Source organism: Streptomyces sp. NPDC002054, assembly GCF_040296685.1.
Classification (GTDB): Bacteria; Actinomycetota; Actinomycetes; order Streptomycetales; family Streptomycetaceae; genus Streptomyces.
The window spans coordinates 1-49,369 of sequence record NZ_JBEOXT010000050.1 but is presented as its reverse complement, the minus strand read 5'-3'; the positions used below and the strand labels follow the sequence as shown (position 1 = coordinate 49,369).

Annotated in this window: 43 protein-coding genes and 1 pseudogene; 24 read left to right on the top strand and 20 right to left on the bottom strand. The window is 72.4% G+C overall.

Annotated features, from left to right (window positions below; genetic code table 11):
- Positions 1–143: 143 nt before the first annotated feature.
- A complete protein-coding gene (gene kdpF, locus ABT123_RS33405; protein ID WP_037860493.1) occupies positions 144–233 on the bottom strand; it encodes a K(+)-transporting ATPase subunit F in 90 nt (29 codons plus the stop codon).
- Positions 234–930: 697 nt separating this feature from the next.
- Here kdpF and ABT123_RS33400 point away from each other — a divergent pair.
- Positions 931–1,755, top strand: a complete 825-nt coding sequence (locus ABT123_RS33400) for a GNAT family N-acetyltransferase (protein WP_351321616.1) — start codon at positions 931–933, stop codon at positions 1,753–1,755.
- Positions 1,756–1,773: 18 nt separating this feature from the next.
- Here ABT123_RS33400 and ABT123_RS33395 read toward each other — a convergent pair whose 3' ends face one another.
- A complete protein-coding gene (locus ABT123_RS33395) occupies positions 1,774–3,627 on the bottom strand; it encodes an APC family permease (protein ID WP_351321614.1) in 1,854 nt (617 codons plus the stop codon).
- A 199-nt stretch (positions 3,628–3,826) separates the two neighbouring features.
- Here ABT123_RS33395 and ABT123_RS33390 point away from each other — a divergent pair, with 199 nt between their 5' ends.
- Complete coding sequence (locus ABT123_RS33390; protein WP_351321612.1) at positions 3,827–4,387, top strand: hypothetical protein; 561 nt, start codon at positions 3,827–3,829, stop codon at positions 4,385–4,387.
- Here the strand turns inward: ABT123_RS33390 and ABT123_RS33385 are convergent.
- Together ABT123_RS33385 and ABT123_RS33380 are read right to left on the bottom strand one after the other, a co-directional pair.
- A complete protein-coding gene (locus tag ABT123_RS33385) occupies positions 4,348–5,001 on the bottom strand; it encodes a response regulator (protein ID WP_502971136.1) in 654 nt (217 codons plus the stop codon). The genes ABT123_RS33390 and ABT123_RS33385 overlap by 40 nt on opposite strands.
- Before the next feature lie 167 nt (positions 5,002–5,168).
- A complete protein-coding gene (locus tag ABT123_RS33380; RefSeq protein ID WP_351321608.1) occupies positions 5,169–6,029 on the bottom strand; it encodes a sensor histidine kinase in 861 nt (286 codons plus the stop codon).
- A 151-nt stretch (positions 6,030–6,180) separates the two neighbouring features.
- Between ABT123_RS33380 and ABT123_RS33375 the strand changes: the two genes are divergently transcribed.
- The 5 genes from ABT123_RS33375 (at position 6,181) to ABT123_RS33355 (ending at position 13,441) form a co-directional block, all read left to right on the top strand.
- Positions 6,181–6,876: an ABC transporter ATP-binding protein gene (locus ABT123_RS33375; protein ID WP_351321606.1), complete on the top strand. Its 696-nt coding sequence runs from the start codon at positions 6,181–6,183 to the stop codon at positions 6,874–6,876.
- Positions 6,873–9,182: an ABC transporter permease gene (locus tag ABT123_RS33370; protein WP_351321604.1), complete on the top strand. Its 2,310-nt coding sequence runs from the start codon at positions 6,873–6,875 to the stop codon at positions 9,180–9,182. Before ABT123_RS33375 ends, ABT123_RS33370 begins: the two co-directional genes overlap by 4 nt.
- Before the next feature lie 94 nt (positions 9,183–9,276).
- Complete coding sequence (locus ABT123_RS33365; protein ID WP_351321602.1) at positions 9,277–11,526, top strand: MMPL family transporter; 2,250 nt, start codon at positions 9,277–9,279, stop codon at positions 11,524–11,526.
- Between the two features lie 5 nt (positions 11,527–11,531).
- Entirely contained in the window at positions 11,532–12,722 is a 1,191-nt protein-coding gene (locus tag ABT123_RS33360; RefSeq protein WP_351321600.1) for a sensor histidine kinase, read from the top strand.
- A complete protein-coding gene (locus tag ABT123_RS33355) occupies positions 12,719–13,441 on the top strand; it encodes a response regulator (RefSeq protein ID WP_351321598.1) in 723 nt (240 codons plus the stop codon). Before ABT123_RS33360 ends, ABT123_RS33355 begins: the two co-directional genes overlap by 4 nt.
- 11 nt (positions 13,442–13,452) lie before the next feature.
- On the opposite strand, the gene codA is transcribed toward ABT123_RS33355, so the two are convergent.
- Together codA and ABT123_RS33345 are read right to left on the bottom strand one after the other, a co-directional pair.
- Positions 13,453–14,778 carry a cytosine deaminase gene (gene codA, locus ABT123_RS33350; protein ID WP_351321596.1) on the bottom strand — a complete coding sequence of 442 codons (1,326 nt, stop codon included), beginning with the start codon at positions 14,776–14,778 and terminating at the stop codon, positions 13,453–13,455.
- A gap of 75 nt (positions 14,779–14,853) precedes the next feature.
- Positions 14,854–15,021, bottom strand: coding sequence for a hypothetical protein (locus tag ABT123_RS33345; protein WP_351321594.1), 168 nt, complete (start codon positions 15,019–15,021; stop codon positions 14,854–14,856).
- Positions 15,022–15,099: 78 nt separating this feature from the next.
- Between ABT123_RS33345 and ABT123_RS33340 the strand changes: the two genes are divergently transcribed.
- Complete coding sequence (locus tag ABT123_RS33340) at positions 15,100–16,914, top strand: S9 family peptidase (protein WP_502971134.1); 1,815 nt, start codon at positions 15,100–15,102, stop codon at positions 16,912–16,914.
- Positions 16,915–17,259: 345 nt separating this feature from the next.
- Positions 17,260–18,108 (top strand): SURF1 family protein, encoded by an 849-nt coding sequence (locus ABT123_RS33335; protein WP_351321590.1) that lies wholly within the window; start codon positions 17,260–17,262, stop codon positions 18,106–18,108.
- On the opposite strand, the gene ABT123_RS33330 is transcribed toward ABT123_RS33335, so the two are convergent.
- The 7 genes from ABT123_RS33330 to ABT123_RS33300 form a co-directional block, all read right to left on the bottom strand.
- The gene (locus tag ABT123_RS33330; RefSeq protein WP_351321588.1) at positions 18,083–19,297 is read right to left on the bottom strand and encodes a hypothetical protein; all 1,215 of its coding nucleotides are present in this window, start codon (positions 19,295–19,297) and stop codon (positions 18,083–18,085) included. The two genes, ABT123_RS33335 and ABT123_RS33330, sit on opposite strands and share 26 nt — an antisense overlap.
- The gene (locus ABT123_RS33325) at positions 19,294–20,037 is read right to left on the bottom strand and encodes a SigE family RNA polymerase sigma factor (protein WP_502971132.1); all 744 of its coding nucleotides are present in this window, start codon (positions 20,035–20,037) and stop codon (positions 19,294–19,296) included. The genes ABT123_RS33330 and ABT123_RS33325 overlap by 4 nt, the downstream gene beginning before the upstream one ends.
- A 169-nt stretch (positions 20,038–20,206) precedes the next feature.
- Positions 20,207–21,280 carry an aspartate-semialdehyde dehydrogenase gene (locus ABT123_RS33320; RefSeq protein ID WP_351321586.1) on the bottom strand — a complete coding sequence of 358 codons (1,074 nt, stop codon included), beginning with the start codon at positions 21,278–21,280 and terminating at the stop codon, positions 20,207–20,209.
- Positions 21,277–22,557, bottom strand: coding sequence for an aspartate kinase (locus tag ABT123_RS33315; RefSeq protein WP_351321584.1), 1,281 nt, complete (start codon positions 22,555–22,557; stop codon positions 21,277–21,279). Before ABT123_RS33315 ends, ABT123_RS33320 begins: the two co-directional genes overlap by 4 nt.
- A gap of 143 nt (positions 22,558–22,700) precedes the next feature.
- Positions 22,701–23,354, bottom strand: coding sequence for a DUF5063 domain-containing protein (locus ABT123_RS33310; protein ID WP_351321582.1), 654 nt, complete (start codon positions 23,352–23,354; stop codon positions 22,701–22,703).
- Complete coding sequence (gene recR / locus ABT123_RS33305; protein WP_042816380.1) at positions 23,347–23,946, bottom strand: recombination mediator RecR; 600 nt, start codon at positions 23,944–23,946, stop codon at positions 23,347–23,349. Before recR ends, ABT123_RS33310 begins: the two co-directional genes overlap by 8 nt.
- A 56-nt stretch (positions 23,947–24,002) precedes the next feature.
- Entirely contained in the window at positions 24,003–24,347 is a 345-nt protein-coding gene (locus tag ABT123_RS33300) for a YbaB/EbfC family nucleoid-associated protein (protein ID WP_351321580.1), read from the bottom strand.
- 263 nt (positions 24,348–24,610) lie between these two features.
- Here ABT123_RS33300 and ABT123_RS33295 point away from each other — a divergent pair, with 263 nt between their 5' ends.
- Entirely contained in the window at positions 24,611–25,375 is a 765-nt protein-coding gene (locus ABT123_RS33295; RefSeq protein WP_351321578.1) for an SLATT domain-containing protein, read from the top strand.
- A gap of 55 nt (positions 25,376–25,430) precedes the next feature.
- Here ABT123_RS33295 and ABT123_RS33290 read toward each other — a convergent pair whose 3' ends face one another.
- The 4 genes from ABT123_RS33290 to ABT123_RS33275 form a co-directional block, all read right to left on the bottom strand.
- Entirely contained in the window at positions 25,431–26,081 is a 651-nt protein-coding gene (locus ABT123_RS33290) for a putative DNA-mimic protein (RefSeq protein WP_351321576.1), read from the bottom strand.
- 126 nt (positions 26,082–26,207) lie between these two features.
- The gene (locus ABT123_RS33285; RefSeq protein WP_351321574.1) at positions 26,208–28,664 is read right to left on the bottom strand and encodes a dolichyl-phosphate beta-glucosyltransferase; all 2,457 of its coding nucleotides are present in this window, start codon (positions 28,662–28,664) and stop codon (positions 26,208–26,210) included.
- Positions 28,661–29,341 carry a GntR family transcriptional regulator gene (locus tag ABT123_RS33280; RefSeq protein ID WP_351321572.1) on the bottom strand — a complete coding sequence of 227 codons (681 nt, stop codon included), beginning with the start codon at positions 29,339–29,341 and terminating at the stop codon, positions 28,661–28,663. The genes ABT123_RS33285 and ABT123_RS33280 overlap by 4 nt, the downstream gene beginning before the upstream one ends.
- A gap of 98 nt (positions 29,342–29,439) precedes the next feature.
- Positions 29,440–30,807, bottom strand: a complete 1,368-nt coding sequence (locus ABT123_RS33275) for an aspartate aminotransferase family protein (RefSeq protein ID WP_351321570.1) — start codon at positions 30,805–30,807, stop codon at positions 29,440–29,442.
- Between the two features lie 168 nt (positions 30,808–30,975).
- Here ABT123_RS33275 and ABT123_RS33270 point away from each other — a divergent pair, with 168 nt between their 5' ends.
- From ABT123_RS33270 to ABT123_RS33215, 12 genes and pseudogenes are all read left to right on the top strand, one after another.
- Entirely contained in the window at positions 30,976–31,620 is a 645-nt protein-coding gene (locus ABT123_RS33270) for a DJ-1/PfpI family protein (protein WP_351321568.1), read from the top strand.
- On the top strand, positions 31,613–32,125 hold the full coding sequence (locus tag ABT123_RS33265) for a MarR family winged helix-turn-helix transcriptional regulator (RefSeq protein WP_351321565.1): 513 nt from the start codon (positions 31,613–31,615) through the stop codon (positions 32,123–32,125). The genes ABT123_RS33270 and ABT123_RS33265 overlap by 8 nt, the downstream gene beginning before the upstream one ends.
- A gap of 130 nt (positions 32,126–32,255) precedes the next feature.
- A pseudogene (locus ABT123_RS33260) lies at positions 32,256–34,020 on the top strand (serine/threonine-protein kinase).
- Positions 34,021–34,091: 71 nt separating this feature from the next.
- The gene (locus ABT123_RS33255; RefSeq protein WP_351321563.1) at positions 34,092–34,511 is read left to right on the top strand and encodes a nuclear transport factor 2 family protein; all 420 of its coding nucleotides are present in this window, start codon (positions 34,092–34,094) and stop codon (positions 34,509–34,511) included.
- 121 nt (positions 34,512–34,632) lie between these two features.
- Positions 34,633–35,601 (top strand): alpha/beta hydrolase, encoded by a 969-nt coding sequence (locus ABT123_RS33250; RefSeq protein ID WP_351321561.1) that lies wholly within the window; start codon positions 34,633–34,635, stop codon positions 35,599–35,601.
- Entirely contained in the window at positions 35,594–36,790 is a 1,197-nt protein-coding gene (locus ABT123_RS33245; RefSeq protein WP_351321559.1) for an acyltransferase family protein, read from the top strand. The genes ABT123_RS33250 and ABT123_RS33245 overlap by 8 nt, the downstream gene beginning before the upstream one ends.
- Before the next feature lie 10 nt (positions 36,791–36,800).
- Positions 36,801–38,102, top strand: coding sequence for a histidine kinase (locus ABT123_RS33240; protein ID WP_351321557.1), 1,302 nt, complete (start codon positions 36,801–36,803; stop codon positions 38,100–38,102).
- Positions 38,099–38,770: a response regulator gene (locus ABT123_RS33235; RefSeq protein ID WP_351321555.1), complete on the top strand. Its 672-nt coding sequence runs from the start codon at positions 38,099–38,101 to the stop codon at positions 38,768–38,770. Before ABT123_RS33240 ends, ABT123_RS33235 begins: the two co-directional genes overlap by 4 nt.
- A gap of 135 nt (positions 38,771–38,905) precedes the next feature.
- A complete protein-coding gene (locus ABT123_RS33230; protein ID WP_351321623.1) occupies positions 38,906–40,192 on the top strand; it encodes a sensor histidine kinase in 1,287 nt (428 codons plus the stop codon).
- Positions 40,189–40,857, top strand: a complete 669-nt coding sequence (locus ABT123_RS33225) for a response regulator (RefSeq protein WP_351321553.1) — start codon at positions 40,189–40,191, stop codon at positions 40,855–40,857. The genes ABT123_RS33230 and ABT123_RS33225 overlap by 4 nt, the downstream gene beginning before the upstream one ends.
- A gap of 39 nt (positions 40,858–40,896) precedes the next feature.
- On the top strand, positions 40,897–42,102 hold the full coding sequence (locus ABT123_RS33220) for a cytochrome P450 (protein WP_351321551.1): 1,206 nt from the start codon (positions 40,897–40,899) through the stop codon (positions 42,100–42,102).
- A 185-nt stretch (positions 42,103–42,287) separates the two neighbouring features.
- Positions 42,288–43,232, top strand: coding sequence for a S1 family peptidase (locus tag ABT123_RS33215; protein WP_351321549.1), 945 nt, complete (start codon positions 42,288–42,290; stop codon positions 43,230–43,232).
- Here the strand turns inward: ABT123_RS33215 and ABT123_RS33210 are convergent.
- Together ABT123_RS33210 and ABT123_RS33205 are read right to left on the bottom strand one after the other, a co-directional pair.
- On the bottom strand, positions 43,229–44,845 hold the full coding sequence (locus tag ABT123_RS33210) for an ABC transporter permease (RefSeq protein ID WP_351321547.1): 1,617 nt from the start codon (positions 44,843–44,845) through the stop codon (positions 43,229–43,231). The two genes, ABT123_RS33215 and ABT123_RS33210, sit on opposite strands and share 4 nt — an antisense overlap.
- The gene (locus ABT123_RS33205; RefSeq protein ID WP_351321545.1) at positions 44,842–45,747 is read right to left on the bottom strand and encodes an ABC transporter ATP-binding protein; all 906 of its coding nucleotides are present in this window, start codon (positions 45,745–45,747) and stop codon (positions 44,842–44,844) included. The genes ABT123_RS33210 and ABT123_RS33205 overlap by 4 nt, the downstream gene beginning before the upstream one ends.
- Before the next feature lie 90 nt (positions 45,748–45,837).
- Here ABT123_RS33205 and ABT123_RS33200 point away from each other — a divergent pair, with 90 nt between their 5' ends.
- Complete coding sequence (locus tag ABT123_RS33200) at positions 45,838–46,416, top strand: GbsR/MarR family transcriptional regulator (protein ID WP_351321621.1); 579 nt, start codon at positions 45,838–45,840, stop codon at positions 46,414–46,416.
- 221 nt (positions 46,417–46,637) lie between these two features.
- Here the strand turns inward: ABT123_RS33200 and ABT123_RS33195 are convergent, their stop codons facing one another.
- On the bottom strand, positions 46,638–47,621 hold the full coding sequence (locus ABT123_RS33195; protein WP_502971131.1) for a diacylglycerol kinase family protein: 984 nt from the start codon (positions 47,619–47,621) through the stop codon (positions 46,638–46,640).
- A 163-nt stretch (positions 47,622–47,784) separates the two neighbouring features.
- On the opposite strand from ABT123_RS33195, the gene ABT123_RS33190 reads away from it, so the two are divergent.
- Positions 47,785–49,068 (top strand): adenylosuccinate synthase, encoded by a 1,284-nt coding sequence (locus ABT123_RS33190; RefSeq protein ID WP_351321543.1) that lies wholly within the window; start codon positions 47,785–47,787, stop codon positions 49,066–49,068.
- Positions 49,069–49,369 lie beyond the last annotated feature (301 nt).

Here is a 49,369-nt window from a genome sequence, read left to right as displayed (position 1 = left end):
TAGATCCACTTCTCGGGAGCGTAGTGCTTCTCCGAGGAGTAGACCTTGGCCATGTAGTCGCCCAGCGGGCGGTAGACGAGCGCCAGCACCACCACGAGGGCGAGGAGCTGGAGCACACCGGAAAGAACAGGACTCATCGGGGCTCAGAACCTCTCCGGGTACACGAGGGCGAGGACCAGATAGCCCAGCAGGGAGACGGCGACCACCAGGCCGACGACGTTCTCGACAGTCACAGCTTGGTCACCCCCTTGGCGACGAGTGCCACCAGCGCGAAGACCGCGATCGTGGTGGCGACGAAGGCCAGGTCGGCCATCGTGAGCTCCCGAAGAAGTAGAGAGGTATTGGGACAGCTAGAGGAAAGCGTGGATTCCGTCAGGTAAGCGGGTCCTTGACGGGGCCCATACGGCCGGGCGCTTCACTTTGACGGGACTCATACGCCGCCGTGCCTCGGTTGTGACCCGGCGAGATTCAGCCACCTCCGGCGCGGCTGTGGCGGTTCTCGGGCGGCATCAGGGGGGTGTCAATTACCCGCCGACCTCCTTGAGCGGGGACATCCCAGCCGGTTGTATGACGGACGTGAACAGCGGTCTGCGCCATGACGACCGGCCCCCTCATCCGGTGCCGCCGGTTCCGCACGCGCCCGCTGCTTCCGCACCGGCGGTGTAGGGCTTCCCAGCCGCACCCGTCGTGTGCCACGGCGCGCCCCGTCCGGGCCCGCCCACTGCCAACGGCCGCCGCCTGCCCATACCGGCGGCCGTTCCTCCCCCGTGCACAGCCCCACCGCGGTCGGGCCGTGCACGGGGCCTCCGTCCTCGTCGACGGCGCCCACCACGACCGGGGCCTGTGAGCCGCCGGTCCCAGCAGCCCCGTCAGCGGGGCGGCCCCCCGTCCGGGGCCGCCCCGCCGACGCCTCTTCAAGGGGTGTCACCCATGATCGAAATCCTGTCCCACGACGACCGGCTGCCCGCCCTCGCGGCCCGGTTTCCGACGGCCGCGGCCGGCCCGGGCGCGCTGGTCGAGCACGTGCTGGACACCGGCACCGGGCGCTGGTGGGCCGACCGGGTCGACCAGCCCCGGGTCCTTGCGGTGTCCTGCGGGGACCAGGTCCTGCTGCGTGGCGACCCGGAGGCGCTGGCTCTGGGGGCCCTGGCCCCCTTCGCGCTGAGCTATGTCGAAGCGCCCTCCCGGTTCGGCGGCGCCCTGTGGTCCGCGTTCGACCGGGTGACCCCGTGGGAGCGGATGGTCTACGTCCACCAGCAGCCGGCTGCGGCGCACCGGGTGCCGCGCGGGGTGACCGTACGGCGGCTGACGGCGGAGGACGCCCCCGCGCTCGCCGCATTCACCGGTGCAGGCGCGGGTACGGGCGGTTCCGGGGAGGTCGACGGATCCTGGATCCACAGCAGCTGGGGCCGCCCGGATCGGCTCGCCGCCACCGGATACGGCTGGGCCGCCTTCGCCGAGGGCCGCATCGCGGCCGTGGCCTGCACCCGCTTCCGCGGCAGCGCGTACGAGGACATCGCCGTACTCACCCACCCCGACCACCGGCGCCAACACCTGGCCCTGGCCTGCGTGGCCGGCCTGACCGGCGACATCACCGCGCGCGGCCGGACCGGCAGCTGGTGCTGCTCGCGGGACAACCGGGCGAGCCGGCTGCTCGCCTGGACCGCCGGATTCCGGCTCACCCGGGAGTACGTGCACCACGTGACGGGCCGCCCGGCCGTCCGCGGGGTCTCCGGTTCCAGGATCCCCGCGTGAGCGGCCGGGCGGTCTCCGCTAGTCCGTCGCGGACAGGCGGAAGCGGAGCCGGCAGATCACCGCGTCCGTGTCGCGGCGGACTGCGTGGGCCACGACGGCCCCGCGCTGGTTCTGGAGGATCCGCTGCCACAGGCGGGCCGGTTCCGCTTCCGGGATGAGGACCGTGACCCGGGTGCCGGGCTCCGTCTCGGCCAGCTTCCGTACGTACGCGGCGACCGGGCGGCCGACACTGCGCCGCTCGGACGGCAGCCGGACCAGCTCCACGCCCGGGTTCCACAGCGCCCAGTCGCGGGCCAGCGCCTCGGTCTGCACCCGGTCCTCGGGGTCGGGGTGGGCCACGGTCACCGCGCGCACCTCGTCGCCCAGCGACACGGCCGCGGTCAGGGCCTCACTGGTGAGCCGGGTGAGGGAGGAGACCGGGACGATGACCAGCGAGCGGTCCCGGTGCGGGGGTTCGGGGATGCGGCCGATGCCGAGCCGGACGCCGATCCTCGCGTACGCCCGGTGGACCGCCTCGAACGCGGCGACCAGCAGCGGAAGGGCGACGACGATCAGCCAGGCGCCGTCGTGGAACTTGGTGGCGGTGACGACGATGGCGCTGACGCCGGTGAGCAGCGCGCCGAGGCCGTTGAGCACCGTCTTGCCGACCCAGCGCGGGCCGCGCTCCTGCAGCCAGTGCAGGACCATGCCGGTCTGGGCGATGGTGAAGCCGACGAAGACTCCGATGGCGAACAGCGGAACGAGGGTGTTGGTGTCACCGCCGGAGAAGAGCAGCAGCGCGGCGGAGACGGCGGCGAGGGCGAGCACCCCGTGGCGGTGGACCTGCCGGTCGGCCTTGAGACCGAAGACGTGCGGCAGGTAGTTGTCCCGGGCCAACAGCTTGAGCAGCACGGGGAGGCCGCCGAAGGAGGTGTTGGCGGACAGCGCCAGCAGCACCATGGTGGCGAACTGGACGACGTAGAAGCCGATTCCGTGGCCGAGCGAGGCGTCGGCGAGCTGCGCGAGGACGGTGACGCCCTCGACGGGCTGGAGGCCAAAGCGGGAGATCAGCACCGCCAGACCGATGAGCATGACGCCGAGGACGGCGCCCAGGGCCACCTCGGCGCGCTGGGCGCGGCGGGCGGCGGGGGACCGGAAGGACGGGACGGCGTTGGCGATCGCCTCGACGCCGGTCAGGGCGGAGCAGCCGGACGCGAAGGCCTTGAGCAGGAGCAGGGCGCCGACGGTGGTGGCGTTTTCGGAGAGGACGGAGGCGTGGCCGGCGGCGGCCTCGACCGAGACCGGGGCGTCCCGGAACAGTCCGACGACGATCAGCACCAGGATCGAGGCGATGAAGATGACGGTGGGAGCGATGAACGCCTTCGCCGAATCGACGATTCCGCGCAGGTTGACGGCGGTGATCAGGACCAGGACGACCAGGCAGATCCACAGCCGGTGGCCGAACAGCTCCGGGAAGGCCGAGGTCAGCGCGGCGACACCGGCGGTGACGGCGACCGCCACGTTGAGGACGTAGTCCAGGACCAGGGAGGCGGCGGCGACCAGGCTGGTGCGCCGGCCGAGGTGCGCCTTGGCGACCGCGTAGCTGCCGCCGCCGTCCGGGAAGGCCGCGATGACCTGGCGGTACGAGGCCACGAGGACGGCCAGCAGCGCGGCGATCGCGAAGGTGACGGGGAGCGTGAAGCCCAGCCCGTGCGCGCCTGCCGCTGCCAGGACCAGCACGATGGCCTCGGGTCCGTAGGCGACGGATGCCATGGCGTCCAGCGACAGGGCGGCCAGACCGGTGACGGCGGTCAGCTTGTGGCGCGCTCCGGTATCGGGGGGTTCCTCGGCGGTGGGCTTCGCAGCCGCAGGCTCGGTCGTCAGGACGGACATCTTCGGTGTTCCCTTTCGTGGCACGTCCGCCCAGGGTGTTCCCGCGATCCGGCCGCTTGCCTGTTCCACACGCCTTCTTGACGCAGAACCCCAGGGTTCTGACGCATCCTTGACGCGGCATCCGGGAGTCATCAGGAACGCGTCAATGAGCTGTCAGGATCACTCGGCCGGTCCGCCGGGAGCTCCTAGCGTCCCGTCCATGGAACGAGGCTGCGCAGTTCCGGGTCCGGACGAGGCGGACGAACCTCCCGGACCCGTCGTGTACGACGCCCACTGGCGGGGCGAGCGGCGGACCGCGATCGGGGTGGCGGCGCTGTTACTCGCCATGCTCCTGGGCGTCGATGCCGGGGCGGGGCGGCTGACGGTGGTCCGTGGCCTCGTCTGGACCGGTCTGGCCGTCCTGTTGTTCGTGGTGCTGCTGCCGCCGCTGGTCTCGGCGGCGCCCGGCCGGCTGAGCTCGCGCGGGCTGTTCACCCGGCGCACCGTCCGGACCGACCGGCTGATCTCCGTACGGTGGGTGGACGGTGTCGCCCAGCGGCTGGTCCTGCGGGACGATGACGGCCACCGCGTGGAGGTGGACCCGAACGTCCTGGTGCGCAATCCGGCACTCTGGCGCCGGTTCGACCGGGACGCCCGCGGTTCCCTCGAGCGCGGTCTGCTGCTGTGCGGGGCGATCGCGATCGCCCAGCTCGCCGGCCGTGTGGGCGCGAGGGGGACGGATCAGTCCGTGTCTCCGGGGGAGACCAGACCCGTCTCGTAGGCCAGCACCACCGCCTGGGCGCGGTCGCGGAGGCCCAGTTTGGCGAAGATGCGGGCCACGTGGGTCTTCACCGTGGCCTCGCTGAGGTGCAGGGCCTGGGCCAGCTCGCCATTGGACAGGCCGCGGCCCATCAGGGTCAGGACCTCGTGTTCGCGGGGGGTGAGATCGGCCAGGTCCCGGTGCACCCGAGGAGGCGCGGCGGCGCGCGGCCGGGGGCGGGCGGAGCTCGGTCCGGGTGCGGCTCCCGCGTCCGATCCGGCATAGCGCTCCACCAGACGGCGGGTGATGGACGGGGCGAGCAGGGCGTCTCCCGTGCCGACCAGGCGGATGGCCGCGGCCAGATGGTCGGAGGTGACGTCCTTGAGGAGGAAGCCGCTGGCGCCGGCCGCGAGCGCGGCATAGACGTACTGGTCGAGGTCGAAGGTGGTCAGCATGATCACCCGGCAGCCCCGGTCCTGGGCGAGGATCCGGCGGGCGGCCTCCAGGCCGTCCATCCCAGGCATCCGGATGTCCAGCAGGACCACGTCGGGGCGGAGTCTGCGGGCTGCCGCCACGGCCGCGGCGCCGTCCGCCGCCTCGGCCACCACGTCGATGCCGCGGGCGGTCAGGATCATGCGGAAGCCGGTGCGGACCAGTTCCTGGTCGTCGGCGATCAGGACCCGGGGCGCGGGCTCGGCGGCGGGGGCGTCGGTGCCGGTGTTGGCGTTGGCGTTGGCGTTGGCCTTGGCGTCGGTGCTGGTCCTGGTTCCGGTTCCGGGGTGCGCGGGCGGGGTGGGGGTGCTCATGGCCGGTCCAGGGGCAGCCGGGCGCGGACGCGGTAGCCGCCACCGAGACGGCGCCGGGCGTCGAGGTCCCCGCCGTAGACGGCGACCCGTTCGCGCAGACCGGTCAGGCCGTGGCCGGCGCCCTCGGCCCGCGGTGTGGTCCGGCGGGCCGCCCGGGGCGGGGCCGGGCGGGCGGGGCCGGTCAGGACGCTGGGGCCGTCGTTCAGTATTTCGACGCGGAGGTAGTGCTCGGCATAGCGGACGGTCACTTCGGCTTTCGCTCCGTCTCCGTGTTTGAGGGCGTTGGTCAGGGCCTCCTGGACGATCCGGTACGCCGTGACGTCTATCCCGGGCGGCAGCGGGCGCGGCTCCCCCGCTATCCGGACCTCGACGGGCAGGCCGGCGAAGCAGATCCGGTCTATCAGCGGACTGAGCCGGCTGAGGCTGGGCTGCGGGGAGAGGTCCGGGCTCGCCGCGCCGTACGGCTCGTCCGTGCCGTCCTGTGCGGGGGCGAGCAGGCCGAGCAGATGGCGCAGCTCGGTCATGGTGGTGCGGCCGGCGGTCTCGACGGCGCGCATGGCTGCCGCCGCCTCGTCCGGCAGGGTGGCGAGCACCTCGCGGGCCGCCCCGGCCTGCACCACCATCAGGCTCACGTTGTGGCTGACGATGTCGTGGAGTTCGGCCGCGATGCGGGCCCGTTCGGCATCGACCGCGGTCCGCGCGGCGCTCTCCCGCTCCCGCTCCAGCAGCCAGCTCCGTTCCTCGATGGCGGCCCGCTGCTGCCGCCTGGCCCGGGCCAGGGCAAGGCCGAGCCAGGCCGCGGCGGCACCCATGGTCACCACCGCGACGGCCAGCAGGCCCGCATACGAAATCGACACTCCGTCAGCCTCGCAGCCGCGGGCAAGATCCGCATCCACCTGTGGATCGTCAACCCGGCGGACGAGCTCGTACATCCCCGGGATGAGGGGCGGTTGGGGATACACCCGGGGAGGGACGCACGGGTTCGGAGGCCGCTCCTACCGTCGAGACATGACTGAGCAGCAGGTCGTCGTCAAGCTGGACGGCGTACACAAGGAGTACGGCGATGCGAAGGCCCTCGACGGGGTCTCGCTGGAGATCCGGGCCGGGGAAGCGGTTGCCGTGATGGGGCCCTCGGGCTGCGGCAAGTCCACCCTGCTCAACATGGTCGCCGGGCTGGACCGGCCGACCTCGGGCACGGTGCAGGTGCACGGCCGGGATCTGGGCGAGCTGAACGAGACGGGGCTGGCCCTGTTCCGCCGGCGGAACGTCGGCATGATCTTCCAGTTCTTCAATCTCATCGACGACCTGCCGGCCCTCGACAACGTGGCACTGGCCGCCCAGCTGACCGGAACCGCCGCCCGGCAGGCCCGGCGCCGCGCCCTCGAACTCCTCGACGAGCTCGGGGTGGCCGACCGCCGGGACGCCTATCCGGCGACCCTCAGCGGCGGCGAGCGGCAACGGGTCGCGGTGGCCCGGGCCTTGATGAACCGTCCGGCGCTGCTGCTGGCCGACGAACCGACCGGCGCGCTGGACAGCCGCTCGGGCGAGCAGGTGATGGACCTGCTGATCGACCTGAACCAGATAGGCCAGACCCTGCTGATCGTCACCCACGACCCACAGCTGGCCACCCGCTGCGCGAGCCGGCTGATCGAGTTCGCCGACGGCCGGCTGGCCCGCGAGAGCTCGCTGGAGACGACCCGATGAGCGCGGTGTGGCGGGCCTCGCGGGGCGCGGTGAAGCGCCGCCGACTGCAGACCGTGGTCATCGGCCTGGTCGTGCTGTGCTCCACCGTGACGGTGCTGCTTGCCCTGACCCTGCTCGGTGCCGCCTCCGGCCCGTTCGACCGGATGTACGCCGAGCAGCGCGGCGCGCACATCGTGGCCACGTACGACGCGGCGAAGACCACCGGGCCGCAGTTGGCGGAGACCGCCCGGCAGCCCGGGATAGAGGCCGCCGCCGGGCCCTTCGGCCAGGTGATGCTGGAGGTACCCGAGGGCCGACTGTGGGGTCCCGGGGGACAGCTCTCCGTAGTGGGCCGGGCGGATCCGGCGGGGCCGGTGGACAGGCTCCGGCTGCTGCAGGGCCGCTGGGCCACCGCGCCTGGCGAGATCGTCGTCAACTGGTCCATACAGGGCACGCCCAACGCCGAGTTGCTGGGGACGAAGCTGCCCGTCCCCGGCGCACCGCCGCTCAGCGTGGTCGGGTTCGCCGTCAGTGCCAGCCATTCGGCCGGTGCCTGGGTGACTCCCGAGCAGATGGCCGCGCTGCATCCGACGGGCGGCCAGATGCTGTACCGGTTCACCGATGCGGCGACGGACCGGGAGGTCGAGGCCGGGCTGGCGAAGGTCACCGCCGGGCTGCCCGAAGGCGCGCTGACCGCCGCCCAGTCCCACCTGGCGCTGAAGCGGGCCTTCTCCGAACTGGCCGGTGCCCTCCTCCCCTTCATGACGGTGTTCGGTGTGCTCGGCCTGGCCGTGTCGGTGCTGATCGTGGGGAACGTGATCAGCGGTGCGGTGGTCTCCGGGTACCGGCACATCGGGGTGCTCAAGGCGCTCGGCTTCACCCCGAACCAGGTGGTCGCGGTGTATCTGACGATGGTGTCCGTACCGGCCGCCGTCGGCAGCGTCCTGGGCACCCTGTGCGGCACCCTGCTCGCCGAACCCGTGCTGCAGATGGCCTTCTCCGGCGTGGAGACCGGGCAAGCCGCCATCGGACTCGACCCGTGGATACCGGTCGGCTGCCTGCTGGGCATGCCCGCGCTGGTGCTCGTCACCGCGCTGGTCCCCGCCCTGCGGGCGCACCGGCTGTCGGCCGCCCGGGCGATCACCGCGGGCAGCTCGCCCCGGACCGGCGGTCGCGGGCTGGGCGTCCAGCGCCTGCTGAGCGGCAGCCGCCTGCCGCGCGCCCTCAGCCTGGGCCTGGGGCAGCCGTTCGCGCGCCCGGCCCGCACCCTGATGACCATGGCCGCGATCGTGCTCGGCGTGACCACGGTGACCCTGACCACCGGGCTGACCGCGACCATCATGGCCGTCGGCCAGGGAGCCGGGGACAGTGGCGGCCCGCGGGTGCAGGTCGACGTCGGCCGGGCCTCGGGGGGCCGGACACCGCCCGCGCTGGGCGATGCCGGGATCGAGGCGCTGCTGCGGTCGCTGCCCGGCGCGCAGGGGGTGACGGCCCGGGCCCTCACCGAGGCCGGCATCGTCGGGCGCACCGAACCCCGGTTCCTCGACTTCTACCGCGGGGAGAACCCGCCCGAGGCCGAGCGCGTCGTGGAGGGCAGGTATGTGCAGGGCGCCGGCGAAGCGGTGGCCGGGCCGCCCTTCCTGACCCGGCACGGACTGAAGGTCGGCGACCGGATCACCCTGAACGTAGGGGGCCGGCGGGCGGAGGTGACCCTCGTCGGACAGCTCATGTCGGGCAACCAGCGTGCGCTGACCGTCTCATGGGACACCCTGGCGGCCCTGGCGCCCGACCTGCGGCCCATCGAGTACACCGTGCAACTGGCGCCGGGCACCGATGCGAAGGCGTACGGGAAGGCGGTCGAGGCGGCCGACCCCGGCCTGTATCCGAGGACCCTCGGCAACTCGAACTCGGTCACCACCTCGATCGTCGGCTTCTCCACGGTGTTCACCGTCCTGCTGTCCGCCGTCGCGGCGCTCGGTGTCTTCAACACCGTGCTGCTGAACACCCGGGAGCGGCGCCGGGACCTGGGGATGCTCAAGTCGATCGGAATGACCCCGCGGCAGGTCGTGGCAATGACCGTGGCATCGGTGGCAGCAGTGGGCGCGGTCGCCGGACTGCTGGGGATACCCATCGGAATGGCCGCCCACCGGCTGCTGGTGGACCACGTCGGCATCATCCGGTTCCCCGAGTCCATGAAGGACGTCTGGCACGCCCCGCAGCTGGCCGGACTGGCCCTGGCCGGAGTGGGGATCGCGGTCCTCGGCGCGCTGCTGCCCGCCCGCTCGGCGGCCCGCCTCACCATCGCCACGGTGCTCCACACCGAGTAGGCGGGCCGGCGCCCGGGGTCCACCGACCGGTGGACCCCGGGTTCCACCGGCCGAGCCTGTCGGCCGGCATGCCCCGTTGACCAGCATGTTCCGTATGACGAATCTTCCTGTGCGCATGGCTCGTCGGAGCGCCGAACGCCCCTGGCGGGCGATCGTCGGCTGGCTTCTCTTCGTAGCGCTCTGCCTGGGCTCCGGCATCGCGATCGGCGGCAACCCGGCCGCCAGCGAGGACTTCCGGATCGGCGAGGCCGGCCGGGCCGAGGCCATCGCGGCCGAGGGCGGTCTCCAGCAGCGGCCCCTGGAGCGGGTCCTGATCCAGGCCGCGCCCGGCAGCGGCCCCCTCGACCGCGCCGCCGCGGACGCCGCCGCCCGGGACACCGTCCAGCGGATGCGGAAGCTGCCCGAGGTGCTGTCGGTGGCCGAGCCGGTGCCGGCCGCCGACGGCTCCGCCGTCCGGGTCGACGTCACCATGAAGGGCGCCGAGTTGGACGGCAAGAAGAACGTCGACCCGCTGCTCGCCCAGACCGCCGCGGTCCAAGCGGCTCACCCCGGGCTGTGGGTGCAGGAGGTGGGCAGCCCCTCCATCGGCAAGGGCGTCGACAAGCTGCGCGGCGACGACCTCGCCCGCACCGAGGTGATCGCCCTGCCGGTCACCCTGATCACCCTGCTGTTCGTCTTCAGCTCCGTGATCATGGCCATCGTGCCGCTGCTGCTGGCGCTCACCTCGATCATCGCCGCCGTGGGCCTGTCGATGCTGGCCTCGCACCTCTTCCCCGACGCCGGCGTCGGCACCAACATCATCCTGCTGATCGGCCTGGCTGTCGGCGTCGACTACACGCTCTTCTACCTCAAGCGGGAGCGCGAGGAGCGGGCCCGGGCCGGCGGTCGGCTCAGCTCCGGGGCCCTGGTCGAGCTCGCCGCCGCCACCTCCGGCCGGGCCGTGGTCGTCTCCGGTCTCGCCGTCGCCGTCTCCAGCGCCACCCTCTACCTCGCCGACGACGTGATCTTCTCCTCCATCGCCACCGGCGCGATCGTCGTCACCCTGGTCGCCGTGGTCAGCTCCCTCACCGTGCTCCCCGCCCTGCTGGCCACGCTCGGCGAGCGCTCCGAGCGCCGCAAGGCCCGCAACGAAGCCCGCAAGAAAGCCCGCGCCGCCGCCCGCGGCAGGACCCCCAAGGTCCGGCGCCCGAAGACCGGCGGCAACCGGATCACCGACGCCGTCCTGCGCCCCACCCGCAAGCACCCGCTCGCCACCCTCGCCACCGCCACCCTCGCGCTGCTCGCCCTGGCCCTGCCGCTGCTGAACCTCAACCTGACCGAGATGAGCCGCGAGACCCACTCCCGCGCCATCCCCGCCATGCAGACCTATGACCGGCTGACGGCCTCCTACCCCGAGCTCAAGTCCACGCACCAGGTCGTCGTACGAGCCGACGCCGAGCGCACCGACGAGGTGGCCGCCGAGCTCCGCCGGCTCGCCGACCGCGCCCGGACCGACGCGGCCGTCACCGGCACCCCGGTCCTGCGCACCTCCCCGGACGGCCGGATCAGCCTGCTGGAACTGTCGGTCCCGCACTTCATCAGCTCCGACACCGCCGTGGCCTCCCTGAAGTCCCTGCGCGAGACGCACATACCGGCCACCGTCGGCCGGCTGCCCGGCACCGAGACCGCCGTGACCGGCGATGTCGCCCGCTCCCAGGACTACCCGGCGCACCAGAAGCGGAAGCTGCCGCTGATCATCGCCGCCCTGCTGCTGGTCACCTTCGCCATGACCGTGTGGGCCTTCCGCTCCGTGGTCCTCGGCCTCATCGGCATCGCACTGAACCTGCTCTCCGCCGCCGCCTCGCTCGGCGTGCTGGTCCTGGTCTTCCAGTACGAATGGGCCGAGGGAATCCTCGACTTCGACTCCACCGGTTCGATCGGCTCCCGGGTCCCGCTGTTCCTCTTCGTGATCCTCTTCGGCCTGTCCATGGACTACCAGGTGTTCGTGATCAGCCGGATCAGGGAGGCCGCGCTGAACGGCGTACCCACCCGGCAGGCGGTCATCGACGGCATCCGCAGCTCGGCCGGCGTGGTCACCAGCGCCGCCGTGGTGATGGTGACGGTGTTCGCCAGCTTCGCCGCCCTGCACCTGATCGAGATGAAGCAGATCGGCTTCAGCCTGGCCGTGGCCGTCCTCCTCGATGCCTTCGTCATCCGGATCCTGATCCTGCCCTCCCTGATGCTGCTGCTCGGCGAGGCCAACTGGTGGCCGTCCCGAGGCGTGCGGCGGGCCCGCCGAAGCGCCGCGCCCATAGCCAACGCCAACGCCGACACCGACGCCCGCCGGGCCGTGAACGTACGCTGAATCGCATGGAGCAACGGCCGCAGCGCACCGCCAGGTTGACCGTCCGTACGTTCCACCTCTGGTACTCGGCGGTCTGGGTGCTGCTCGGTCTCGCCCCCTCGGCGATCAGCCTGCGCAACGACCACGGTCCGGGCCTGTACGCCTCGATGGCCGTGCTGGCCGTCCTGGCCGCCGGGTACGCGTCGGTCCGGCTCCGCCTCGCGGAGCCGGTGCTGCCGCCCGGGGCCTGGCTGGTGCTGCTGGCCCTCGGCGTGGGGGCGATGGCGGCCCTGCCCGGCGGCGGCGCGGCCCTGTTCATCGTCTCGCTCCCGCAGTTCTGGATCCACGCCCCGTCCCCGCGGGCCGCGATCGGACTCAGCGGGGCCGCCGCCGGGGCCACCGTGGCCGGCACCCTCCTGCACCCCATCGACTCCCCCACCGGGAACACGGCGTTCACAGTGGCCGGCTACCTCGCCGGGGTGCTGCTGGGTCTGCTGGTGCACCGGCTGCAGGAGGACGGCGAGGAACGGGCGGGCCGGCTGGGCGCCGAACTGGAAGGTGCCCGGCAGCGGTTGGCTGAGGCGCACCGGCAGCAGGGCGCGGCGGAGGAGCGGGAGCGGATGGCCCGGGAGATCCACGACACCCTGGCCCAGGGCTTCGCCTCCATCATCGTGCTGGCGGAGGCAGCCCGTTCGGCCCTGGCCGCCGACCCGGAGCGGACCGCTCAGCAGCTCCGGTCGATCGAACAGACCGCCCGGGAGAACTTCGCCGAGGCCCGGGTGCTGGTCGGCTCCGCCCCGCAGAGCGGCCTCACCCCGGGCCCGGTGGTCGGCACCCTGCGCCGCACGCTGGAACGTTTCGCCCAGGACACCGGCCTCACCGTCGACGCCGACCTCCCCCCGGACGTCGACTGCGACCAGCAGACCCGGATCGCCCTGCTCCGCTGCACCCAGGAATCCCTCGCCAACGTCCGCAAGCACGCCGATGCGAGCACCGTGGGCGTGGTCCTCACCCAGCACCCGTACGCCATCGAGCTGGAAATCACCGACGACGGGCGGGGGTTCGTGGTCGAGGACTCGCGCGGCTTCGGCCTGGACGGCATGCGCAAGCGGCTCGCGGAGCTCGGCGGAGAACTGACCGTCACCAGCTCGGTCGGGGACGGCACCCGCATCCTCGCCACCCTGCACACCACCCACCGGAAGGGCAGCCTGACATGACACCCGGAACCGCCGCAGCCGCCGGAACCGCCGACGCACCCCTGCGGGTCGTCGTGGTCGACGACCACACCGTGATGCGGGCCGGAGTCGTCGCCCTGCTCGCAGCCGAACCTTCCATCACGGTGGTCGCCGAGGCGGACAACGGCCGGGAAGCGGTCGGGCTCGTCGCGTCCCTGGCCCCCGACGTGGTCCTGATGGACCTCCGGATGCCGGTCATGGACGGGGTCGCCGCCACCGCCGAGATCATGTCCGGGACGGCAGGGACGGCAGGGACGGCAGGGACTGCCAGGACAGCCGGGACGGCCGTGACCCGGGTGCTGATCCTCACCACCTACGACACGGACGCGGAGATCGAGCGGGCCGTCGAAGCCGGTGCGATCGGCTACCTCCTGAAGGACACCACCCGCGAACAGCTCGTCGATGCGATCCGCTCGGCCGCCCGCGGCGAGACCGTACTGGCCCCGCGGGTCGCGGAACGCCTGGTCGCCCGGATGCGCCGGCCGGCCCCGGTGGTGCTGACCGCCCGCGAGGTGGACGTCCTGACCGCGGTCGCGGACGGCCTGTCCAACGCGGACATCGGCAGGCGCCTGGTGATCGCGGAGGCCACGGTGAAGACCCACCTACTGCGCGTCTTCGCCAAACTCGACGTCAGCGACCGCACGCACGCGGTGGTCGTCGCCATGGACCACGGCCTCCTCCCCCGCCGGAGCCGGCAGTAATAACTCCGGGATCACTCCGGGCGCGGGCGGGCGGAGCGGCTGAAGTCCACGTCCGCCGGCTCCTCCCCCGGCCAGCTCAGCCGCGTCGGCGCATCCGGGGTCCGCGCCACCACCCGGCCGCGCGAGACGACGTACCGCGGCCGGACCTGCCGGCGGATCGCCTCGGCCGGCGACGGGGCGGGCAGCAGCACGAAATCGGCCGGGCTGCCCGGCCGGATGCCGTACTCCTCCGAGATGCCCAGCACCGCCGCCGCCCGGTCGGTGACCATCGAGAACGCCGTCGGGATCTCGTCCGCCCCCGTCAGCTGCGCCGCGTACAGCCCGACCAGCGCCGTCTGCAGCGGATTCCCGGTACCCAGGGCGTTCCACGGGTCCATCACATCGTCATGCCCGAAGGCCACATTCACCCCCGCCGCCAGCATCTCCTTCACCTGGGTGAGACCGCGCCGCCTGGGATAGCCGTCAAAACGGCCCTGCAAGTTGAGGTTGGCGAACGGGTTGGCCACCAGATTGATGCCCGAACGGGCCAGCAGCCGCTGCAGCTTGTGGCTGTAGGCGCCGTTGTACGAGCCCATGGCCGTGGTGTGCGAGGCCGTCACCCGCTCCCGCAGCCCGGACCGCAGCGCCAGTGCGGCCACCACCTCCACGAAACGGGACTGCTCGTCGTCGATCTCGTCGCAGTGCGCGTCCACCCGCAGCCCGTGCTGCTCGGCCAGCGCGAACGCCAGGTGCAGCGAGGCCACCCCGTCCTCCCGGGTGTCCTCGAAGTGCGGGATCGCCCCCACCACGTCCGCGCCCCGGGCGACCGCCTCCCGCAGCAGCTTCTCGCCCCCCGGGAACGACACGATGCCCTCCTGCGGGAAGGCGACGATCTGCAGGGTCAGAACATCCCGGACCCGGTCCCGGACCTCCGCCAGCGCATCGAGGGCCACCAGCCGGGCGTCCGTCACATCACAGTGCGTACGGACATACAGCACCCCCTGGGCCGCCTGCCAGCGCAGCACCTCGGTGGCCCGGGCGACCACGTCCTCCCGGGTCAGGGTCCGCTTCCGCTCGCTCCAGCAGGCAATGCCCTCCCACAGCGTCCCGGACGCATTGGGGCGCGGCTCGCCCGCCGTCAGGGCCGTGTCCAGATGGATGTGCGGTTCCACGAAGGGGGCGCTGAGCAGCTCCCCGCGCGCCTCGATCAAGGTCCCGGTTTCGGGCGGCTCGCGCTCGTCGTCGTGCGGGATCACCTGCGCGACATGACCGCCCTCGGCCACCTCGACATCGACCAGACCGGGCGCGACCCGGCCGTCCCCTGTATGGAGCCGGGCGCCTCGGACGATCAGCAGCATGGCTCCACGATACGGCGGCGCACCCGGACCGCGACCGCATCACACCGCCGCAGACCGGGTGGACCGGTGCCGGACTCAGCCGCGTTTGGCCTGAGCCTTCTGCTGCATGCCCCTCGTCTTCGCGGAGACGGACTGCACATCCCTGAACGCAGCCTTGGCACGCGCCTCGGCCGCCGTGTTCTTCGCCATCGCACGCTCTGAATCCTGGTGGCCTGACCTGCCGGAACGAGCCTTCTTGGCCATGATCACTCCTCCTCGGAGCACTCGAGGGGCGTACCCGTCCACTCTCCCCCCGTTCGGCCCAGTCGGCATCCCGACACAATGGAGGGCATGACCACCCACGAGATGACCGACTCCGCGATGCCCGACTGGGAAAAGCGCTTCCGCGCCCCGCGCGTGGGCCTGCCCGAATGGGCGGAAGACGCCCCGGACCGCTCGCTCTTCGTCTCGAACGCGACCGGCACCTACGAGCTCTACGCCTGGGACCGCGCCACCGGAACCCGCCGGCAGGCCACCGACCGCCCCAACGGCACCACCGACGGCACCCTCTCCCCCGACGGCGAGTGGATCTGGTGGTTCTCCGACACCGACGGCGACGAGTTCGGCACCTGGGTGCGCCAGCCCTTCGCGGGCGGCGACGACCTGCCCGCCACCCCCGGACTGGAGCCCTCCTACCCGGCCGGCCTCGCCATCGGCCGCGACGGCACGGCGGTCGTCGGCCGCTCCACCGACGAGGACGGCACCACCCTCCACGTCTGCCGCGGCGACGGCACCGCACCCGTCGAGATCTACCGGCACCGCGAATCCGCCGGCGTCGGCGACCTCAGCCATGACGGCACCCTGCTCGCCATCGAGCACACCGAACACGGCGACGCCATGCACTCCGCGCTCCGCGTCGTCACCCTCGACGGCACGACCGTCGCCGAACTCGACGACTCCAAGGGCGGCACCGAGGAGCTCGGGCTCGAAGTCCTCGGCTTCGCACCCGTCGCCGGCGACACCCGCCTCCTCATCGGCCACCAGCGCCGAGGCCGCTGGGAGCCGATGATCTGGGACGTGGCCGCCGGCACCGAGGAAGAGCTCGCCGTCGACCTGCCCGGCGACGTCGGCGCCGAGTGGTACCCGGACGGCAGCGCCCTGCTCATCGCGCACAGCCGCGAGGCACGCAGCGAGCTGTGGCGGTACGACCTCGCCGGCCGCTCCCTCGAACGGGTCGACACACCGGCCGGCACCGTCTCCGGCGCCACCGCCCGCCCCGACGGCACCGTCGAATACCTGTGGTCCTCCGCCGCCGAGCCCTCCTCCGTACGGTCCACCGCCGGCGGCATCGTGCTCGACGCGCCCGGCATGACGGCCCCCGGCTCGGTTCCGGTCGAGGACGCGTGGGTGGACGGCCCCGGCGGGCGCATCCACGCCCTCGTCCAGCGGCCCGTGGGCCACGGCGACGGCCCCTTCCCCACCATCTTCGAAATCCACGGCGGGCCGACCTGGCACGACAGCGACGCCTTCACCGCCACCCCCGCCGCCTGGCTCGACCACGGATTCGCCGTGGTCCGCGTGAACTACCGCGGCTCCACCGGCTACGGCCGCGAATGGACCGACGCGCTCAAGTACCGCGTCGGCCTGATCGAACTGGAGGACATCGCAGCCGTCCGCGCATGGGCCGTCTCCTCCGGGCTGGCCGACCCGGCACGGCTGGTGCTGTCCGGCGGCTCCTGGGGCGGCTACCTCACCCTGCTCGGACTGGGCACCCAGCCCGAGGCCTGGGCCATCGGGCTCGCCGCCGTACCCGTCGCCGACTACGTCACCGCCTACCACGACGAAATGGAAGCGCTGAAGGCCCTGGACCGCACGCTGTTCGGCGGCACCCCCGAAGAGGTCCCCGACCGGTTCGCCGCCTCCTCCCCGCTCACGTACGTGGACGCGGTCCGCGCGCCCGTGTACATCGCGGCCGGGGTGAACGACCCGCGCTGCCCGATCCGCCAGATCGACAACTACGTGGACCGCCTGGCCGCACGCGGCGCGGTCCACCAGGTCTACCGCTATGACGCGGGGCACGGGTCGTTGGTGGTGGACGAACGGATCAAGCAGGTCCGCATGGAACTCAACTTCGCCCTCGCGCACCTCTCTATTTAGGGCTCGGTTCGCCTCCGGGGGCGCTTCTGCCGAGCTCACAGGGTCGTGCGTCCTCGAAAACCGCTCGTTCCTCGCGGTTTTCTCCGGGCGCTCGACCCTGTTCCCTCGGCGCGCCCCCTTCGGCTCACTCGCCCGCGCAGGCTGCGGGGACTCGGGACAAGGGGCTGCGAGATCTCGGGACGAAGGGGCTGCGAGGACTCGGGAGGAGGGGCTCCGGAGGGGCGGGACTTGGGACGAAGGGGCTGCGAGGACTCGGGAGAGGGGGCTCCGGAGGGGCGGGACCGAGGAAAGGGAGGTGCGGGACCCGCGGGTCGGGGTCGGGGTGTGGGCCCGTACCGTGGAGGGGTGCACCGGTTTCTGCTGACCCCGCGGTGGTGGGGGATCAACGTCTTCGTCGTGCTGGCCGTCCCCGTCTGTCTGTTCATGGGGTCGTGGCAGCTCGGCCGCTTCGAGGACCGCGTCGACACCCACCGGGAGGTCACCGCCGAACGGCCGGGCGGCCAGGCCGCGGCGCCGCTGGACTCGCTGCTGCCGGTGGACAAGAAGACCTCCGGCCGACTGGCCGCCGCCTCCGGGGAGTACGCCGAGCAGTTCCTGGTGCCCGAGCGGCAGCTGGACGGCAAGTCCGGCCACTACGTGCTGACCCTGCTCAAGACCGACGGCGGCAAGGTGCTGCCCGTGGTCCGCGGCTGGCTCCCCGGGGCCGCCGACGCCAAGGCCGCTCCGGCCCCGCCCACCGGCCGGGTCGAGGTCACCGGTGCCCTCCAGTCCGCCGAGAACTCCGGGACCAAGGGGGTCCACGCGGCCGGCGGCCTGCCGGCCGGCCAGCTCGGGGTGATCGGCGCGCCCTCGCTGGTGAACCTGGTGCCGTACGACCTGTACGACGCCTGGGTGACCGTACAGACCGGCACCGACGGCATGACCCCGGTCCCCGCCGCCGCCCCCGCCAACACCGGCCTCGACCTGAAGGCCTTCCAGAACCTGGGCTACACCGGCGAGTGGTTCGTTTTCGCCGCGTTCGTCCTGTTCATGTGGTTCCGCCTGTACCGGCGCGAGGTGGAGGCCATCCGCGATGCGGAGGCCGGCCTGGTCCCGGCAGAGGCCGAGCAGGTCCCGGCCGAGCCGACCCCGGCAGCGGGATCCGCCGCCGGGACCGTCGCAGCCTCGGCTACTGCCCCGAGTCGACCGGAATGACGCCGGTCGCGTAGATCGTCCCGCTGCCACACGCCGACGGGATCGAGGTCTGCGCCACCGGAGCCCCGGGCTCCGCAGTGTGCGTGACCTCCAGGCCCGTGGTGGCCGGCGTCGAACCGCCGTCCAGCGGATCCGAGTCCGTCACCCCGTCCGCACTGCCGGTCGCGCCCGCCGGGGGCTCCCCCGGGGTGTCCGCGCCGGTCTGGGCCGGCGGGGTGGTGGTGGTGGTGGTCGTGGCCGGACAGCTCTCGGTTGCCGGCACCCAGGCGAACTGCACCTCGTACGCCGTATTCGGCGTCAGCATCAGCGAGGGCGCCGCGGCCGATGCCGGGGGCAGGCCGGTCGCCGGGTCGTCCTCCGTGTGCGCCACCACCGGCACCAGGGGCTGCCCCGGCGAGCCCGGCGCCGGGGCCACCGTCAGGCTGCCCGCGCCGCTCACCACACAGCCCTGTCCGGACAGGTTGGTGACCCGGAACGTGCCGTAGACCTTGCCGTCCGCGTCCGGGGTACGGGTGTCCGAGACCGCGCCCAGCTGACCGGCGCTGCAGGCGGGTGCCGCGGCGCCCGCCGCCGGGGGCTTCGGGCGCTTGCCCTTGCCCTTGCCGGTCGCGGTGCCCCCGGAGGACGCCCCTGCGGAGCCGGACGTTCCGCCCGTCGCCGCGCTCCCGCGCTCCGGCGGTTCCGGCTGGCCCTTGCCGCGGTCCGGCTTGCTCTCCCCGGCTTCCCCGTCCTCCGTGTCCTTGCCGCCCTTGCCCTTGGTGGACGGCTTGGGGCTCTTGGACTTGCCGAGGCCGGGCCGGGCGAGGTTCGGGTCGCCGGCGAGACCGCCGGTCTGGCCCGCACTGTCGTGGCCGTGCCCGGCGACGGCCGCGGTGTCCCGGGCCTGGTCCGGGCTCCCCGTGAGGTGCAGCAGCGTCGGAATGCCGGCCCCGGCCAGCACCACCATGGCTGACGCTCCGATGAGTGCCTGCCGCTTGCGGGCCCGCCGCCGCGGGACGGCGACCCGCAGCCGCTCCAGCGCATCCTCGGAGGGCTCCAGCCCGCCGACGGCCCCCTGCAGCATCGACCGCAGCGCGAGCTCCTCGGCCGCGACGCCGCCTGCGCCCCCGCCTGCGACGCCCCCGCCCGGTTCGCCCCCGCCCGGTTCGTCGCCGCCGGCGCCGGTCCTGTTGTTCGGTTCGGTCGTCATGCCTGGGCCTCCATCGCCACCCGCAGCGCGGCAATGCCCCGCGATCCGTACGCCTTCACCGAGCCCAGGGATATCCCGAGCGTCTCGGCGACCTGGGCCTCCGTCATGTCCGCGAAGTACCGCAGCACCAGGACCTCGCGCTGCCGCCGCTGCAACCCGCGCATCGCCTTGATCAGGTCGTCCCGCTCCAGCTGGTCGTACGCCCCCTCCTCCGCGCTCGCCATGTTCGGCATCGGCTTGGAGAGCAGCTTCAGACCGAGGATGCGGCGGCGCAGCGCGGAACGCGAGAGGTTGACCACCGTCTGGCGCAGGTACGCCAGGGTCTTCTCCCGGTCGCGCACCCGGCTGCGGGCCGAGTGGACCCGGATGAACGCCTCTTGGACCACGTCCTCGCAGGATGCGGTGTCGTCGAGGAGCAGCGCGGCCAGACCGAGCAGCGAGCGGTAGTGCGTGCGATAGGTCTCGGTGAGGTGGTCGACCGTGGTGCCCGCGACGACGTCTCCGTCAGCGGCCACTGCTGCCACTGCTGTTGCGGCTGCCGCGGGTCCGGTGCCGTCGAGGCGGTCCGTCCGGTCGGCGCCTGCTCTCGGAGCCGGCACTCGGCCGCCCCGGGTCGTTGAAGTTCCAGCTGTCGCCTCGGGCACGATCACCGGGAAGCCGCCGGGCGTGCGTGAGCGCGGGCGCGCCGGGACGAATCCGGTGCGCACCGGTACTGCGAAGTCGAGTAGTGCCTCTGCCACGCCAGTTGGACACGCGTCCCCCCGTCAGGGTTGTACGCGCGAGGCATCCTCACCAGCAATTCACCTATTGCCCTCATGCGTACCCGCTCTTCCCGATTGCCCCATCCGTCCAGGCGGCAGTCGGGCCATCACCTTGATCAAGGGATCAGTGATGATCCTACAAAGCGATTTACGCGAGTTCACCCACGATCAGTTCCGCAATCTGGGCGGCATTCAGTGCGGCCCCCTTGCGCAGATTGTCGGCGCACACGAAGAACTCCAGCGCGTACCGGTCGTCCAGCGAGCCGCGCACCCGCCCCACCCAGGCCGGATCGGTGCCCGCCGCGTCCGCCGGCGTCGGGAACTCGCCCGCGGCCGGGTCGTCGACCAGCACCACCCCGGGCGCGGTCTCCAGGATCTCCCGGGCCGCCCGCGCGTCCACCCGCTGCTCGAACCGGGCCCGGACGGTCAGCGAATGGCCCGTCACCACCGGCACCTGCACACAGGTGACGGAGACCTTGAGGGATGTCAGGTCCAGGATCCGGCGGGTTTCGGCGCGTACCGCCAGCTCGTGCGAGGACCATCCGTCCTCCCGCAGATCACCGGACCAGGGCACCACATTGAGGGCCAGCGGAGCGGCGAACGGCCCGGTGTCCTCGCCGACGGCCCGCCGTACGTCCCCGGGCGCCTCGCCCAGTGCGGTGCCCGCGACCAGCGACAGCTGACGGCGCAGCGCCTGGCTGCCGGCCCGGCCGGCCGCGCCGGCCGCCTGGTACGAGGAGACGGTCAGCTCGACGAGGGAGAACCCGGCGTGCAGCGCACCGACCGCGGCGATCATCGCCGCGGTCACACAGTCCGGCCCGGCCACGATCCCGCGCGGCCTGATCCGCGCCGCGTGGCCATTGACCTCGGGCACCACCAGGGGCACCTCGGGGTCCTGCCGGAAGGCGGCGGACTGGTCGACGACCACCGCGCCGCGGGCGGTGACCACCGGAGCCCAGCGGGCCGAGACCTCCGCCGGGGTGAGGAAGAGCACCACGTCGCCGGGGCCGAGGCCGTCGAAGGCGTCCTCGGTGAGGGCGAGCACCTCGGTCTCCTCCCCGCGCACGGCCAGCCGGCGGCCGGCCGAGCGCGGGGAGGCGATCAGGCGTATGTCACCCCAGACGTCCGCCCTGGTCGGCAGGATCTGGAGCAGTACGGAACCGACTGCTCCGGTCGCCCCCACCACGGCGAGCGCCGGGGCGGACGACCGGTTCGCGGTCATCGGCCGGTGCCTCCGTAGACGACGGCCTCGTCGCTGTCGGAGTCCAGGCCGAAGGCCGTGTGCACGGCGCGGACGGCCTCGTTGACGTCGTCCTGGCGGGTCACCACCGAGATGCGGATCTCCGAGGTGGAGATCAGCTCGATGTTGACGCCCGCGTCGGACAGCGCCTGGAAGAAGGAGGCGGTGACCCCCGGGTTGGTCTTCATGCCCGCGCCGACCAGGGAGATCTTGCCGATCTGGTCGTCGTAGCGCAGGGAGTCGAAGCCGATCGCGGCCTTCGCCTTCTCCAGGGCCTCGATGGCCTTGTGGCCCTCGGTCTTGGGGAGGGTGAAGGAGATGTCCGTCAGGCCGGTGGAGGCCGCCGAGACGTTCTGCACGATCATGTCGATGTTGATCTCGGCGTCCGCGATGGCGCGGAAGATCGCCGCGGCCTCGCCCGGCTTGTCCGGGACCCCGACGACGGTGATCTTGGCTTCGGAGACGTCGTGGGCGACTCCGGAGATGATGGCGTGCTCCACCTGCTCGTCCCCTTGCGACTCGGGCTTTTCGTTGCTGACCCAGGTGCCCGGCAGTCCTGAGAAGGACGAGCGTACGTGGATCGGGATGTTGTAGCGGCGCGCGTATTCCACGCAGCGGTGCAGGAGCACCTTGGAGCCGGAGGCGGCCAGCTCCAGCATGTCCTCGGAGGAGATCCAGTCGATCTTCCGGGCCTTCTTCACCACGCGCGGGTCGGCGGTGAACACGCCGTCCACGTCGGTGTAGATCTCGCACACCTCGGCGTCCAGCGCCGCCGCCAGGGCCACGGCGGTGGTGTCGGAACCACCGCGTCCGAGGGTGGTGATGTCCTTGCTGTCCGCCGACACACCCTGGAAGCCGGCCACGATGGCGATGTTGCCCCCGTCCAGCGCGGTGCGGATCCGGCCCGGCGTGACATCGATGATGCGCGCTTTGTTGTGGACCGAGTCGGTGATGACGCCTGCCTGGCTGCCGGTGAACGACTGGGCCTCGTGGCCCAGGTTTTTGATCGCCATGGCCAGCAGGGCCATGGAGATCCGCTCTCCGGCGGTCAGCAGCATGTCGAATTCACGTCCGGCAGGCATCGGGGATACCTGCTCGGCGAGATCGATCAGCTCGTCCGTCGTGTCGCCCATCGCCGACACCACGACGACCACCTGGTGGCCGTTCTTCTTGGCATCGACGATCCGCTTGGCGACGCGCTTGATGCCCTCGGCATCGGCTACGGAGGAGCCTCCGTACTTCTGCACGACAAGGCCCACGTGCGCTCCTCGCTCAATCCAGTACTGCGGTCGCGGGCCAGTCTAACGAGCGCCCGGAATCTGACCTTCACGTACCACATCATGAGACGTTCCGTTCATCCCATGATCACGCAGAGTATGCGCTCCGAAGCCGGGGACACCCTCTAGGCGCGCGGGCGGCCCAGGCCGCCGAGTTCCTCGGCCATCACCCGCCCCGCCTGCTCGGCCAGGTCGTCCTCGGCCAGGTCCTCGTCTGTGTCCAGCCCGTCCAGCTCCTGCAGCGGCTGGTCCAGCCGGACGTGCGCGACCAGCGACTGCAGGGCCCGCAGGGTGGCCGAAGCGGTGGAACCCCAGTTGGAGAAGTACGAGAACTGCCACCACCACAGCGCCTCGGTGGTCCGCCCGGCCCGGTAGTGGGCCAGCCCGTGCCGCAGATCCGCCACCACGTCCGCGAGATCGTCCGAGATCCGGTGGGCGACCGGCGCCTTGCGCGGCTCGTACGGGTCGAAGACCTCGGAGTACACGTCCACCGGGTCCAGCAGGTACGCGAACCGCTCCCGCAGCTCGTCCACGTCCGGCTCCGGGCCGAGGTCCGGCTCGTACCGCTCGTCGGGCAGGACGTCCTGGTACGCGCCCAGCCGGCCGCCCGCCAGCAGCAGCTGGGAGACCTCCAGCAGCAGGAACGGCACCGCGCTGTCCGGGTCCTCGCCCTTGGCCACCTCGGTGACCGCGACGATGAAGGACTCGATCTGGTCGGCGATCTGGACGGCGAAGTCGTCCGGATCCTGGCCCAGGGCGTGCAGCGTTGCGTCAGACATCGAGAAGTCGCCTTCCTTCAAAGGCCCGCCCGAGCGTGACCTCGTCCGCGTACTCCAGGTCTCCCCCGACGGGGAGCCCGCTGGCCAGGCGGGTGACCTTCAGGCCCATGGGCTTGATCATGCGGGCGAGGTAGGTGGCGGTGGCCTCGCCCTCCAGGTTCGGATCCGTGGCCAGGATCAGCTCGGTGACCGTGCCGTCCGCGAGCCGCGCCAGCAGCTCCCGGATCCGCAGGTCGTCCGGGCCCACCCCCTCGATCGGGCTGATCGCCCCGCCGAGCACGTGGTACTTGCCCCGGAACTCACGCGTCCGCTCGATCGCGACCACGTCCTTGGGCTCTTCCACCACGCAGATCACCGTGGCATCGCGGCGCGGGTCACGGCAGATGCCGCACCGTTCCTCCTGCGCCACGTTCCCGCAGACCGCACAGAACCGGACCTTCTCCTTGACCTCCAGCAGCGCGTGCGCCAGCCGGCGCACGTCCGTCGGCTCGGCCTGAAGGATGTGGAAGGCGATCCGCTGCGCGCTCTTGGGCCCGACGCCGGGCAGCCTGCCCAGCTCGTCGATCAGGTCCTGAACCACGCCTTCGTACAACGGACTGCCTTCTTCCTACGTCGTCTGATGGAGCCTGAGCCCGAGGGCCGGAGGGGTCAGAACGGGAGGCCGGGGATACCCGACCCGCCGCCCAGACCCTGGGCCAGCGGACCCAGCTTCTGCTGCTGGAGCTGCTGCGCATTCTCGTTGGCCGCCTGGACGGCCGCCACCACCAGGTCGGCGAGGGTTTCCGTGTCCTCCGGATCGACCGCCTTCGGGTCGATCATCAGGGCCAGGAGCTCGCCGGAACCGGTGACGGTCGCCTTCACCAGCCCACCGCCGGACTGCCCCTCGACCTCGGCCGCCGCCAGGGCCTCCTGCGCCGCGGCGAGATCCTGCTGCATCTTCTGGGCCTGCTGGAGCAGCTGCTGCATGTTGGGCTGGCCACCACCGGGAATCACGGTTCACTCCTACGTTCCACTGCCGGGTCGGTCAAACCGAGCCTACGGCTTCACCGCCCCCTGCGCCCTACGCCGTGAGGACCAACTCTTTCGAGTGAGAGATACGGCGCGCATCTACCTGATCAAGACCTCCTTGCGGGCGGAAATCCCGGGATTCCATGCCCACGGCCCACCATTCGGAGGTAGGAAGAGCATGGACGAGCATGCGCACCATTGCGCACACGCGCACCACCACACGTCAGCGCAGGCAGAGGGAGTGCCGGGTGAGCCAGCCGGAGATGCAGCCCGAGGGGCCACCTCGGGATCCCCGGGATGAAGGCAACAGCGAAGGCGCCGGCAGGGCGCGGTCGGCGGGCGATCTCACCGGTCGGCCGTTCCCCCTCGGGGACTGGGGCGAGCCCGCGGAGCGGCTGGACGAGCTCTACCGGCGGGTCGAGGCCGATGCGCTGCGCACCGCGGAGTGGTATCTGTCCGACCGTGCCTGGAAGCGCCGCGGGGCCCGGCTGCTGCGCGCCGGAGCCGCCCTCGGCGCGGTCACCGGAGCCGCGATGCCGCTGCTGGAGCTGACCGGGGCGGTGCCGGGGGCCTTGGCGTACGGCTATCTCTCGCTGCTGCTGGGCGCCGCCTGCCTGGCCTGTGACCGGTTCTTCGGGCTGACCTCCGGCTGGATGCGGGACGTGGCCACGGCCCAGGCGGTCCAGCGCAGACTCCAGACCCTCCAGTTCGACTGGGCCTCGGAGAACGTCCGGGAGGTGCTGGGCCCGACCGAAGGCACCGCGAGCGAGGCGGCGGACCGGTGCCTCACCGTGCTGCGCCGGTTCTCCGAGGACATCACCGAACTGGTCCGCTCCGAGACCGCCGACTGGATGGTCGAATTCCGATCCGGTCCGGCCCCACTGGTCATGCAGTCCCTGGCCGCCACCACGGCCCGCGGCCCGGAGCCGGGCGCCCACCCGAGCCGGTTCCCGCTCCCCCCGGGCACCCGCCCGAACATGCCGAGGCAGCGCCCCCCGGAGCAGCCCCGCTGACCTGGCGCCGGGGGCGAGGGCGGCGGTGGGGTGCGGCGGGGGACGCCCGGCTCGCTCAGCTGAAGATGATCATCGAGCCCTGGCCCAGGCTCCGGGTGGCGGCGGCATGCAGCCCCAGCCACACGTGCCGCTCCCGGGCAAACGGACTGTTGTCGTACGGAATGGGTCCCGCCGGCTCCTCCAGCGAGGTCGGCCGCCCCGGCGGTCTCGGCGCCGCCGGAGGATTCGCCGGATCGATCCCGATCGCCGGCGCCACGAACACCAGCTCCCGCAGCAGCCCCTGCGCCGACCCCAGCGGGCCGCCCCCGGCCAGCAGCTCCTCGTTGGCCAGCGGAGCCGCGAAGTCCACCGGCACATAGGCGCCCGCGTGGTCGTAGTGCCACACCAGGTGCGACTGCTGGGCCGTGGCCTCGAACATCTCCAGCAGCTGCTCGTAGTCGCCACCCAGCTCGTCCACCGGGGTCACCGGCAGGCCGCACAGCTGGAGCAGATAGGCGCGCCGCAGGAAGTGCAGGGCGTCGTAGTCGAACCCGGCCACCGGTGCCACGTCCCCCGACAGGCCCGGCATATAGGCGAAGACGGGCACGGACGGCAGCCCGGCCTCGCCGAGCGCCTTGTCGTACGCGGCGATCTCCTCCGCGAAGGGGTTGTCGGGGCTGTGGCACAGCACGTCGACAAGGGGGACCAGCCACAGGTCACAGGCCACGCGGGCTCCGATCGGTCGTCGAGTGGTCGTCGAGTCAGCCGTTGTCCGCCGATCGGGCCAGCGTAGTCCGCCGGACACGCTCAGCGAAGAGGTCGACGGAGCCTGGCTCACGCGACCCGGGCCTGGCTAGTCCCCCACCCGCCAGACCCACACGTCGGCCTCCTTCACCGGAGCCCGCCCCAGCAGCTTGGTCAGGGTGTCCCGCAGCTCCAGGCCCCGGTCCTGGAACGGCAGCACCACCGCGCCGGCCTTCCAGTACTCCAGGTCGGCGCGGGCCTGTGCCTGCCACTCCGGGGTGATCTCGGGCGGCTCCGCGCCGTAGCGGACGTCCCGCAGCATGTTCGACAGGTGCCGCGGGGTGGCCCCGTAGATCCCGATCCGTTCGGGGCCCCACGGGCCGTTGAAATAGCCCCCGGCCAGCCGGAAGCCGAAGTCCGCCTCGACCTGCCAGTGCAGCGCGTCGGCCGCCGCCGGGTCCGGCAGCGGTACCGGAACGAGTGCCTCGCCCTCCTTGACGTACGGCTTCCAGAGGCCCTCCGCGATGAACACCGGCACCGGCTCCCGGTCCCGGACCTCCAGCGGCACCGGCAGTACCGGGATCAGCGCCGCGGCCACCGCCAGCCCGCCGAGCACCCGCTGCTCGCGCGTCCGCAGGCGGCGTATCCGGTCCAGTCCCAGAGCCAGCAGCATGCCCAGCACGGGCGCGCACACCATCGCCACCCGGCCCTCGATGACCGACTCGAAGAGCGGCTGGTGGGCCAGCAGCCGCCACGGTCCGGGCACGACGATCTCGGTGTGCGGGATCCGGATCCGCGGCCCGAGGGAGAGCAGCGCGGCAGCCGCACAGGTGACCGCCAGGGCCCGGACCACCGTGTGCCGCCACAGCCAGACCACCACGGCCGCGGCCAGCGCGAGGAGCGGCCAGCCGAAGAAGGCGTTCTGCTCGGTGGGATTCAGCGACAGCCGCTCGGCCGTCTCCCGGTCCCCGAAGAAGGACTGGGAGGCGTACTCGACCAGGGCGCGCGGGCTGTTCCCGGCGGCGTCCCCGTGCAGGACCGAGTGGTAGCTCTGCGGGCCGAAGAACTGCCAGTACAACGGGAACGCCACCAGCGGCACGGACACGGCCGCGGCGATCCCCAGCCCCTTGGCCAGGGGTTTCCAGGCCGCCCGGGCCCGCTCGCGGTCGAGGACGGCGTACGCCCCGGCGAAGATCAGCATGCCCATGGCGGCGAGCAGGAAGGGCTCCTCGCCGAGGAAGACCTGGTAGGCGGAGAACAGGCCGAGCAGCACCCCATTCCGGACCACCCGCTGCCCGGCGCAGAGCCGCAAGGCCCGGTCGATGATCACCGGGATCATGAACAGCACCACGAAGTTCGGGTGGGCGTTGGCGTGCGAGACCATCGGCGGCGCGAAGGCCGCGAGCGCGCCGCCGATGGCCGCGGCCCAGCGGTCGGCCGCCAGCCAGCGCCGGATCAGCCGGTACCAGGCCCATGCGGTGCCGGCGATGCCCAGCGTGAAGACCAGCATCAGGGTGGTCTCCGGGCCGGCCAGCAGGGTCAGCGGGGTGAGCGGCACGGACAGCCCGAGCATGACCGTGTTGCCCATCAGGTTCACCCCGTCGGGCATCCCCTGGAACAGCGTGAACAGCGGATTCCGCAGGTGGGAGATGTTCTCGGCGGTGACCGCGAAGAACCACTCCCACTGGTTCTGGTCCTGGCCCGAGTCGGCCAGATAGGTGCCCTGCAGATCGGCCCAGCGGTGCCGGTACAGGAACAGCGCGGCGAGGACGTACAGCGCGGCAACGGTGAGCGTGCCCGCGTTCAGCCGGGCGAGCTCGCCGAGCACCCGCAGGTAGTCGAGCGGGCGGACCTTGGAGCCCTCCTGGTGCGACCAGCGCACCGGAACCTCCGCCACCGCCCAGCCCTGCTTCCGGAAGTACTGGAGGATCTCTACGTCCACGCCCCAGCCGTCGAGCCGGGAGGCGGCGAACGCGGCCCGCGCCCGGTCCCCGTCGAAGAGCTTGAACCCGCACTGGGTGTCCCGGATGCCGGGGACGGCCACGGCGCGGACGAGGCGGTTCCCGGCCCGGCCCAGCAGCTGCCGCAGCCGGCTCTGGCGGCGTTCGATGCGGGAGTCGGGGTGGGCGCGGGAGCCGATCGCGGCCTGGATGTCCGGGCCCTGGGCCAGGGCCTTCTCCAGGTGCTCCAGGTCCTCGACGGGGGTGGCGAGGTCGGCGTCGGTGAGCAGCACCCGCTGTCCGGCGGAGGCCAGCACGCCCAGCCGCAGGGCGCCGCCCTTGCCCCGGTTGCGGTCGGACCGGATCAGCCGGATCCGCGGTTCCTCGGCCGCGGCGGCCTCGGCGACGGCGGCCGTGCCGTCGGTCGAACCGTCGTCGACGACCACCACCTCCCAGTCGCCGGGGGCGGTGCCCAGGTGCAGGTCGAGGTGGCGGCGGAGCGCGTCCAGGGTGGGGCCGAGCCGCTCCTCCTCGTGGTAGGCGGGGACGACCACGCTGAGCCCGACGGGCCCGAGCCAGGTCTGCGGAGGGGCTGTGGCTCCGCTCGCGCTGTTCGCGCCGCTCACTCCCCGGCCGCCTGCAAGTCGGCGGCCCAGTCCAGTGCGTGCTGGTTGTAGGCGTGCACCAGGCGTCGTACCTCGTCCGCGTCGACCCGGGTCACCGCGTCCAGCAGTTCGATGTGGCGGCACCACAGCAGGCTCCGCAGCTGCGGCTCGCTCTTCAGGTAGGGCACCGCGAAGACCCAGCACTGCACCCGGATGCGGTGCAGGAATTCGGAGATGTACGCATTGCCGACCAGCCCGCCGAGTTCCCGCCAGAACCGCAGGTCGTAGCCGATCAGCACCTCCAGCGAGCCGCTCTCGGCGGCCTGCTGGGCCTGCTCGGCCCGGCGGCGTACGGAGACCAGCTGCTCGCCGGAGCCGGGGGCCGTGCCGCGCTCGACGAGCCGGCGGAAGATGCCGTCCACTATGAGGATGCGGGCCTCGATCATGCCCCGGAAGTCGTCGACCGTGAACACCTTGACCCGGAAGCCGCGGTGCTGGACGGATTCGAGCAGTCCCTGGGCCGACAGGTCGACCAGCGCCTCGCGGACCGGGGTCGCGGAGACCTCGTACTGCTCGGCGATCTGTTTGACCGTGAACTCCTGGCCCGGGGGCAGGCGGCCCGCCAGCACCTCGTCACGCAGCGCGTCCGCGATCTGCTGACGAAGGGTGTTGCGGGTGACAGCTCCGCTGCCTGGCATGGGGTCCGTCTCCTTTGTAGGGCTTCGGACACCTTAGGCCAGGCAGCGGAACGGACGGGCGGGTGCCGTGTGGCCGCTGTGTGGGCGGTGTGCGGGCGCTATGCGGAGGTGGTGTGGCGGTCAGCGACCGTCAGCGCCTCGTCGAGGAGCGCGAGGCCCTCCTTGGCCTCCGTCTCGGAGATGTTGCAGGCGGGCACGACATGGGTCCGGTTCATGTTGACGAAGGGCCAGAGTCCGGACTTCTTGCAGGCAGCGGCGAACTCGGCCATGGGCGCGCTGTCGGCCCCGGCCGCGTTGTACGGGACGAGCGGCTCGCGCGTCTCCTTGTCCCGTACGAGCTCCAGCGCCCAGAAGGTGCCCAGGCCGCGGACCTCGCCCACGGACGGGTGACGCTCGGCGATCTCCGCGAGGGCCGGGCCGATGACGTTGGCGGCGAGGTGGGCGGCGTGCTCGACGATGCCCTCCTCCTCCATGGTGGTGATGGTGGCCACGGCGGCGGCGCAGGCCAGCGGGTGGCCGGAGTAGGTGAGTCCGCCGGGGTAGGGGCGGGTGGCGAAGGTCTCGGCGATCGCCGCGGAGATGGCCACGCCGCCGAGGGGTACGTAACCGCTGTTGACGCCCTTGGCGAAGGTGAGCAGGTCGGGGGTGATGTCCCAGTGCTCGGCGGCGAACCACTTGCCGGTGCGGCCGAAGCCGGCCATGACCTCGTCGAGGATGAAGACGATGCCGTACCGGTCGCAGAGCTCGCGGACCCCGGCCAGGTAGCCGGCCGGCGGGACCATGATCCCGGCGGTGCCGGGGACGGTCTCCAGGATGATCGCGGCGATGGACTGCGGGCCCTCGAAGGCGATGGTGTCGGCGAGGTGGCGCAGGGCGCGCTCGCACTCCTCGGCCTCGGTGGTCGCGTGGAACGGGGACCGGTAGAGGAAGGGGCCCCAGAAGTGCACGACGCCGGCCGAGGCGGTGTCGGAGGGCCAGCGGCGCGGGTCGCCGGTCAGGTTGATGGCCGCTGCGGTGGCGCCGTGGTACGAGCGGTAAGTGCTGAGCACCTTGGCGCGGCCGGTGTGCAGCCGGGCCATCCGGATGGCGTTCTCGACGGCCTCGGCGCCGCCGTTGGTGAAGAAGATCTTGTCCAGGTCGCCGGGGGTGCGCTCGGCGATGAGGCGTGCGGCCTCGGAGCGCGATTCCACGGCGAAGCCGGGCGCGAGGGTGCAGAGCTTCGCGGCCTGCTCCTGGATCGCGGCGACGACCTTGGGGTGCTGGTGGCCGATGTTGGTGTTGACCAGCTGGGAGGAGAAGTCCAGGTAGCGGTTGCCTTCGAAGTCCCAGAAGTGCGACCCCTCGGCCCCGGCGACGGCGAGCGGGTCGATCAGGGCCTGGGCGGACCAGGAGTGGAAGACGTGGGCGCGGTCGGCGGCCTTGACGGCGGCGCCGGTCGCGATGTCGGTCTGCGGGTGAGGGGTCATGCGGCCAGGCTAGAAGTGCGCAGGTGGGAGGGGATATCGGCGCCTTGTATGAGGGTGGCGGTCCGGCCTCGGCAGTTTGTCCCCCCAACGGCCATTGACAGCATCCTGTCGTCATGACAGTCTCTTGTCATAACCAAGCGAGACCAGGGAACGACGGAGGAGACCACGATGACCACGACCAGCCACGTGAACACCGCCCCGCGCAAGCCGGTCCACCTCGCGGTGTACGACACGTACGCGGACTGGGAGACCGGTCACACCACCGCGCACCTCGCCCAGCGCGGCTACGAGATCCGCACGGTCGCGCTCGCCGACGACAAGCCGGTCACGACGATGGCCGGCGTCCGCATCCAGCCGGACTCGGCCCTCGCGGACCTGGACCCGGCGGAGTCCTCCCTGCTGATCCTCACCGGCGCGAGCCTGTGGGACACCGGCGACTCGCTGGCCCCCTTCGCGGCCAAGGCCCGCGAGTTCCTCGCGGCCGGGGTGCCGGTCGCGGCGATCTGCGGCGCCACGGCGGGCCTGGCCCGCGAGGGCCTGCTGGACACTCGCGCCCACACCGGCGCCGTCTCCTTCTACCTGGCCGCGACCGGCTACGCGGGCGGCGACCGGTACGTGGAGGCGGACGCGGTCACGGACGGCGACCTGATCACGGCGGGCCCGACGGAACCGGTGGCCTTCGCCCGCGAGGTGTTCGCCCGCCTGGGCGTCTACGGGCCCGAGGTGCTGGACGCCTGGTACCGGCTCTTCCACGACTCGGACCCGAGCGCGTACCCGGTCCTGATGGCGGCGGAGGAGGCGGGCGATGCGTGACGCTCCGACGACGCCGGAGTCCGGCCCGGCAGGCAGCGGGGCGGGGGCCGCGGGGACGCGGGAGGTGCAGGAGCTGCTCAGTCGTACGGCGATCGGCGTGTTCCGGCTGAACGGGCAGTTCCTCGCCGTCTCCGAGGAACTGGCCCGCCCGGCCGGGCTGACCGCCGCCTGGTGGCAGGTGCTCGGCGCGGTCCTCCACGAGCCGCTGCCGGTCGCAGGCATCGCCCGCGCCATGGGCATCACCCGCCAGAGCGTCCAGCGCATCGCGGACCTGCTCACCGAGCGCGGCCTCACCGAGTACCTCCCGAACCCGGCCCACCGCCGGGCCAAGCTCCTCCACCCGACCCCGGCCGGCCGCGAGGCCATCGCCCGGATCGAGCCCGGGCACGCCGCCCTGGCCACCCGCCTCGCGGCGGAACTCGGCGAGGAGGCCTTCGCCGAAACCGCCCGCGTACTGGAGCGGCTGGCCGCCGCCATGGACACCCTCACCCCGCCCAAACCCTGACCCCCGGGGGCACCCGGGGGGTGTCCGCAACCGGAACGGAACCGTCATCGTCCCTCCCCCTGCGGGCCCCGGCAACGGCCCACTATCCTCGGCCCGTTCGGCCGGCCCAGGGGGAGGGGACCACATGGCCATGGAGCACTTGCATCCGGGCGATCCGCAGCGCATCGGGCCCTACCGTCTGCTGTCCCGGCTCGGCGCCGGCGGCATGGGCCAGGTCTACCTCGCCCGGTCCGACCGCGGCCGTACCGTCGCCGTCAAACTCGTCCACCCGGAGCTCGCCCGCCGGGAGGAGTTCCGCACCCGGTTCCGCCAGGAGGTGTCCGCCGCCCGCCGGGTCGGCGGCGAGTGGACCGCTCCGGTCCTCGATGCCGACACCGACGCCGACACGCCCTGGCTCGCCACCGGTTACGTCGCGGGCCCGAGCCTCCGCCAGATCGTCGCCCGCGACTTCGGCCCCCTGCCCACCCGTTCCGTACGGATCCTCGCCGCGGGCCTCGCCCACGCCCTCCGCGACATCCACAGCGCCGGCCTGATCCACCGCGACCTGAAGCCGTCGAACGTCCTGCTCACCATCGACGGCCCCCGGGTCATCGACTTCGGCATTGCCCGGGCCCTGGAGGACACCGGAACCGGAATCGGGACCGGAGCCGATGCAGGTTCCGGACTCTCGGGGCTGACCCGGACCGGCGAACTCGTCGGCTCCCCCGGCTTCATGGCCCCCGAGCAGGTCCGCGGCGAGCCGGTCACCCCGGCCTGCGACGTGTTCTGCCTCGGTGCGGTGCTCATGTACGCCGCCACCGGCACGCTGCCCTTCGGAGATCCGGAGGCCGCCGGGGGGAATCGCCCCGCTGCTCCTGCGCATCACCGAAGCGGAACCGGAACTCGCAGCCGTCCCCGCGGAGCTCCGCGCGCTCGTGGCCGGCTGCCTGCGGAAGGACCCGGCGGACCGGCCGACCCCGGCGGAACTGCTGGGCCTGGTCGGCGCGGGCGACACCGTCGCGGACGGCAAGGCCCTGGAGCCCTGGCTTCCGGGCGCGCTGGTGGCCCAATTGGGGCGGCACGCGGTGCAACTGCTGGACCGCGAGGACGCCGGCCCGGACCGCCCGCGCGCGGACCCGCCCACCCTGCCCGCCCCGCCCGGCCTGCCCGGCCACGCGCCGACTCCGGGGCTGGGGCAGGCTCCGGGGCCGGCGCCGGTCCCTGCGTACCCCAGTTACGGTCCCGCCCCGAGCTACGGCCCCGCCCCGGTTCCGGGACCGGCCGCGGCACCGCCGGGTCCGGTCTTCTCGTACGCCGCACTGCCCCCGCACCCGCACCCGCCACACCCGCGGCACCGCACCGCCTCCACCGCGTTCCTGGTGGCCGTGGCCACCGTCGTGGCGATCGCCGCGGGCGGCACCGTGTACACGGTCATGAGCGCCGACGGCGACCCTTCCTCGGGCAGCTCGCCCGCACGGACCACCGCCGGCTCGACCCCCACGGCCCCTGTCACCGCCCCGAACTCCCCGGCGGACCCGGCCGCGGGCGGCAGCGGCGCGACACCGGGCACCACCCCACCCACTACGCCCGCCGCGCCCGCCGGCATCCCGGCCGGCTACCTCGGCACCTGGACGGCCACCTCCGGCACCCAGACCTGGCGGCTCACCCTCACCCAGGGCGCGGTGGGCGACCCGGTGATGAAGCTGGAGGTCCGCTCGGCCGCCTTCGAGTGCGGCTGGTCGGCCGCCCTGCAGTCGGCCGGCCCACCGGTCGAACTGAGCCCGTCGAGCGTCTCGTACGGCCCGTCGGCCACCTGCAACCCCGGCCAGTGGAGCCGGCTCACCCTCCAGGGGGACGGCAGTCTCGTCCGCGAGTTGGTCGGTGGCCAGAATCCGCCGCTCACTTATCGCCGCTGATTGTGTCGACGTCAATAAGCTTGCGCGTAAAGCCTGTTGCCGGGAATGCGGGGCATCGCACACTGCGGCGCATGGAGCCGTTGAAAATAGTTGCGGAACTGTGGGAACGGATCGAAGCGCGCGACTGGGACGGAGTCGCCCGGCTCATCGCGGACGATGTGGTCGTCGAATGGCCGGTCAGCGGTGAACGAATCGTCGGGCGGGACAATTTCATCGCTGTGAACAGCGAGGATTCCTATTCCTACGGTGATGACAGAGCAGCCGAGCGATCGGTGGAACTGCTGCGCATCCTCGCGGACGGGGAGCTGGTCGTCACCGAGGTCGAGATCCCGCAGGACCATGTGGTCTACCGGGGGGTCTCCTGGTGGACGGTGCGCGACGGCGAGATCATCGAGGCCCGCGAGTACTGGACCAGTCCCGGCCAGGACCCTGCCCCGCGCTGGCGGGCCGGATATGTCGAACCCCTCTCGGCTCACCCTCGTCATACCTGAGAGCTACGCGCAAAGCCCGCTCCCCAGTGTGACGCCAACCAGGGGCGCTGATTTCTAACTTCGGTTCCGGAGAGAGCAGATGCCTCTCCGGGGACACCGACCGAAGTGGGGAACACCGCCGATGAGCAGCCAGCGCGACCGAGTCCGGCCGGCCCGCCTTCCCGGACGTCTGCGGCGCACGCTGCTCGCCGGTCTGATCGCCACCGCCGTCGCGGTACCCGTGTCGGCCGCCGCGTCCCCGCAGGTGCCCGCGCCCGCCGCCGTCTCCTTCGCCGAGGACGCCACTCTCACCGAGCGGTACGCCGCCAACCGCGCCAACCTCGCCGAGGCCGTCCGGATGGCGGAGGAGGCCGGGCGGACCGGGCGGGCCGCCCGGCTGCGGGCCATGGAGGCCGGCGGGACGGCCCGCTTCCTCGCCTTCGACGGCCGGGGCGGCGGCCGGGCCGTCGAGGTGCTCGGCGATCTCGCCACCGCCGACCGGGTGGCCGTCCTGGTCCCCGGGTCGGACACGACGCTCGACACGTACCAGAGACTCCGTGCCGGGGCGGTCGCGCTCGAGCAGCGCCTCCGGGCGGAGCATCCCCGCTCCGCGGTGGTGGCCTGGCTCGGCTATGACACTCCCGGCACGGTCAGCCCGGCCGTCCTCACCGGGGACCGCGCCGAGGAGGCCGCCCGGGCACTGGGCCCCTTCACCGACCGGCTCCGCCGGCTGGCCGGCCCCGGGGCGCGGCTCTCCCTGCTCTGCCATTCGTACGGATCGGTGGTCTGTGCCCGCACCGAGACCGGCCCGGCCGTCACGGACCTCGCGCTGTTCGGCAGCCCCGGGGCGGGTGTGGACACCGCCGCGGCGTTGCCGACGGAGGCCCGTGTCTGGGCCGGGCGGGGCAAGGCCGACTGGATCGGCCGGGTGCCGCATCTGCGGGTGGCCGGGGTCGGGTTCGGTACCGACCCGGTGGACCCCGCCTTCGGGGCACTGCCCTTCGCCGCCGGGACCGGTGGCCACAGCGACTACCTCAAGCCGGGCAGCCGCTCCCTCGACAGCCTCGCCCGCATAGTCCTCGGCACCGCCCGGGAGGCCGGCCATGCCTGAGATCCGTGGTCTGCGCTCCCGGTGGGCGGCCCTGGCCGACCGGATCGACTCGGGCACCCCGGCCGGCCGCGACCGGAGCGTGGACGCCCTGCGGGCCCTCGGCATCCTGGGCGTGATCCTCGGCCACTGGCTGGTCACCGCATTGACCGGCGCCGAGGGCGGCCTGAGCGGCACCAGCCCGCTGGCGCACATGCCGTGGCTGGCCCCGGTCTCCTGGGTGTTCCAGACCCTGGCCGTGTTCTTCCTCGTCGGCGGGCATGTGGCCACCCGCAGCCTGGCCTCGGCCCGGGCGCGGGGGACGACGTACCGGGAGTGGGTCGCGCGGCGGCTCGGCCGGCTGTTCCGGCCGGTCGCGGCGGTCCTCGGGCTGTGGGCGGTGACCACGGCCGGGATGCTGCTCGGCGGCGCCGGGCCGGACACCGTGCGGACCTTGCTGAAGCTGGTGCTCTCCCCGCTGTGGTTCCTGCTGGTGTTCGCCGTGCTGACCGCCGTGACCCCGCTGGTGGCCCGGCTGCATCCGCTGTGGCCGCTGGCCGTCGTCGCGCATGTGGACCTGGCCCGGTTCGGGTTCGGCGCGCCCGAGTGGACCGGCTGGATCAATGTGGCCGCCGGCTGGCTCGTCCCCTACACCGTGGGCGCCGCCTGGTCGCGGGGCGCGTTCGCCGGCCGCCGGGGCGCGGCCTGGCTGCTGGGCGTCGGGGCCGCCGGGGCGGCCGCGCTGATCCTGTGGGGCGGCTATCCGGCGTCCATGGTGGGCGTGCCGGGTGCCTCCGTGTCGAACCTGAACCCGCCGACGCTGGCCGCCGTGTCCTTCGGTCTCGCCCAGTGCGGGCTGGCCCTGCTGCTGCGCGGGCCGCTGGGCCGGGCGATGCGGCGGCCCCGGATCTGGGCCGCGGTGGCTCTGGCCAACCTGTCCGCGATGACCCTCTTCCTGTGGCACCAGACCGCGATGATGGCCGTCACCACGCTCGGCCTGGCCACCGGGACCGATCTGCCCGGACTGCACACGGTCCCGGACGGCCCGGGGTGGATAGCCGCCCGGCTGCTGTGGCTTCCGGTGTTCGCGTCGGCGCTGCTCGTCTGTTGGGCCGCGTTCCGTACGTACGAGCAGCCCCGCGACCCGAACGGCCGCCGGGCCGAGCCCCCTTGCGCGCAGCCGGCCACCACCCGGGAGATCACCCATGCATAGGCTGGACGACGTGAGCGAGCACAACGACCGGCCCCCGGCCACCGTCCCGGCACGGCTGCGCGGGGCGGTGTGGACCGTCGTCCGGGATCTGCTCACCATCGAGCGGGACCCGCTGCCGAGGATGCGCAGCCCGCGCTGGCTGGCCTGGCTGCCCCACGTCCTGGTCGGGTATGTGGCGGTGTTCTTCGTCTTCCTCACCACGGAACAGATCGGCTCGCAGTACGGCGTCAAGGGCGGCCCGCCGGTCGCACTGGGCCTGCTGACCGGGTTGTCCATCCTGGTCGCCCTGTTCCGCCCGCTGGCCGGGTTCTGGCTGGGGCTGATCGCGGCCGGCTGGACGGCCGCGATCATCGCGCACGCCGCGGACGGCGGGCAGAGCTGGCCCTGGATGCCCTCCGGGCTGCCCGCGTTCGCGGTGGTGATCCTGCTGCTCGCCCTGCGCGTGCCGCCGCGGATCACCACCGAGGCCGTCACCCTCGTGGTGATCCTGACCTGGCTGGCCGAGGGCCTCGTGGACCCGCCGGGCAGCGATGAGGCCCTGATGTCGGCCGTACTCCTCTTCGGCTTCGCCGGCGTCCTCGGCTACGCCCTGCGCGCGGTGCGGCTGGCCCGCGGCAAGCTGGCGGAACAGGAGACCCTCACCGAGGCGGAGCGGGCACAGCGGGCCCTGCTGGAAGAGCGCAGCCGGATCGCCCGCGAACTGCACGACGTCGTCGCCCACCACATGTCGGTGATCTCGATCCAGGCCCAGGTCGCCCCGCACCTGGTGGAGAACCCGTCCGAGGAGCTGAAGGAGAACCTGGCGGGCATCCGGGAGAACGCCCTGGAGGCCCTCACCGAACTGCGGCGCGTCCTCGGGGTGCTGCGCTCCGAGGACCCCGAGGACCCCGCGAACCCGCACCATCCGCAGCCCACCCTCAGCGATCTCGACGGGCTCGTGGAGAACGTGCGGGGCGCCGGCCTGGAGGTCCGCACCGAGATCGCGGGCATCCGCCGGCCGCTCACCCCCGGTGTGGAGCTCACCGCCTACCGGATCGTCCAGGAGGCGCTCAGCAACTGCCTCCGCCACGCGCCCGGCTCCCGGGTCGAGGTGGGCATCGCCTACGGGCCGCGCGAACTGCACCTGTGCGTCGCGAACTCCGCCCCGACCCGCCCGGCCCAGCCCTCCCCCGGTGCCGGGCACGGCCTGCTGGGGATGCGCGAGCGGGCGGGCATGCTGGGCGGTGAGCTGGTCGCCGGCCCCCGCCCCGGCGGAGGGTACGAGGTGGCGGCAGTACTCCCGATGGACCCTCCGACCGAGAAGGACTCATGACCACGCCGATCCGGGTGATGATCGCCGACGACCAGATGATGGTCCGGCAGGGCTTCACCGTGCTGCTCAACGCCCAGCCCGACATCGAGGTGGTCGGCCAGGCGGTGGACGGCGCCGATGCCGTCGCCAAGGTCGCCGAACTCGACCCGGACGTGGTCCTGATGGACATCCGCATGCCCGGGGTCAGCGGCATCGAGGCGACCGCCACGATCACCCGGGCACCGGAGGCACGGGTGAAGGTGCTGGTGCTGACCACCTTCGACCTGGACGAGTACGTGTACGAGGCGCTGCGGGCCGGAGCCTCCGGATTCCTCCTCAAGGACGCCTCCGCGGACCAGCTCGCCGAGGCGGTCCGGGTGGTCGCAGCGGGCGAGGCCCTCCTCTCGCCGAATATCACCAAGCGGCTGATCACCGAGTTCTCCCGGCTGGGGGCTCCTCGTGCGCCCTCCCGGGACCGGATCGGACAGCTGACCGAACGGGAGACCGAGGTGCTGTCGCTGATCGCGCAGGGGCTGTCGAACGCGGAGATCGCGGAACACCTGGTGGTCGCCGAGCAGACGGTGAAGACCCATGTGAGCCGCGTCCTGGTGAAGCTGGGGCTGCGCGACCGCACCCAGGCGGCGGTCTTCGCGTACGAGACGGGTCTGGTCCGTCCGACGGGGTACTGAGGGGACCGGGTAGTACTTGAGGGGGACCCGGAGAGATCCCCATCGGCGGCGACGCGGACGAGGCGGCAGCAGCCCTACCGTTGAGATGTGACCAAGACAGCCGCCGGGGGGACCCCCCGCACACCTGAAATCGACATGGCCACCGGCCTGTTCCTGGGCCTGTCGCGCAAGCTGCGCCGTGACCTGTTCACGGACGTCTTCGCGTACCGCCCGCTGCCTCCGATGCGGCTGGACGGGCCGCTGACCCGGCGGCTGCCCGAGCGGATACGGGCACAGGCTGCCTACACCCCTCATGCGGTGGTGGGGCTGGTCGCACTGTTCGTGGTGGCGGTCTCGCTGGGCACCAACCGGAGCTATGTGGACATCACCGCGTCCCTGATCATGGGGACGATCGCGGGCGGCCCGGTGCTGATGACCCTGGTGCGGCCGGTCGGAGCGTTCTGGTGCAGCGTGGGCGCGACGGGCATGCTGGCCGCCCTGAACGCCTGGGGCATGACCTGGCCCTGGTCGCCGAGTTCCTTCATCGCCTACCTGGCCGTGCTCGTCATCGTGGCGATACGGACCGGGCCGCGGGTGGCCGCCTGGATGTGGCTGATCACCCTGGCGCTGGGGTTCGCGATGGTCGCCCTGCTCGGCAGCGGCCAGTCGCTCAACATCAAGGAGGTGGCCTTCACCTCGGCGGTCGCCCTGCTGGTCGTCTCGGTCCGGCACATCCGGGCGGAGGCCGTGCAGGAGGTCACCGCGCAGCAGGAGGTGACCGCCGTGGAGCGGGACCGGCGGACGCTGCTGGAGGAGCGGACCACCATCGCCCGGGAGTTGCATGACGTGGTCGCCCACCACATGTCGGTGGTGGCGATCCAGGCCGAGGCGGCGCCCTACCGGGTGGAGAACCCGCCGCCGGAGCTGGAGGCGGCGTTCGTCACGATCCGGGAGAACGCGGTGGCCGCACTCACCGAACTGCGGCGGGTGCTCGGGGTCGTCCGGTCCGCGGACTATGAGGCTCCGGAGGCCCCGCAGCCGACCCTGGCCGTGCTGGACGGGCTGCTGGCCAATGTCCGGGAGGCCGGGCTGAGCGTGGAGAAGACGGTCACCGGGTCGGTGCGGGAACTTCCGCAGGGGGTGGAGCTGTCGGCATACCGGATCATCCAGGAGGCGCTGAGCAACACCCTGCGGCATGCGCCGGGCGCGCGGGCCGGGGTGGAGGTGTCCTATGTGCTGGGCGGGCTCGGGCTGCGGATCGTCAACGACCCGCCGAGCGGAGATGTGCGGTCTTCCTCGGGCACCGGGCACGGAATCACGGGGATGCGGGAACGGGTGGCCATGCTGGAGGGGGAGATGACGGCGGGCGAGACGGCCGAAGGGGGCTACGAGGTGGCGGTGTTCATACCGGTGCGCAGTCTGTCGGCCGAGGAGGCGGCATGACCGAGCCGGCGATCAGGGTGCTGATCGTGGACGACCAGATGATGGTCCGGGAGGGGTTCTCCGTCCTGCTGAACGCGATGCCGGGCATCGAGGTGGTCGGCGAGGCGGTGGACGGACGGGAGGCCATCTCCCAGGTGGCGGCGCTGCGGCCGGATGTGGTGCTGATGGACATCCGGATGCCCGAGCTGAACGGGCTCGAGGCGACCCGGGAGATCGTGGCGGCGGACGCGGACGCGAAGGTGCTGGTCCTGACGACCTTCGACCTCGACGAGTACGTGTACCAGGCGCTGCGGGCCGGAGCCTCCGGGTTCCTGCTCAAGGATGCGTCGGCCCGTCAGCTGGCGGACGGTGTCCGGGTGGTGGCGGCGGGCGAGGCGCTGCTGGCGCCGTCGGTGACCCGGCGGCTGCTGTCGGAGTTCTCCCGGCTGTCGGACACGCCCAAGCCCACGGGCCGGGCGGTGGTGGAGGAACTGACGGACCGGGAGACGGAGGTGCTGGTCCTGATCGCCCAGGGCCTGTCCAACGCGGAGATAGCCGACCGGCTGGTCATCGCGGAGTCCACGATCAAAACGCATGTGAGCCGGATCCTGGTGAAGCTGGGCCTGCGCGACCGCACCCAAGCGGCGGTGTTCGCCTACGAGGCGCGTCTGGTCACCCCGTCATAGCGGCCCGGAGGCGGGGCTCAGCCCCTAGGGTGTGCGGTCATGGACTTCGATCCGTGGGACCCCGCGTTCGTTGCCGATCCGTACCCCGCCTACCGGGAGTTGCGGGCTCAGGGGCGGACCGTGTGGTGCGAGGCGACCGGGCAGTGGCTGGTGCCGCACCATGCGGACGTGAGTGCGCTGCTGCGGGACCGGCGGCTGGGGCGGACCTATCTGCACCGGTTCTCGTACGAGGAGTTCGGGCAGACCGCACCGCCTGCCGCGCACGAGCCGTTCCACGTCCTGAACGCGAACGGGCTGCTGGATCTGGAGGATCCCGCCCATGCGCGGGTGCGGAAGCTGGTGTCCAAGGCGTTCACGCCGCGGACGGTGGAGCGGCTGGCGCCCACCGTCCGGCGGATGGCGCAGGACCTGGTGGCCGCGTTCGTCGCGGAGGGCGGCGGGGATCTGCTGACGGCCGTCGCCGAGCCGCTGCCGGTGGCGGTGATCGCCGAGCTGCTGGGCGTGCCGGAGTCGGACCGGGGGCTGTTGCGGCCGTGGTCGGCGGACATCTGCGGCATGTTCGAGCTGCAGCCGAACGAGGAGACGGCGGCGCGGGCCGTGGCGGCCTCCGTGGAGTTCAGTTCCTACCTGCACGGCCTGATCGGCGAGCGGCGGGCGAAGCCGGGGGAGGATCTGATCTCCGCGCTGATCGCCGCGCACGACGAGGAGGGGCGGCTCAGCGAACAGGAGATGATCTCCACCTGTGTGCTGCTACTGAACGCGGGACACGAGGCCACCCTGAACACCACGGTGAACGGCTGGTGGGCGCTGTTCCGCAATCCGGAGCAGTTGCGGGCGCTCCGGGAGCGCCCTGCCGAAAAGTTGTCCACAGCTGTGGATGAACTGATGCGGTACGACACCCCGCTCCAGATGTTCGAGCGGTGGGTGCTGGACGAGGTGCGCATCGGGGACACCGTCCTCCCACGCGGCGCCGAGGTGGCCCTGCTGTTCGGATCCGCCAACCGGGATCCGGCCCGGTTCGAGCACCCCGACGAGTTGGATCTCGCCCGACAGGACAACCCGCACCTCAGCTTCGGGGCCGGCATCCACTACTGCCTCGGCGCCCCACTGGCCCGGCTGGAACTCATGGCCTCCTTCGGGGCCTTCCTCGACCCGGGCGTTCCGCCCATCCGGCTGGTCCGCGAGCCGCAGTGGCAGGACGGCTATGTGATCCGCGGCCTGCGGGAGCTCCTCGTCACCTGCTGAAGGCCATCCGATATTGGCCTGAATTGGCCGAGTCATGTCATAGGATCCTGACGTCGCACGTCGGGGGGACTGCGTCGGCCTGTTCACTTCTGCCACGCAGCCGTGCCGTACCTGTTTCCGCGCAATCCGCGCTTCCGCAGCCTGCCCCCGCGTGTCCGGCTTCGACCGTTTCACGGGGAGACTGAATGTTCTTTGCCAAGTCCTCGCGTCGACGCGCCACCCTCGCGGGTGCCGCGACCGCGATAGCCGCCGCGCTGATGGCCACCCTGGCCGCTCCGGCCGGCGCCGCGCCGCAGTCGAACGAGCCGTCCGACGCCCGGCTGATGAGCATCATCAAGAGCTACACCGACGCCAACAAGGCCGAGGCCGAGGACGCGGGTCCGCAGAAGGACACGATGATCATCGGCGGCAAGAAGGAGTACGTCCGCGCGTACCCCTACATGGCCCAGGTCTTCTTCCAGGACAAGCAGGGCCGCGGCTACTTCTGCAGCGGCTCGGTCGTCGGCCCCCGCAAGATCCTGACCGCCGCCCACTGCGTCTACGGCCGTGACATGCGCGCCGGCGGCGTCGTCGTCACGGGCGCGAGCCACCTCGCCGACGGCAGCAGCCTCTACGGCGGCAAGCTCCACCGCATCAGCAAGCAGTGGCGCCACCCGAAGTACAACTCGAAGACCTTCGACAACGACGTGGCCGTCCTGACCCTGTCGACCGCCACTTCCGCCAAGCCGGTCAAGGTCACCACCGCCTCGGACACCGCCTCCTACAAGCCGGGCACCAAGGCCGTCGCGCTCGGCTGGGGCCGCACCACCTCCCGCAACCAGAACATCTCCGACCACCTGCGCAAGGCGGAGATGCCGATCAACGCGGACTCCAAGTGCAGCAGCCCCAACGTCTGGGGCTCCCGCTTCATCAAGGGCCACATGCTCTGCGTCGGCAAGCCGGCCACCGGCAGCGACAACGGCACCGTCACCATCTGCAACGGTGACTCCGGCGGCCCGCTCGTCGTGAACGGCCGCGTCGTCGGCATCACCTCGTGGGTGGTCCTCGACTGCGTGGCCCGCGGCGCCTACCCCGTGTTCGTGAAGTACAGCGCGTACGCGAACATCGTCGCGCCGCAGCTGCGCAACTAGGACACCATGTCCCTCCGGCGCAGGCCCGCAAGGCCTGCGCCGGCCAGGGCCGCCGCCAGGACTGTCGACAGCAGGACCGCAAGCACAGACCCCGACAGGTCCGCGGCGCCCGGCAGCTTCGGCAGATGCGCGAACGGCGACAGGTTCAGCACCGCCTGCGGAAGGTCCAGCGCCGGACCGATCCAGCCCAGGGCCAGCACGGTCCCGGCCACCGCCCAGGCCGCCCCCGCATACCGCGGCGCCACACCGTGCAGCAGCACCGCCAGCGCCCCGATCACCCACACCGCCGGCAGCTGCACCAGGGTCGCCCCCACGGCCGCGCCCATGTCCCTGCCGTGCCCGAGGCCGAGCCCGATCCCGCCTAGCGCCAGGATCAGCGCGGCACCGCCGAAGGCGATCACCAGATGCCCGCCCGCCCAGGCCCGCCGGCCGACCGGGCCGGCCAGCAGCGGTTCGGCCCGCTGTCCCGTCTCCTCACCGTGCAGCCGCAGCACCGAGGCCACGATGTAGAGCGCGGCCACCATGCCCAGCAGACCGGCGATCGCCGCCAGGAACGCATCGGTCAGTGCGCTCTGCCCGCCCATCCGCTCGAAGATCTCGCGGGTCCGCTCGTTGTCGCCGACCAGGTCGGCCGCCCCGTCCGCCATCCCGCCGAACACGAGTCCGGCCAGCAGGAATCCCACGCTCCAGCCGAGCACGCCACCCCGCTGCAACCGCCAGGCCAGCGCACCCGCCGACCCCAGCCGGCCCTCGGCCGACCCCAGCCGGCCCTCGGCCGGCCCCGGCCGGGTCGGCAGGAAGCTCATCCCCAGATCGCGCCGCCCGGCCAGCACATACGCGAGCGCCGCCTGCCCGGCGACCGCCGCGAAGGTCAGCCCCAGCACCCACCAGCGTTCGGCGGCGAAGGGGCGTACGTTCTCCAGCCAGCCGAGCGGCGAGGCCCAGGTCAGCACCGAACTCCCGCCCGGCTCCCCCGCGTCGCCCGCCGCCTTCAGCACGAAGGCCGCACCCAGCACGGCCGCCGCCGTGCCCTTGGCGAGCCGCGCGCTCTCGGTCAGCTGGGCCGTCAGGGCGGCCGTGGTCGCGAACAGCATGCCGGTGGCCGCGATCCCGAGACCGAGGGCGAGCGCCCCGCCCGCACCCCGGCCCGCCAGACCGCCCGCGACGAGCAGGCCCAGCAGGCCGTTGGCGACCAGGGCGGCCAGCAGCGCGGCGGTCAGCGGAGCCCGCCGCCCCACCATCGCCGCGGACAACAGCTCCTGACGTCCCGTCTCCTCTTCCTCCCGGGTGTGCCGGACCACGATGACCAGGCTCATGACCGCGGCGAGCACCGCGGCGAAGCCGCCGATCCGCCATGCCGTCAGCGCGCCGAGGGAATCGCCGAACACCGGCCCGTACAGGGCGCGCATCGAGCTGTTGGCATTCATGGTGGCGGCAATCTGGGCCCGTTCGGCGGCCGTCGCGTAGATGCTTCCCAGCGATCCCGGCATGCTGACGACGGTCAGTCTGGTGGCCAGGATCCAGACCGGCATCATGACGCGGTCGCGGCGCAGGGCCAGCCGCAGCAGGGTGGCGGTTCCGGCGAGTTGGCGGTTGCTGCTGATGCTGCTCATCGTGCGTTCGCCCCCTCGGCCGTGTAGTGGCGGAGGAAGAGTTCCTCCAGGGTGGGCGGGGTCGAGGTGAGCGACCGTACGCCCGAGGCGGTGAGCGCCCGCAGCACGGCATCCAGCTTGTCGGTGTCCACCTGGAGCCGGACCCGGTGGCCGGTGATGTCCACGTCGTACACACCGGGCAGGTGCGCAACCCCGTTGGGCGGTCCGGCGAGCTCCGCGCTGACCGAGGTGCGGGTGAGGTGCCGCAGGTCGGCAAGGGTGCCGGTCTCGACGGTGCGTCCCTTGCGGATGATGCTGACCCGGTCGCAGAGGGTCTCCACCTCGCTCAGGATGTGCGAGCTGAGCAGGACGGTCCGGCCGGCGGCGCGCGCCTCGGTGATGCAGCTCCGGAAGACCTCCTCCATCAGCGGGTCGAGGCCGGAGGTGGGCTCGTCCAGGATGAGCAGCTCGGCATCGGAGGCGAAGGCGGCGACCAGGGCGACCTTCTGCCGGTTGCCCTTGGAGTAGGTGTGGCCCTTCTTCGTGGGGTCGAGCTCGAAGCGTTCGACGAGGGAGGCCCGGCGGGCCCGGTCGAGGCCGCCGCGCAGCCGGCCGTAGAGGTCGATGGCCTCGCCGCCCGAGAGGTTGCGCCACAGGGTGACGTCCCCGGGGACGTAGGCGATGCGGCGGTGCAGGGCGACGGCGTCGGCCCACGGGTCGCCGCCGAGCAGTTCGGCCGTACCGGAGTCGGCGCGCAGCAGGCCGAGCAGGACCCGGATGGTGGTGGACTTGCCGGCTCCGTTGGGGCCGAGGAAGCCGTGGACCTCGCCGGTGGCGACCGAGAGGTCGAGGCCGTCCAGTGCGTGCGTGCGGCCGAACACCTTGTGGAGTCCGGCGACGCTGATTGCCTTTGCCTTCGTCATGTTTCCGAACGTACGCTAATTTCACAAAGTTGTGAAGCTAGGGAAGTGTCAAAAAGATCGCGTACAGTCGGTGGTGTGGCGGAAGCGGAGATGGGTGTGAAGCAGGAGCGCGGCGGCGACGGCGACGTCGGCGGCGACCGGGAGCGGGACCGGGAGGCGGTGTCGCGGTTCGTCGAGCGGTTCGCGGGGCAGCTGACCGACGCCGGCATGCAGCGGATGGCAGCGCGGGTCTTCGCCTGCCTGCTGGCCAGCGACAAGGGCAGCATGACCTCGGCGGAGCTCGGCGAGGCCCTGCAGATCAGCCCGGCGGCGGTATCCGGCGCGATCGGCTACCTGAGCCAGGTCAACATGGTCAGCCGGGAACGCGAGCCGGGCTCCCGACGGGACCGGTACGTCCTGCACAACGAGCTCTGGTACGAGACGTTCACCCGCCGGGACCAGGTGCTGAGCGGCTGGGAGCGGACCCTGCGCGAGGGCGCGGTCAGCCTCGGCCCGCACTCCCCGGCCGGCACCCGGGTCGCGGAAACCGCCGCGTTCTTCGAGTTCCTCCAGGGGGAGATGCTCTCCATGCTGGACCGCTGGCGCGTACACCGGGCGACGCTCGACCTCGACCGGGATCTGGCGGAGGGGCTGAGCGAGGGCGACGGGCGGAGCCCGGGCCAGAGCTGAGCCGCGCCGCGGCGCGGTAGCCCCCGGCCCACACCGGGGCCGCCGCGTCCCGGCCCGGCGCTGCCGGATCCGTCGTGCTCTGGCCCCGCCGGGTCCGCCCCGGCCCCGGCAGTCCGGAAGCCCCGCAACCCGGCAACCCGGCAACCCGGCAACCCGGCGCAGCCTCCGGCCCGGCCCGGCCCTGCCCGACCCCGCCGCAGCCTCCGGCCTCGCCCGGCCCGTCAGGCCGGGTCGCGTGCCACCGTCAGGGTCCAGGCCGCCGGGTGCAGCGTCCATGTCCGGCGTCGTACCGGCCCCGACACCGCGTGGTCGGCCCGGTAGCGGAAGTCCGCCCCCGACACCGTCACCGAGCGGGCCAGCGCCGTCACGGTGCCGTCACCGCCCCCGTCCCCACCGGGACCGGCACCTGTACGGACGACCACCTCGGCCAGCCCGTCCCGGCCCACCACCGACACGTCCTCCACCGGCCGGTCCAGATCGGCCAGCAGCACCCCGTCCGCCTCCACCCGCAGCCGGTACCCCGCCACCAGCGGCGCCGTCCCCGGCCTCAGGCCCGGAGCCCGCGCCGCGGACACGCCGGACGCCGCCGCCCCGCCCACCGGCGGGCGCCCCAGGGTCCGTACCAGCGACCGGCACGCACTCCACACCGACCGCGCCGCCACCGGCCGCCGGCCACCCGCATCCGGCCCGCCGGACCCGCCGGACCCGCCCGGCCCGCCCGGCCCAGCCGGCTCGGCCACCGCCGGGATCCGCAGCCCGCCCAGCACCACCCCGTCGGAGTCGTCGACGAGCAGGTCATACGTCCGCACCACGCCGTCCAGCACGGCCCGCGCCGCCGCCACCGTCCCCGTCGGAACGCCCAGCGCATGCGCCAGCGGCAGCGCCGACAGCGGCCCCACCGGCACCAGCGACAGCGCCCCGGCCGCCGCCAGCGCCCGCTCCCGGTGCAGCAGCCCCACCGCCCGCACCAGCGCCCGGTCGTCCCCCACGATCACCGGACGCCGATGGCCCCGGCGGGCAAGCGCCCGCGCGAACTCCTCAGGGGTCTCGGGGAGGCAGATTTTTGCCGCCGCCCCCGCACTCAGCACATCCTTCGCGATCCGCACGGACTCGCCGTCAAGACGGCGGGCGACCGGGTCGACGAGCACAAGCAGGGCGCCTACCGGCGCGCCCGCCTCGCTCATGGTGGGCTCTGGAGCCGACACCTCGGTCCTTCCTCGGGTAGCATCTTTGTGCAAGAGCCCCTTGCGCTATTGCGCCAGGGGCTTCGTCTATTCCGGGGTACCGGTCCGACGGCTCAGCCTGCGGTGTACATCGTCGTACGCCCCCTGACCTTGGACATGCCCCATCCGGAAGAGGTGTACGCCTGTGCCCGCTCTTGTGCTGCTCGGAGCTCAGTGGGGTGACGAGGGCAAGGGAAAGGCCACCGACCTGCTCGGTGGATCCGTTGATTATGTAGTGCGCTACCAGGGCGGCAACAACGCCGGCCACACGGTCGTCGTCGGCGACCAGAAGTACGCACTGCACCTGCTCCCTTCCGGAATCCTCTCCCCCGGCTGCACGCCGGTCATCGGCAACGGTGTCGTCGTCGACCCCTCCGTACTCCTTTCCGAGCTGCGCGGGCTCAACGAGCGCGGGATCGACACCTCCAAGCTGCTGATCAGCGGTAACGCACACCTGATCACGCCGTACAACGTCACCCTCGACAAGGTCGGCGAGCGTTTCCTCGGCAAGCGCAAGATCGGCACCACCGGCCGCGGCATCGGCCCGACCTACGCCGACAAGATCAACCGCGTCGGCATCCGGGTCCAGGACCTGTACGACGAGTCGATCCTCACCCAGAAGGTCGAAGCGGCGCTGGAAGGCAAGAACCAGCTGCTCGCCAAGCTCTACAACCGGCGGGCCATTGAGCCGGAGCAGATCGTCGCGGAGATGCTCCAGTACGCGGAGCAGATCCGCCCGTACGTCGCCGACACGACCCTGATCCTGAACAACGCGCTGGATGAGGACAAGGTCGTACTGTTCGAGGGCGGCCAGGGCACCCTGCTCGACGTCGACCACGGCACATACCCGTTCGTCACCTCGTCGAACCCGACCGCGGGCGGCGCCTGCACCGGCACCGGTGTCGGCCCGACCAAGATCTCCCGGGTCATCGGCATCCTCAAGGCGTACACCACGCGGGTGGGCGCGGGCCCGTTCCCGACCGAGCTGTTCGACCAGGACGGCGAGGACCTGCGCCGCATCGGCGGCGAGCGCGGCGTCACCACCGGCCGCGACCGCCGCTGCGGCTGGTTCGACGCGGTGATCGCGCGCTACGCCACCCGGGTCAACGGCCTCACCGACTTCTTCCTCACCAAGCTGGACGTGCTGACCGGCTGGGAGGAGATCCCGGTGTGCGTCGCGTACGAGATCGACGGCAAGCGCGTCGAGGAGCTCCCGTACTCGCAGTCCGACTTCCACCACGCGAAGCCGATCTACGAGATGCTGCCGGGCTGGTCCGAGGACATCACCAAGGCGAAGACCTTCGCGGACCTGCCGAAGAACGCGCAGGGGTACGTGAAGGCGCTGGAGGAGATGTCCGGCGCGCCGATCTCGGCGATCGGTGTGGGGCCGGGGCGCACGGAGACCATCGAGATCAACTCGTTCCTGTAGTAGCCGGAACGGCTGTACGACGGCTGGAGGCGGGTCGCGCGTGTGTGCTGCGCGGCCCGCCTTTGGTGTGGGTGGGGGTCCGCTGGGGGTTGGGCGGGGTCCGGAGGTGGGGCGGGGTTTCCCGCCCGGCCCCCCCTGCGGGCTGTGGCCGGACGGAGTCCGGCGGTTGGGCGGGGACGGGGGTGGCGGGTTTCCTCTGGAACGGAATCAGGTGGTGTCCGGGGGCTGCCCGTCAGTCCCAGTGTCGTTCCGGTGCGGCCGTCGGCCTCAAGGGCGCTCCTTCGTCGCGTCGCTTCGCGAT

What these genes read in the sequence shown, in the direction of transcription:
- ABT123_RS33330 (WP_351321588.1), bottom strand. Translation starts at nt 19,297, where the DNA reads ATGACGACCGAACCGAACAACAGGACCGGCGCCGGCGGCGACGAACCG.
- ABT123_RS33400 (WP_351321616.1), top strand. Translation starts at nt 931, where the DNA reads ATGATCGAAATCCTGTCCCACGACGACCGGCTGCCCGCCCTCGCGGCC.
- ABT123_RS33220 (WP_351321551.1), top strand. Translation starts at nt 40,897, where the DNA reads ATGGACTTCGATCCGTGGGACCCCGCGTTCGTTGCCGATCCGTACCCC.
- ABT123_RS33200 (WP_351321621.1), top strand. Translation starts at nt 45,838, where the DNA reads ATGGGTGTGAAGCAGGAGCGCGGCGGCGACGGCGACGTCGGCGGCGAC.
- ABT123_RS33255 (WP_351321563.1), top strand. Translation starts at nt 34,092, where the DNA reads ATGGAGCCGTTGAAAATAGTTGCGGAACTGTGGGAACGGATCGAAGCG.
- ABT123_RS33225 (WP_351321553.1), top strand. Translation starts at nt 40,189, where the DNA reads ATGACCGAGCCGGCGATCAGGGTGCTGATCGTGGACGACCAGATGATG.
- ABT123_RS33280 (WP_351321572.1), bottom strand. Translation starts at nt 29,341, where the DNA reads ATGCCAGGCAGCGGAGCTGTCACCCGCAACACCCTTCGTCAGCAGATC.
- ABT123_RS33370 (WP_351321604.1), top strand. Translation starts at nt 6,873, where the DNA reads ATGAGCGCGGTGTGGCGGGCCTCGCGGGGCGCGGTGAAGCGCCGCCGA.
- ABT123_RS33205 (WP_351321545.1), bottom strand. Translation starts at nt 45,747, where the DNA reads ATGACGAAGGCAAAGGCAATCAGCGTCGCCGGACTCCACAAGGTGTTC.
- ABT123_RS33390 (WP_351321612.1), top strand. Translation starts at nt 3,827, where the DNA reads ATGGAACGAGGCTGCGCAGTTCCGGGTCCGGACGAGGCGGACGAACCT.
- ABT123_RS33210 (WP_351321547.1), bottom strand. Translation starts at nt 44,845, where the DNA reads ATGAGCAGCATCAGCAGCAACCGCCAACTCGCCGGAACCGCCACCCTG.
- ABT123_RS33245 (WP_351321559.1), top strand. Translation starts at nt 35,594, where the DNA reads ATGCCTGAGATCCGTGGTCTGCGCTCCCGGTGGGCGGCCCTGGCCGAC.
- ABT123_RS33235 (WP_351321555.1), top strand. Translation starts at nt 38,099, where the DNA reads ATGACCACGCCGATCCGGGTGATGATCGCCGACGACCAGATGATGGTC.
- ABT123_RS33340 (WP_502971134.1), top strand. Translation starts at nt 15,100, where the DNA reads ATGGAGGGCATGACCACCCACGAGATGACCGACTCCGCGATGCCCGAC.
- ABT123_RS33250 (WP_351321561.1), top strand. Translation starts at nt 34,633, where the DNA reads ATGAGCAGCCAGCGCGACCGAGTCCGGCCGGCCCGCCTTCCCGGACGT.
- ABT123_RS33215 (WP_351321549.1), top strand. Translation starts at nt 42,288, where the DNA reads ATGTTCTTTGCCAAGTCCTCGCGTCGACGCGCCACCCTCGCGGGTGCC.
- ABT123_RS33320 (WP_351321586.1), bottom strand. Translation starts at nt 21,280, where the DNA reads ATGACCGCGAACCGGTCGTCCGCCCCGGCGCTCGCCGTGGTGGGGGCG.
- ABT123_RS33365 (WP_351321602.1), top strand. Translation starts at nt 9,277, where the DNA reads ATGACGAATCTTCCTGTGCGCATGGCTCGTCGGAGCGCCGAACGCCCC.
- ABT123_RS33270 (WP_351321568.1), top strand. Translation starts at nt 30,976, where the DNA reads ATGACCACGACCAGCCACGTGAACACCGCCCCGCGCAAGCCGGTCCAC.
- ABT123_RS33375 (WP_351321606.1), top strand. Translation starts at nt 6,181, where the DNA reads ATGACTGAGCAGCAGGTCGTCGTCAAGCTGGACGGCGTACACAAGGAG.
- ABT123_RS33345 (WP_351321594.1), bottom strand. Translation starts at nt 15,021, where the DNA reads ATGGCCAAGAAGGCTCGTTCCGGCAGGTCAGGCCACCAGGATTCAGAG.
- codA (WP_351321596.1), bottom strand. Translation starts at nt 14,778, where the DNA reads ATGCTGCTGATCGTCCGAGGCGCCCGGCTCCATACAGGGGACGGCCGG.
- ABT123_RS33275 (WP_351321570.1), bottom strand. Translation starts at nt 30,807, where the DNA reads ATGACCCCTCACCCGCAGACCGACATCGCGACCGGCGCCGCCGTCAAG.
- ABT123_RS33265 (WP_351321565.1), top strand. Translation starts at nt 31,613, where the DNA reads ATGCGTGACGCTCCGACGACGCCGGAGTCCGGCCCGGCAGGCAGCGGG.
- ABT123_RS33385 (WP_502971136.1), bottom strand. Translation starts at nt 5,001, where the DNA reads ATGATCCTGACCGCCCGCGGCATCGACGTGGTGGCCGAGGCGGCGGAC.
- ABT123_RS33310 (WP_351321582.1), bottom strand. Translation starts at nt 23,354, where the DNA reads ATGTCTGACGCAACGCTGCACGCCCTGGGCCAGGATCCGGACGACTTC.
- ABT123_RS33360 (WP_351321600.1), top strand. Translation starts at nt 11,532, where the DNA reads ATGGAGCAACGGCCGCAGCGCACCGCCAGGTTGACCGTCCGTACGTTC.
- ABT123_RS33355 (WP_351321598.1), top strand. Translation starts at nt 12,719, where the DNA reads ATGACACCCGGAACCGCCGCAGCCGCCGGAACCGCCGACGCACCCCTG.
- ABT123_RS33230 (WP_351321623.1), top strand. Translation starts at nt 38,906, where the DNA reads ATGGCCACCGGCCTGTTCCTGGGCCTGTCGCGCAAGCTGCGCCGTGAC.
- ABT123_RS33395 (WP_351321614.1), bottom strand. Translation starts at nt 3,627, where the DNA reads ATGTCCGTCCTGACGACCGAGCCTGCGGCTGCGAAGCCCACCGCCGAG.